The organism is Citrobacter sp. Cpo148 (genome assembly GCF_030332375.1).
Lineage (GTDB): Bacteria > Pseudomonadota > Gammaproteobacteria > Enterobacterales > Enterobacteriaceae > Citrobacter > Citrobacter portucalensis.
Genome location: NZ_JAOWHY010000040.1, coordinates 115,344 through 173,014, shown reverse-complemented (window position 1 = coordinate 173,014; position 57,671 = coordinate 115,344). Strand labels below are relative to the sequence as shown.

The window sequence follows — 57,671 nt, the reverse complement described above, 5'->3', positions numbered from 1 at the left end:
CTATAATTTGCATTATCATACCTGTCATTCAATGCCGTGCCTAACACCACAAACGCTATACCCGTTGGATTTCGAGTTGCAGCAAGGCGGCAACGTAGTGAGTCCCCTGGAGCTTACCCATGTAAGTGACTGGGTGAACGAGGAAGACAACGAAGATGCAGCTTGAAAGGTGGCGGGTATAAAATGGGCAGGATTAATACTAGCGAAGTGAAGATGAGATAAGTTAGGCTGTGACCGTTTGTCACGCGCGACGCTACTGATGATGGAACAATAAATACAACGTATGAAAAAACGTATTCCCACTCTTCTGGCCACCATGATTGCCAGCGCCCTCTATAGCCATCAGGGCCTGGCAGCCGATCTCGCCTCACAGTGTATGCTGGGCGTGCCGAGCTATGACCGTCCTCTGGTACAGGGCGAGACTAATGAGTTACCCGTCACCATCAATGCCGACAACGCAAAAGGGAATTACCCCGATGACGCGGTGTTTACCGGCAACGTGGATATCGCACAGGGTAACAGCCGCCTGCAGGCCGACGAAGTACAGCTTCATCAGAAGCAGGCTGAAGGCCAGCCGGAGCCAGTACGTACCGTCGATGCGTTGGGCAATGTCCATTATGACGACAATCAGGTTATTCTGAAGGGACCGAAGGGCTGGTCCAATCTGAATACCAAAGATACCAACATCTGGGAAGGTGATTACCAGATGGTTGGCCGTCAGGGGCGCGGGAAAGCCGACCTGATGAAACAGCGTGGGGAAAACCGTTATACCATTCTGGAAAACGGTAGCTTTACCTCCTGTCTGCCAGGTTCAGATACCTGGAGCGTCGTCGGTAGCGAAGTTATCCACGACCGTGAGGAACAGGTCGCGGAGATCTGGAACGCCCGTTTTAAACTGGGTCCGGTTCCGGTCTTTTATAGTCCTTATTTACAGTTACCCGTCGGCGATAAGCGCCGTTCCGGTTTCCTGATCCCGAACGCAAAATATTCCACCAATAACTATTTTGAGTTCTACCTCCCGTATTACTGGAACATTGCGCCCAATATGGACGCCACCATCACGCCACATTATATGCACCGTCGTGGCGGGATCATGTGGGAGAACGAATTCCGCTACCTCACCCAGGCGGGTGCGGGCTTGATGGAGTTCGATTATCTGAATTCCGATAAAGTGTACGAGGACGAACATCCGAAGGATGACAATTCACGTCGCTGGCTGTTCTACTGGCAGCACGCCGGTGTACTGGACCAGGTGTGGCGTTTCAACGTCGACTACACCAAGGTCAGCGACACCAGCTACTTTAACGATTTCGATAATAAATACGGTTCCAGTACCGACGGCTACGCCACGCAGAAATTCAGCGTCGGCTACGCGGTACAAAACTTTGACGCTACGGTATCGACCAAGCAGTTCCAGGTCTTCGACGCACAAAACAGTAATAGCTACTCTGCTCAGCCGCAGTTAGACGTCAACTACTACCAAAACGACGTTGGTCCGTTTGATACCCGTATTTATGGCCAGGCGGTCCATTTCGTCAATACCAATGACAACATGCCGGAAGCAACGCGTGTTCACCTGGAACCGACGATCAATCTGCCGTTGTCGAATAACTGGGGCAGTATCAATACCGAAGCGAAGCTGCTGGCGACACACTATCAGCAGACCAATCTGGATTGGTACAACAACAACCCGAGTAACGTTAACAAGCTCGACGAGTCAGCCAACCGCGTCATGCCGCAGTTTAAAGTTGACGGCAAAATGGTATTCGAGCGTGACATGCAAATGCTGGCACCGGGCTATACCCAGACGCTGGAGCCACGCGCGCAGTACCTGTACGTACCGTATCGCGACCAGAGTCATATCTATAACTATGACTCATCCTTGCTGCAATCTGACTACAGCGGCCTGTTCCGTGACCGTACTTATGGCGGTCTGGACCGTATTGCTTCTGCCAACCAGGTGACGACCGGGGTCACATCTCGCGTTTATGATGACGCTGCCGTTGAACGTTTTAATATTTCTGTGGGTCAAATCTACTATTTCACCGAGTCTCGCACCGGCGATGACAACATTAAATGGGAGAATGACGACAAAACGGGTTCGCTGGTATGGGCGGGCGACACCTACTGGCGTATCTCCGATCGCTGGGGTTTACGCAGTGGGATCCAGTACGACACGCGTCTGGATAGTATCGCCAACAGCAGCAGCAGTATCGAATACCGTCGCGATGAAAACCGGATGCTGCAGTTGAATTACCGTTACGCTAGCCCGGAATATATCCAGGCGACTCTACCGTCTTACTACTCTACGGCAGATCAGTATAAAAACGGGATTTCGCAGGTGGGCGCGGTGGCAAGCTTCCCAATTGCTGAGCGTTGGTCGATTGTTGGCGCTTACTACTTCGATACCAACGTGAACAAAGAAGCAGATTCAATGCTGGGCTTACAGTACAACTCCTGCTGTTACGCCATTCGCTTCGGCTACGAGCGTAAGCTGAACGGTTGGGATGACAAACAGCAACACGCGATTTATGACAACACGATCGGCTTTAATATCGAACTGCGCGGTCTGAGCTCCAACTACGGTCTCGGCACCAACCAAATGCTGCGTTCGAACATTTTGCCGTATCAAAGCTCTTTATGATCTGATTTATTGATACCCAATGGATTTCGAGCTGCATTGAGGCGGCAACTGAGAGAATCCCCAAGAGCTTACATAAGTAAGTGACTGGGGTGAGTGACAAATCTGTCAGGAACAGATTTGAACGTCGCACAGCGACGGCCCATAAGGGCGAGTCTCATGGATGAGACGAGTAACTCAGCAGCCAACAAAAATGCGGCTTGAAAGACGAAGGGTATACAACGTAATCCGCATTGCGGTTAATTAATAATGGAAAAAGTATGAAGAACTGGAAAACGCTGCTTCTCGGTATCGCCATGATCGCGAATACCAGTTTCGCTGCCCCACAGGTAGTCGATAAAGTTGCAGCCGTCGTCAATAACGGCGTCGTTCTGGAAAGCGACGTCGATGGCTTAATGCAGTCAGTAAAACTGAATGCAGGTCAGGCAGGTCAGCAATTACCGGATGACGCTACGCTGCGTCATCAGATCCTGGAACGTTTGATCATGGATCAAATCCTCCTGCAAATGGGTCAGAAGATGGGGGTGAAAATCTCTGACGAGCAGTTGGATCAGGCTATTGCCAACATCGCCAAGCAGAACAACATGACGCTGGATCAGATGCGCAGCCGCCTGGCACAGGATGGCTTAAGCTATTCAACCTATCGTAGCCAGATCCGCAAAGAGATGACCATCTCCGAAGTGCGTAACAACGAAGTTCGCCGTCGCATCACCATCCTGCCTCAGGAAGTAGATGCCCTGGCGCAACAGGTGGGCAACCAAAACGATGCCAGCACCGAGCTGAACCTGAGCCACATTCTGATCCCATTACCGGAAAACCCAACGTCTGACCAGGTTAACGCGGCTGAAAGCCAGGCGCGCTCTGTTGTTGATGAAGCGCGTAACGGTAGTGATTTCGGCAAACTGGCTATTACTTATTCCGCTGACCAGCAGGCGCTGAAAGGCGGTCAGATGGGTTGGGGACGTATTCAGGAGCTGCCGGGTATCTTTGCCCAGGCGTTAAGCACTGCGAAAAAAGGCGATATCATTGGCCCAATTCGTTCCGGTGTCGGCTTCCACATCCTGAAAGTCAACGATATGCGTGGCCAAAGCCAGAGCATCTCCGTGACTGAAGTTCATGCTCGCCACATTCTGCTTAAGCCGTCGCCGATCATGACCGATCAGCAGGCGCGTCTGAAGCTGGAACAAATCGCGGCAGATATTAAGAGCGGTAAAACGACCTTCGCGGCAGCCGCTAAAGAGTTTTCTCAGGATCCAGGCTCTGCCAACCAGGGCGGCGATCTGGGCTGGGCTGCAGCAGATATTTTCGACCCTGCTTTCCGCGATGCGCTGACCAAACTTAACAAAGGCCAGATGAGCGCCCCGGTGCACTCCTCTTTCGGTTGGCATCTGATCGAACTGCTGGATACGCGTAACGTTGATAAAACTGACGCAGCGCAGAAAGACAGAGCTTACCGTATGCTGATGAACCGTAAATTCTCGGAAGAAGCAGCAACCTGGATGCAGGAACAGCGCGCCAGCGCTTACGTTAAAGTTCTGAGCAACTAATGACTCGTGCTCAACGCGTTGTTATCACTCCCGGCGAACCCGCCGGGATTGGCCCGGACCTGGTGGTTCAGCTCGCCCAGCGCGATTGGCCTGTAGAACTTGTTGTCTGTGCGGATACAGCACTCCTCAATGACCGGGCAGCGATGCTCGGTTTACCGCTTTCACTCCTCCCCTACTCTCCAGATACCCCAGCCAAACCGCAATCAGCAGGCACATTGACGCTGTTACCGATTGCGCTGCGGGCACCTGTTGTCGCGGGTCAGTTGGCGGTAGAAAACGGGCAATATGTGGTGGATACGCTGGCTCGCGCCTGCGATGGCTGTCTGCAAGGTGAGTTTGCGGCGCTGATCACCGGCCCGGTTCACAAGGGCGTTATCAATGACGCTGGCGTCCCGTTTACCGGACATACCGAGTTTTTTGAAGAGCGCTCACAGGCAAAGAAAGTTGTTATGATGCTGGCGACCGAAGAGCTGCGCGTTGCCCTGGCAACCACGCATTTGCCGCTCAGAGCCGTTGCCGACGCCATTACGCCCGCCCTGCTTCAGGAAGTGATCGGCATTTTGCATCATGATTTACGCACCAAGTTCGGCATTGCCGATCCGCATATTCTGGTGTGCGGTCTTAACCCGCATGCTGGTGAAGGCGGTCATATGGGAACGGAAGAGATAGATACCATCATTCCGGTACTCGATGAACTGCGTGCGCAGGGAATGAAATTAAACGGTCCGCTGCCCGCAGATACGCTGTTTCAGCCCAAATATCTCGACCACGCGGATGCCGTGCTGGCAATGTACCACGATCAGGGTCTCCCCGTGCTAAAATACCAGGGATTTGGTCGCGGTGTGAATATCACGCTGGGCCTGCCCTTTATTCGCACATCCGTCGATCACGGCACCGCACTTGAACTCGCGGGCCGTGGACAAGCAGATGTCGGCAGTTTTATTACGGCGCTTAATCTCGCCATCAAAATGATTGTTAATACCAATGAATAATCGAGTCCATCAGGGCCATTTAGCCCGTAAACGTTTCGGGCAGAACTTCCTCAACGATCAGTTTGTGATCGAAAGTATTGTCTCTGCTATCAACCCGCAGAAAGGTCAGGCTATGGTCGAAATCGGCCCGGGCCTGGCGGCATTGACCGAACCAGTAGGCGAACGTCTGGACAAGCTCACGGTCATTGAACTCGACCGCGAACTGGCAGCACGCCTACAGACACACCCGTTTTTAGGGCCTAAGCTGACGATTTATCAGCAAGATGCCATGACCATGAACTTCGGCGAACTGGCACAAACGATGGGACAGCCGCTGCGCGTATTCGGCAACCTGCCGTACAACATCTCCACGCCGCTCATGTTCCATCTTTTTTCCTATACTGATGCCATTGCCGACATGCATTTCATGTTGCAAAAAGAGGTGGTGAATCGTCTGGTTGCAGGGCCAAACAGTAAAGCGTATGGTCGATTAAGCGTCATGGCGCAGTATTACTGCAATGTGATCCCGGTACTTGAAGTACCGCCTTCCGCATTTACGCCAGCGCCTAAAGTTGATTCAGCCGTTGTGCGTCTGGTGCCTCATACGACGATGCCGTACCCGGTTAAAGATGTTCGTGTGCTGAGCCGTATTACCACCGAAGCGTTTAATCAGCGCCGTAAAACGGTACGTAACAGTCTCGGCAACCTGTTTAGCGTTGAAGTACTGACAGAGCTGGGCATTGATCCGGCGATGCGAGCGGAAAATATCTCTGTCGCGCAATACTGCCGGATGGCTAACTATCTGTCAGAAAACGCGCCATCGAAGGAGAGTTAAACATGATCAATTCGCCCCGAGTGTGCATTCAGGTACAAAGCGTCTACATTGAGGCGCAATCCTCACCTGATGATGAACGTTACGTTTTTGCTTACACCGTAACTATCCGCAATTTGGGGCGAGCGCCTGTGCAGCTGTTGGGGCGTTATTGGTTGATCACTAATGGTCATGGCCGCGAAACCGAAGTTCAGGGTGAAGGCGTGGTTGGCGTCCAGCCCCACATCGAACCCGGCGAAGAGTACCAGTACACCAGCGGTGCGGTGATTGAAACACCGCTGGGCACCATGCAGGGTCATTACGAAATGATCGATGAACAAGGCATCGCCTTTACCATCGATATTCCCGTATTCCGACTCGCCGTTCCAACACTCATTCATTAAAACAATAACTATGGCGACATACCTTATTGGCGACGTTCACGGTTGTTACGATGAACTGGTAGCCTTGCTGCATCAGGTAGACTTTAATTCCGAAAAAGACACCCTATGGCTCACCGGCGATCTGGTCGCTCGTGGACCGGGCTCGCTGGACGTTTTGCGCTACGTGAAATCACTGGGCGACAGCGTGCGGTTAGTATTGGGTAATCACGATTTACACCTGCTGGCCGTATTTGCTGGTATCAGTCGTAATAAACCTAAAGACAGGGTCACATCGCTGCTCGAAGCACCGGATGCCGACGAATTACTTAACTGGCTCCGCCGTCAACCGCTGTTGCAGGTAGACGAAGAGAAGAAGCTGGTGATGGCGCATGCCGGTATCACCCCACAGTGGGACCTGCAGACAGCAAAAGACTGTGCTCGCGATGTTGAAGCCGTGCTGTCGAGCGACTCGTATCCCTTCTTCCTTGATGCGATGTACGGCGACATGCCCAATAACTGGACCCCGGAACTGACCGGGCTGGCGCGCCTGCGTTTTATTACCAACGCCTTTACCCGCATGCGTTACTGCTTCCCTAACGGTCAGTTGGATATGTACAGCAAAGAGTCACCAGAAGACGCACCTGCCCCGCTGAAGCCGTGGTTTGCCATTCCTGGACCTGTCAGTGAAGCGTACAGCATTGCATTCGGGCACTGGGCATCGCTGGAGGGTAAAGGCACGCCAGAAGGCATTTACGCGCTGGATACGGGGTGTTGCTGGGGAGGCGATCTCACCTGTCTGCGCTGGGAAGACAAACAGTACTTCGTGCAGCCGTCAAATCGCCATCTGAATCTGGATCCTGGCGAAGCGGTCAACGCCTGATAGTCGTTTGCCGGATGCGGTGCTCGCACCTTATCCGGCCTACATTAGCTGGATGATAAGGCGTTTCGCCGCCATCCGGCACTTACAGTATTAACGACGTTCCAGAATCTCGAAGCAGTAGCTGTGAGAGTTTTGCGCGTCGGCATCGTGGAATTCACTGAACACCGATTCCCAGTCATCCGGTTCGTAGTCCGGGAAATGCGTATCCCCTTCCACTTCCGCATCAATGTGCGTCAGATACAGTTTCTGCGCTTTTGGCAGGAACTGCTCATACACACGCCCACCGCCAATTACCATAATTTCAGGTTCATCGCCGCAGGCCGCAATTGCTTCATCCACAGACTTCACCCACTGCACGCGATCGTCGGTGCCAGGCTTACTGCTGATGACGATATTTTTACGCCCAGGTAACGGTCGCCCGATGGATTCCCAGGTATGGCGTCCCATGACAACCGGCTTGTTTAAGGTATTACGTTTAAACCAGGCGAGATCGGCAGGGAGGTTCCACGGCATGGCGTTCTCCATACCGATGACGCGATCTACCGCTAACGCCGCAATCAGACTGATCATTGAATATTTCCCGGATACAAAAAAATTGTCGCCACTATACGGAAAGCGCAATCTTTCGTCGACTGGCGGAAAGAGGATGAACAGGAAAATTTTCCGTTCTGCTGGCGAACCGACCTATTTAAGGTGGTACGCCAGCATTACAGTAGTTCAAAAACAGCCAATTAGCAGTAAAGTTTGCAGAACATCACATTTTTTACCCTATGCTGACGGTTTCACTTCCGGCTCATCGGCGACGTCGCCCGTATGCTTACCTTCATCCGTGCCTTGCCAGCCATGGCGTTGAATTAACGATAAGTGCTGACGATCTTCCGCAATAATTTCACTCAGCATTGCGCTGGTGCGTTTATAAACGGCCGCGCGGGAAGTCGCGTCATTTTCCCCTTTCACCATCTCCTCTACCATCATGGTATTGAATCGGCGGAATACGTCAGCCCGCTCACGTGCCTCATAGCGCCCTAGCCCGAGACCTTCCAGCGCCAGACGTCCGGTCTTCAGTGCACCTTCAAAGGTTTCACGTTCCGGCATATCCACGCCCGCCTGGCGCAGGCGGATGTAATGATCCACGTCGCGCGCGCGGGCAATAATTTGCAGATGCGGGAAATGCTCTTTCACCATTTCGGTTAACTGCAGGCTGGTTTGCGGATCGTCAATGGCATTAATAATAACTTCAGCTTTCGCCGCCCCGGCAGACTCCAGCAGATCCATCCGGGTCGCGTCGCCATAGAAAACCTTCATCCCGAATTTACGCAGCGTTTCGATATGATCCGGGTCATGATCAAGAACCACCATTTTGACCCCGCTCGACAACAGCAAACGACCGGTTATCTGGCCAAATCGCCCAAACCCGGCGATGATCACCCGCGGTTGCTCCTCATCGATTTCATCGGCTTCGCGCTCTTCCTCAGTCGCCGATTTTTCCAGACGCGTCAAAATCACCAGCAAAATCGGTGTAGCCGCCATCGACAACGCCACCGCCAGCGTCAGCGATTTCGCCCAGTCAGGATCGAGCACATTTGCCATTTGCGCCGCGCCAAACACCACAAAGGCAAACTCACTGCCCTGCCCTAATAATACGGCAAACCATCGACGCTGCTTGTTCGGCACCTGCAACGGTTTCGCTATCAACCACAGCATGACGGTTTTGATAACCAGGAAACCGACCAGTAGAATGATAATACGCAAGGGATTATCAATCAGCGTACCAAAGTCGATAGACATCCCTACACCGATGAAGAACAGCCCCAGCAGCAGTCCTTTAAATGGCTCAATGTCGCTTTCCAACGCGTGGCGATACTCAGAGCTTGCCAGCAGCACCCCGGCCAGGAATGCCCCCATCGCCATCGACAATCCAACCTCTTCCAACAGCAGACCGAAGCCAAACACGAGGAACAGCGCAACGGCACTGAACACTTCCCGTAGGCCCGAACGGGCGACAAAACGCAAGGCAGGACGTGTGACATAACGACCTAACAGCACCACCAGCACCAGTGCGCCCGCTACCTTAAGGGCAGACAATGCAAACGCCCCAAGCGTTGTTGATGCGCCACTCGCTGCCAGTAATGGGATCATCGCCACCAGTGGAATAGCAGCGATATCCTGGAACAGCAGCACGGCAAACGCGCTGCGGCCCATTTGCGAAACCATCAGGTTGCGTTCATTCATTGCCTGCATAGCGATAGCCGTAGAGGAAAGCGCCAGCGTCATGCCGATCAGCTCCGCTACCTGCCAGCGCAGGCCGAGGAACATACAGAACACACCAATCAGGCCTCCGCAGACCACCATTTGCAATGCGCCGCCGCCGAACACCGAGGCTCGCAGTTTCCACAAACGTTGCGGATCCAGCTCCAGACCAATGACAAACAGCATCAGCACCACACCGATCTCCGCAAAATGCAGGATGGATTCGGCGTCCGTCACCAGCCTCAGGCCCCATGGGCCGATAATGCACCCGGCGATGAGATACCCCAGTACCGACCCGAGTCCCAGCCGTACGGCGATGGGGACAATCAGTGCCGCCGATCCGAGATAAATCAGCGCCTGTATCAGCGTATGGCTATCCATGGTGTGCCTCCTGCCATTCCATCAGACGCTGTTTGTAGTGACGAGCCTGCGCTTGCAGGGTTTCATCATCACAGATAAACGTACAGTGCATCGCAAACGGCGGTAGCCATTTGAGGCCACAATAAAGTGCCGTCGCCTGTAAGGGTTGAGAAAGCACATCAAATCCGGGATGGGAGCCAATATCGAAGTGGTTTTCACCGCCGCCGGTCGTCACCGCCCACAGCAGATGTTTACCGTGCAGCGCAGTACCGCCATGGCCATACGCCCAGCCGTGCGAAAGGACTTTATCCATCCACAGTTTGAGTAATGGAGGTGTGCTGTACCACTGCATCGGATGCTGCCAGATGATCAAATCAGCGCGTGCCAGCGCATCCTGTTCAGCGGCAATATCGATATTGAAGTCGGGGTAGAGCTGGTAGAGCGAGCGGATCTCCACGCCCTCCAGCGTCCTTGCCTGTTCAAGCATCCGCTTATTCGCATGCGAATGCTGCGGATAGGGATGCGCATAAATGATGAGGATCATGATTAGCCTGTTTCACTGCATTATTGTAATAACAGTGAGTTTAGTCACTTAATCCACAGGCTAACAGTCAATATTATTGAGTGGCTGAATGGAGAAAACTGAACTAGTTATCCAGTTCACTCATATCTTTAACCTGATCGCGGTTAATCTGTTCCGTCTTACCCGTTTGCGCATTTTTATACGACACCAGGCCAGTATCATCATCGACTTGCGGTTTGCCGTCAGTGACGATTGTTTTGCCATCGGTGGTTTTAACCGCCTGGTTTGAGGAACAACCGGCCACGGTAAACAGTGCTGCTGCGGTAAAAATTGAGGTGATCAGGATATGTTTTTGCATGGTGTTCTCCCTGCTTTTCAGTTGTTTTCAGTGATATACCCAGTTAACTGTAGGCTAACTGACTGAGTTACAGGGAAAATACAGAACACTCCTAATAACTCGCCCTGGTCACGGGCTTACTGCGAATCGTCATTTGACTGGTTTGCGCCAGCGTCAGACCTCGCGTTTCCGGGGCGAAAGCGATGGACACAAGCAGGCCAATCAGCGAAATTCCTGCGCCCATCAGCATGACATTGCTGATCCCGTATTTGGTAATGAACACCGGCAGCGCCCAGGTTGAAACAATAGTGCCGATGCGGCTTAAGGACATGATCACCCCGACGGCAGACGCGCGAATGTCGGTAGGGAACAGTTCATTTGGGTACAGCCACTGAAGATTTCCCGGTCCCCCCGAGAAAAAGGCGTACACGGCAAACGCCAGCACCACCAGCCACGCTCCCATATCAGGAATTAACCCCAGCACGGCCAGCGCCAGCGTCATCATAATAAAGCTGCCAATTAACAATGGCCGACGGCCCGCGCTATTGAGCCAGAACATGGGCGGAATGCACCCCAGCATAAAGCACAGGCTTATCACCACATTGCCCAACGCCGCGCTTTTCCCGGCACCAAGCCCCAACAGTCCAACAATCTGCGGACCAAAGGTATAAATGGCGAACATCGGGATCACCTGACAGGTCCAGATAGCGGCGACAAACAGGACAAACGGGAAATGACGGCGGTTAAACAGCTGTAGGAAGCGCGTCTCCTGCGGCGCCTCTTCGTCGAACACCACCGGTTCGCCGAACAGCTTGATCATCATCGCTTCACACTCTTTCACCCGACCTTTACGCAGCAGCCAGCGCGGCGATTCAGGAAGATCGAAGCGCCCAATCAGGATCAAAATACAGGGGATCACCGCGCTGCCCAGCATCCAGCGCCATCCTCCCTCAACATCATACAGCCAGTAACCGACCAGATCGGCACAGGTGGCGCCGACATACCACATCGCGGCGATAAAACCGATGGAGAAAGCGCGCTGGCGGGTATTGGAGAACTCGGTAATCATCGAGGTAGCAATCGGATAATCGGCACCAATCACAATGCCGATCAGCACACGCATTACCAACAGCTCAATGGGTGAGGAAACAAACATGGTTGCCGCCGATATCACGCCAATGGCAATAATATCGATGATAAACATTTTGCGCCGCCCGACCTTATCGGAAATGTAGCCAAACAGCGACGTCCCCACAAACAGACCGGCGAGCGTGCCGGCCCCCAGCAGACCAATCCACTGAGCGTCCAGTTTCAACGCTGGCGTGAGTTGTTCCAGCGCCACGCCAATCATCACCAGCACATAACCATCCAGAAATGGCCCACCGCTTCCCCACAGCATTATCCGGCGGTGAATAGAGGTAAATTTGATGTCATCAAAGTTCCTGGGCTGCTGCATAGCGACTTCCTGTTTCAACACGGGCAAAGCGTCATCTGTAGGCCGGATAAGGTGTTTAGGCCGCCATCCGGCATTGGCGCCACATGATTGCCGGATGGCGACGCTACCACGTCTTATCCGACCTACGGGTGCACAACCTCGTACTTATTAGCCGTAGCGAAACTCCACGCCAAATGTCCCGCGCGGGTATTCCCATTTTTCCAACGCTGTATCAAGTCCGAGAATGCGGCACGTTCCGCACTCCAGGCATCCGGCGTAATCAAAACGGACGCTGCCGTCGTCCTGTTTTTTATACAGTCCGGCCGGACAGGCCTTAATCAGTACTTCCAGCGCCTGTTTATCAGGATCGGTTTTGAGAATGATGTGCGGGCTGTCTTCATCCACATTGAACTTATTGACGCCCAGTTTGACGTCCACATTGACGGGAGATGTCATAATACGGTCACTCCTTTCAGGCCATCTTTCATCAGGTTGATGAAGCCCACTTTCTTCGCATGACGCAGGATTTTTTTGCGCATTGGCACCGGAGCAGAGCCATCTACGGTGAACAGGTCGCGCGCGATGCTGACCGCCATTTCGGGATAGGCGGTAAACATGCGTGGGTTATCTAGGAAAGCGGGAAGCTTCTGATACATGCGCATATCGCGCATTGGACCATCATCGAGATGCTGACGGTATTCGCCCAGCGACTGTTTGCTGAAGTCGTCGCGCTTCATTGCGGAAAGCACCGTTTTCGCGGCCGCTTCGCCTGCGGATATGGCGAGATCCATACCGCGGATGGTAAAGCCGAGGTTCATACACATTCCGGCAGCATCACCGGCAATCAGCACACCGTCACCCACCAGTTCAGGCTGCATATTCATACCGGCCTCCGGTACGACGTGCGCGGCATATTCCACCAGCTTGCCACCGGCGATCAGTGGGGCAACCGCCGGATGCTGTTTGAAATCTTCCAGCATTTGTGGGACCGATTTTTTAGCATCTTTCAGATGATGAAGACCGCAGACCAGCCCCAGAGAAAGGGTCGTTTCATTAGTATAGAGGAAGCCCCCGCCCATCAACCCATCAGTTGGAGAACCGGCAAACAGGCAAGCTGCACCTTCGTTCCCCTGTAACTGGAAACGATCTTCAATCACCGATTTTGGCAATTCGATCAGCTCTTTTACGCCAACGGCAACATGCGATGCCTCAACGCGCTTTGCCATGCCCAGTTTTTCTGCCAACAAAGAATTCACCCCGTCAGCAAGGATCACCACTTTGGCTTCCAGAATATCGCCGTCGGCTTCCACGCCCACGACTTTGCCTTCGCGCTGCACAACGTTATCCACCCGAATACCGGTGATAAGCTGGGCTCCCGCCTCCTCGGCCTGCTCCATCAGCCAGGCGTCAAATTTGCTGCGTAAGACGGAATAAGAAACCTGCGACGATGCAGCCTCTTCACCATTGCAATAGTCGATGGTCATCGCCCCTTTGTCGGTCATAAAGGCGAGTTTTTCGTGGGTGATTATGCGTTCAATGGGGGCCTGCTCAGCAAAGCCGGGAATGATGCGTTCCAGGCTATGGGCATACATGCGCCCACCGGTGACATTCTTCGCGCCAGCAGAATTGCCGCGCTCGATGACCAGCACCTGTGCACCTTCCCGAGCCAGCACCAGCGCCGCAACCGAACCGGCCAGACCTGCACCCACGATGATGGCATCAAAGATATCTTCGGACATACGTACTCCTGTCAGTGGCAGGATACTTTCGCACCCTGCCCGAATGGTTTAACGCGCCAGAGCAGCCGTCAGCGCAGGCAGGATCTTCAGCGCATCGCCAACGATGCCAAAATCTGCGTACTGGAAGATCGGCGCATTTTTATCTTTGTTGATGGCGAAAATCGTCTGCGCGCCGTTGGCGCCGACCATATGTTGGATCTGCCCGGAGATCCCCACGGCCAGGTACAGTTCTGGCTTGAGCATCAGGTTGGAAATGCCGACGTAGCGTTCGTGCTCCATCCACTTCTCGTTTTCCGCCACCGGACGTGAACAGGCCAGCTCAGCGCCAATCGCCTGGCACAGCGCTTCGGCCAGCGAGATATTTTCTTTGCTACCAATACCGCGTCCCACGCTGACCACCAGACGGGCTTTGTCGAGATCGACGCTGTTGCTCTGACGCGCCTGCGTTGCCGTACGGGTCACGGCGATAGTCGGAGCCTGCCACTGAACGGTGTGCACCTCGCCGCTGCGGGCGGTATCCGGTTGCTGCGCGTCAAACGTTCCGCTACTGAGAGTGATCACGGCAAACGGTGAAGCGATTGTTTCTGCTCCCATCGCCAGGCCGCCGTAGACCATATGTTTGACCGCCGCTCTTCCGTCCTGCACCGCGACTGCGCTGGCGTCGTTTGAGACTGCAGCCGACAAGCGAAAGCCCAGCTTTGCCGCTAACAGCTTGCCCCGACGCGTATTCGGCAGCAGCACCGCGCCGCCCTCGCTGTGCTGACGAATGGTTTCGGCCATCGCATCGGCGTAGTCTTCAACCATACGGTCTTCTGGTTTGCCGCTGAGCAGCCAGACATGATCTGCGCCTAAATGGCATGCCGCCGCGCTGTCCTCATCGCTGAGCACAAACGTGTTAACGTTTTCACCTAAAGCCTGCGCACCATTCATCAGTTCCGGCAGACGAGAAGGGGTATCGCTGAATACCCAGACACTGGAAAATTTGTTCATAACATCCCCTGATAATTAAATGATTTTGCGAAGATTCTCGACAAACGCGGCAATCTGTTCTTCACCGTCACCTTCAATCACAACGCGCTGACGCTCGCGCTGCTTCGGTGCGGCAACCTGTTGTTCGGAATACGCTTGCGCACCGTTCAGCCCAATGTCCGCAGACGACCAGACCTGGACCGGTTTTTTCGCTGCACCAAGAATGGCTTTCATGGAAGGGATTTGAGGGGTGTTGATGTCGGTAGAGACCGCGATCACCGCCGGAAGCGGGATACTCAGAGTTTCAACTTCATCTTCCAGTTCACGCTCTACCGTCAGCGTGCTGTCGGTAAGAGAGAGGATTTTACTCACGCCGTTAATCGCCGACACGTTCAGCATTTCGCCCACCAGCAGACCAACCTGCTGTGCATAAAGATCGGAAGAACCGTCGCCGCAAATAAGCAGATCAAAACCTGATTTTTGTGCGGCGGCAGCCAGCGCAGTGGCGGTTTGTTGCGGCAGCGCCTGTTCAAATTGATCGTCAATGACAACAATCAGTTCATCAGGGCCACGGGAGAGCACATCTTTGCGCCCTTTTGCATTGGTCAGCGCTTTGCCGCCGACGCTCATGGCCACAACCTGAGCCTCTCCCACCTGCTGTTTTAACTGGCAAGCCGCTTCGATCGCATTCAGATCATATTGGCTGATTTTGCCATCTGCTTTGCTGAAATCGAGTGTTCCATCAGCATTATTAATCGCAATATCCTGCTCATCAGGTACGCATTTGTAGCAAGTAATTATCTTCATTGCATCTCCAGAAATCATGAAGGAAACGTATTTATATCGGCGGTGTTAAATACAGATATCACGCTCTTTAATTCGGAAATAAAACATTAATCACCAATATTGAAAATGTCACACATTGATATTCGTAACTTTCAATAGTGTTATGCACCTCACCAATATTGAAAGAAACATGTCAAATACGAAAATTTTCAATATTGTTTGCTGGTTCAACAATATTGAACGTCAGTCACTTAAAAAAGTTAAAAAAGCAACACCAACATCATGATTAATAAGAGAATTATTTGTATTTTCAGACAAAATAACCAGCATAAGAAAGTGTGACGCAGATAACAGAATAGCCGGAAATGAATACCCATTATGAGTTACTCACTGAGGCGCCCAGAGGTTAAAAGGTTATCAACAAATCATTAATAATAAATAAACAAACGATCACATACGGGCACGCTAAATAAATTTCGTTTTCACACTGGAATTCACTTATGAAAAATGAAAAGAGAAAGTCGGGAATTGAACCGAAGGTTTTTTTTCCGCCATTAATAATTGTTGGGATACTTTGTTGGTTAACAGTAAGAGATCTTGATGCCGCTAACGTCGTTATTAATGCGGTATTCAGTTATGTCACCAACGTCTGGGGTTGGGCATTCGAATGGTATATGGTCGTCATGCTCTTCGGCTGGTTCTGGTTGGTCTTTGGCCCGTATTCGAAAAAGAAATTAGGCGACGAAAAACCTGAGTTTAGTACCGCCAGCTGGATTTTTATGATGTTCGCTTCCTGTACATCCGCCGCGGTGCTGTTCTGGGGTTCCATCGAGATCTACTACTATATCTCTACCCCGCCGTTTGCTCTCGCCCCCAACTCCGTTGGCGCAAAAGAGATAGCTCTGGCGTACAGCTTGTTCCACTGGGGACCGCTGCCGTGGGCGACCTACAGCTTCCTTTCAGTCGCGTTCGCCTACTTCTTCTTTGTACGCAAAATGGACGTTATCCGCCCCAGTTCCACGCTGGTACCGTTAGTTGGCGAGAAGCATGCTAAGGGCTTGTTCGGCACCATCGTCGATAACTTCTATCTGGTGGCGCTGATCTTCGCGATGGGCACCAGCCTCGGTCTCGCTACCCCGCTGGTAACCGAGTGTATGCAATGGCTGTTCGGTATTCCACATACGCTGCAACTCGACGCCATCATCATTACCTGCTGGATCATATTGAACGCCATTTGCGTGGCCTGCGGCTTGCAAAAAGGGGTCAAGATCGCCAGCGACGTACGTAGTTATCTGAGCTTCCTGATGCTCGGCTGGGTGTTTATCGTCAGCGGCGCCAGCTTCATCATGAACTACTTCACCGACTCGGTCGGCATGCTGCTGATGCATCTGCCGCGCATGCTGTTCTATACCGATGCCATCGGCAAAGGCGGCTTCCCGCAGGGCTGGACTGTTTTCTACTGGGCGTGGTGGGTTATTTACGCTATCCAGATGAGTATCTTCCTGGCACGTATTTCTCGGGGTCGTACCGTACGTGAACTGTGTTTCGGGATGGTACTGGGCCTGACCGCTTCCACCTGGATCCTGTGGACCGTCCTTGGCAGCAACACGCTGCTGCTGATGGATAAAAACATTCTCAACATCCCGCAACTGATTGAACAACACGGCGTGGCGCGCGCCATTATCGAAACCTGGGCTGCTTTACCGCTCAGCACCGCCACCATGTGGGGATTCTTTATCCTCTGCTTTATTGCCACCGTCACGCTGATTAACGCCTGCTCCTACACCCTGGCGATGTCCACCTGTCGCGAAGTTCGTGATGGTGAAGAACCGCCGCTGTTGGTGCGTATCGGTTGGTCCGTTCTGGTCGGCGTCATCGGCATCGTTCTGCTGGCGCTGGGTGGGCTGAAGCCTATTCAGACCGCAATTATCGCCGGGGGATGTCCGCTGTTCTTCGTCAACATCATGGTGACGCTGTCCTTTATTAAAGACGCCAAAGTGCACTGGAAAGACAAGTAATTCTTATTAACCCAATTGATCAAGAGGCTGAAAGATGGATTTCAACTTAAATGACGAGCAGGAACTGTTTGTCGCCGGTATTCGTGAACTGATGGCCAGTGAGAACTGGGAAGCTTATTTTGCCGAGTGCGATCGCGACAGCGTCTACCCTGAGCGTTTTGTAAAAGCGCTGGCGGATATGGGCATCGATAGCCTGTTGATCCCGGAAGAACACGGCGGGCTGGAAGCCGGTTTTGTCACCGTTGCCGCCGTCTGGATGGAACTCGGACGTCTTGGCGCACCGACTTACGTGTTGTACCAATTACCAGGCGGTTTTAACACTTTTCTGCGTGAAGGTACCCAAGAGCAAATTGATAAAATCATGGCGTTCCAGGGCACCGGTAAGCAGATGTGGAACTCTGCTATCACCGAACCGGGAGCGGGATCGGATGTTGGCAGTCTGAAAACCACTTATACACGCAAAAATGGTAAGGTTTATCTTAATGGCAGTAAGTGCTTTATCACCAGTAGCGCCTATACCCCGTACATCGTAGTGATGGCGAGAGATGGTGCATCACCGGATAAACCTGTTTATACCGAGTGGTTCGTTGACATGAGCAAAGCGGGTATCAAGGTCAACAAGCTGGAGAAACTCGGTCTGCGCATGGACAGCTGCTGTGAAATCACCTTTGACGACGTTGAACTGGACGAGAAAGACATGTTCGGTCGGGAAGGTAATGGCTTCAACCGCGTGAAAGAAGAGTTTGACCATGAACGCTTCCTCGTCGCGCTGACCAACTACGGTACGGCAATGTGCGCTTTTGAAGATGCGGCGCGCTACGCCAATCAGCGCGTACAGTTTGGCGAAACTATCGGCCGTTTCCAGCTGATTCAGGAGAAGTTCGCGCACATGGCGATCAAACTGAACTCCATGAAAAACATGCTGTTGGAAGCCGCATGGAAAGCGGATAACGGCACCATTACCTCCGGCGACGCGGCAATGTGCAAATACTTCTGCGCCAACGCCGCGTTCGAGGTGGTAGACACCGCCATGCAGGTACTGGGAGGTGTTGGTATCGCGGGCAACCACCGCATCACGCGTTTCTGGCGTGACCTGCGCGTTGACCGTGTTTCTGGTGGTTCTGACGAAATGCAGATCCTGACGTTGGGTCGTGCGGTACTCAAGCAATACCGATAGAACGACGCAACCTGTAGGCCTGATAAGACGCCTTAACGTCGCCATCAGGCAATCAATGCCGGATGGCGGCGCGAGCGCCTTATCCGGCCTACATGGACACCCATAAATGCCAGGAGAAAAATGATGAATCATTTACCAATGCCAGCCTTCGGCCCGCTTTCCGGGGTACGCGTTGTCTTTTCAGGGATCGAAATTGCCGGTCCGTTCGCCGGACAGATGTTCGCCGAATGGGGCGCCGAGGTTATCTGGATTGAAAACGTCGCATGGGCTGATACCATCCGCGTACAGCCTAACTATCCGCAGCTCTCACGCCGTAACCTGCACGCCCTGTCGCTGAATATTTTCAAAGATGAAGGCCGGGAAGCGTTTCTGAAGCTGATGGAAACCACCGATATTTTCATTGAAGCCAGTAAAGGCCCGGCCTTTGCCCGCCGCGGTATTACCGATGAAGTGCTGTGGGAACATAACCCGAAGCTGGTTATCGCCCACCTTTCCGGCTTCGGCCAGTTTGGTACCGAGGAGTACACCAATCTTCCGGCGTATAACACCATCGCACAGGCGTTCAGCGGCTATCTGATCCAAAACGGCGACGTGGATCAGCCAATGCCCGCCTTCCCGTACACCGCCGATTACTTCTCCGGGATGACCGCAACGACAGCAGCGCTGGCGGCCCTGCACAAAGTGCGCGAAACGGGTAAAGGTGAAAGCATCGATATCGCTATGTACGAAGTGATGCTGCGCATGGGTCAGTATTTCATGATGGATTACTTCAACGGCGGCGAAATTTGCCCACGCATGACCAAAGGCAAAGACCCGTATTACGCTGGCTGCGGCCTGTATAAATGCGCCGATGGCTATATCGTCATGGAGCTGGTCGGCATCACGCAAATCAACGAATGCTTCAAGGATATTGGCCTCGCCCACATTCTTGGCACACCGGAAGTCCCGGAAGGCACCCAGCTTATCCATCGTGTGGAATGCCCTTACGGCCCGCTTGTGGAAGAGAAACTGGACGCCTGGCTGGCAACGCACACCATCGCCGAAGTCCAGGCGCGCTTTGCTGAGCTGAACATCGCCTGCGCGAAGGTGCTGACTATTCCTGAACTGGAAGGCAACCCGCAGTACGTTGCCCGTGAATCTATTACGCAGTGGCAAACAATGGATGGCCGCACCTGCAAAGGGCCAAACATCATGCCGAAATTTAAAAACAACCCGGGGAAAATCTGGCGTGGCATGCCGTCACATGGCATGGATACTGCCGCCATTCTGAAAAATATTGGTTATAGCGAAGCAGACATAAATGAGCTGGTCGGCAAAGGCCTGGCCAGAGTTGAGGAATAAACGCGACGCGCTGACCCCTCGATGGTTAGCGCTCACGCCTGATTTCAGTGGATAAAGCAATATGGATATCGTTGGCGGACAAAACTTACGTCAGATGTGGGACGACCTGGCCGGGGTGTACGGAGATAAAACGGCGTTAATTTTCGAATCCTGCGAAGGAATCGTTCGGCAGTTTAGCTATGCCTCGCTCAATGAAGAGATTAACCGCACGGCAAACCTGTTCCATTCCTTAGGGATCCGCAAGGGCGATAAGGTCGCATTGCATCTGGATAACTGTCCGGAATTCATTTTTTGCTGGTTTGGGCTGGCAAAAATTGGCGCCATCATGGTACCGATTAATGCCCGCTTGCTGGGTGAAGAAAGTGCCTGGATCCTGCAAAATAGCCAGGTAAGTCTGCTGGTCACCAGCGCCCAGTTTTATCCTATGTACCGCCAGATACGGCTGGAAAATAGCACCCCGCTTAATCATATCTGTCTGATTGGCGAACAGCTTCCGGCTGACGACGGCGTGAGTCACTTTACCCAACTGCAATCCCGCCAGTCCGCCACGCTGTGCTATACGCCCGCGTTATCCACTGACGATACGGCGGAAATTCTGTTTACCTCAGGCACCACCTCACGGCCTAAAGGGGTGGTAATTACCCACTACAACCTGCGTTTTGCAGGCTACTACTCTGCCTGGCAAATCGCCCTGCGCGATGATGACGTCTACATGACGGTGATGCCCGCGTTTCATATCGACTGTCAGTGTACCGCCGCAATGCCCGCATTCTCCGCTGGCAGCACCTTTGTGCTGCTAGAGAAGTACAGTGCCAGGGCGTTCTGGAATCAGGTGCATAGATATAAGGCGACGGTTACCGAATGCATTCCGATGATGATCAGAACGCTAATGGTGCAGCCCGCTGCACCAACCGACAGACAGCATCACCTGCGCGAAGTGATGTTCTACCTCAATTTATCCGAGCAGGAAAAAGACGATTTTACCGAACGCTTTGGCGTCAGGCTGCTGACCTCCTACGGTATGACTGAAACCATCGTCGGTATTATCGGCGACCGTCCCGGCGACAAACGACGCTGGCCCTCCATTGGCCGCGTGGGATTTAGCTATGAAGCCGAAATCCGCGACGATCATAACCGTCCCCTGCCCGCCGGAGAAATTGGCGAAATCTGTATTAAAGGCGTGCCGGGCAAAACAATCTTCAAAGAGTACTACGCGCAGCCGGAGGCTACCGCCAAAGCGCTGGAACCTGAGGGCTGGTTACATACCGGTGATTCGGGCTATCAGGATGAGGATGGCTATTTTTATTTCGTCGACAGGCGCTGCAACATGATTAAACGCGGCGGGGAAAATGTCTCCTGCGTCGAGCTGGAAAATATTATTTCTGCGCATCCCAAAATTCAGGACATTGTGGTTGTCGGTATTAAAGATTCGATCCGTGATGAAGCCATTAAAGCGTTTATCGTCCTTAATGAAGGTGAAACATTAAGCGAAGCCGAGTTCTTCAGCTTCTGCGAAAACAATATGGCGAAATTCAAGGTTCCCTCTTTTATGGAGATAAGAACCGACCTGCCGCGCAATTGTTCAGGAAAAATAATCAAAAAAAATCTGAAATAACCCTTCCGACAGGAACTCCTCCTGCCGGGAAATCTATTTATCTGGAGATGAACTATGAGTGATTCATTACATCTGACCCGTAATGGCCCGATCCTGGAAATTACCCTCGACCGGCCTAAAGCCAATGCCATTGACGCCAAAACCAGCTTTGCCATGGGTGAAGCGTTTCTTAATTTTCGTGACGACCCGGAATTACGCGTAGCGATTATCACCGGCGATGGTGAGAAATTCTTTTCTGCGGGCTGGGACTTAAAAGCAGCAGCTGAAGGTGAAGCGCCAGATGCCGATTTTGGCCCAGGCGGCTTCGCCGGTTTAACCGAAATTTTCGATCTCGATAAGCCGGTCATCGCTGCGGTAAACGGCTATGCGTTTGGCGGTGGTTTTGAGCTGGCGCTGGCGGCGGATTTTATCGTCTGCGCGGAAAACGCCAGCTTCGCACTGCCGGAAGCCAAGCTCGGGATCGTACCTGACAGCGGCGGCGTACTGCGTCTGCCTAAGCTGCTGCCACCGGCAATCGTCAACGAAATGGTGATGACCGGCAGACGAATGAGCGCCGAAGAAGCGCTGCGTTGGGGTATCGTCAACCGCGTTGTCAGCCAGGGCGAACTGATGGATAGCGCGCGTGAACTGGCGCAGCAGTTGGTCAATAGCGCCCCGCTGGCTATCGCCGCACTGAAAGAGATCTATCGCACCACCAGCGAAATGCCGGTGGAAGAAGGCTACCGCTACATCCGCAGCGGCGTGCTGAAGCACTATCCATCTGTACTGCATTCGGAAGATGCGCTTGAAGGACCGCAGGCGTTTGCCGAAAAACGCGACCCGGTGTGGAAAGGTCGTTAATGTGCCGATGCCGGATAGCGATTCGCTTATCCGGCAATAAAACCGAGATAAAACGATGAGCTACTACGCCTTTGAGGGCCTGATTCCGGTGGTACATCCGGATGCCTTTGTCCATCCCAGCGCCGTGCTGATTGGCGATGTCATAGTGGGTGCCGGAGTTTATATTGGCCCGCACGCGTCATTGCGCGGTGACTATGGTCGCTTGATCCTGGAGGCTGGTTCTAATTTGCAGGATGGCTGCATCATGCACGGCTACTGCGACACCGACACCATCGTGCATGAGAACGGACACATCGGCCATGGCGCAATCCTGCACGGTTGCGTGGTGGGCAGAGATGCGCTGATCGGCATGAACAGCGTCATTATGGACGGCGCAGCGATTGGCGAAGAGAGCATTGTCGCCGCCATGAGCTTTGTCAAAGCCGGATTTCAGGGAGAGGCAAGGCAGATGCTGGTTGGCTCACCCGCTCGCGTATTGCGTGAAGTCACGGACCGGGAACTGCACTGGAAACGGCTAAACACCAAAGAGTATCAGGATCTTGCAACTCGCTGCCACACAGGTCTACACGAAACACTGCCCTTAACGCGGGTCGAAGAAAACCGGCCACGCCTGAAAGGCACAACGGACGTAAAACCCAAATCGGCACAGTAATTGATGCCGGATGCGCTCACGCTTATCCGGCCTACGCGTCAATCACCGTTTATGCCGCCATCAGGCAAACTGATTATTAGCGACGCATACTCTTGGAGAGCATCATCTGCCATTTCTGCTCACGGTTGAGCTCTGTTGGAGGAACGGCAGACAGGCGTGGCGTTTTCGCCATGCTCACCTTTTTCTCCTGCAAATTGTGATTCAGTCGGCTGTAGAGATGAGAGTCAATACTCACGACTTTCACCAGACGCTGGCACTGACAACCCCGACCGGCAATCTGATTAGGGATCATCTTAACTTCACAAACAATTTCTCCCACTTCCGACAGAATATAAGAGAGCGTATTAATTGCTTTGCAGTGCTCGATATCAAAATGGCGGGAAATTTCCTTTGCGGTGATCCAACGATCCTCGGCCATCATCCAGTCAGCAATTAACAAATAAAGCGGTCTTTCAACATATTTTTCACACATAAGCACACCATTTTCACAAATTAAAAATCTGGCTACGGCCTGTCCAAATTAATAAAAACTAAGCCATATTAAAATTATGGATATAAAGGATAGTATGCGACTTGAATGTTGATTAGTGTGAGCAATATCGTGCTTATTACATTGAAAATGTGGTTACGGAAACGGACTTGTCCAGGAATGACCTTACGCAAGACAAAAAAAGGGTTTCTTTACAGAAACCCTTTCAAAATTATATTACAGATCCGGTTAGAGCAATATTCACCGGACCTTTTGTTTATTACTTTTTGATCTGCGCGTGCATTTCCTGCACCGAGGTTACCTTCTCGGTGGCATCGGCATTCAACGCCATCGCTGTGGCGAAACCGCCGTTCAGCGTAGTGTCATAATGCACTTTGTACTGCAGCGCGCTGCGGCGAATAAGCTTGGAGTCTTCAATCGCCTGACGACCTTCGGTGGTGTTGATGATATAGGTGTACTCGCCATTCTTGATACGGTCCTGAATGTGCGGACGACCTTCATGCACCTTGTTCACCAGACGTGGATTGATACCCGCTTCACCCAGAACAATCGCGGTCCCGTGCGTCGCATCCAGCTCGAAGCCAAACTTCAGCAGTTTCGCTGCCAGGTCAACCACGCGCTCTTTATCGCCTTCGCGAACGGAGAGCAGTGCACGACCCTGTTTTTTCATGGTGGAGCTACTGCCCAGCTGTGCCTTGGCGAACGCTTCAGCGAAGGTACGGCCCACGCCCATCACTTCCCCGGTAGAGCGCATTTCTGGCCCTAACAGCGGGTCAACGCCCGGGAACTTGTTGAACGGCAGCACCACTTCTTTTACCGAGTAGTACGGCGGGATAACTTCTTTGGTTACGCCCTGCTGTGCCAGCGTTTTCCCGGCCATCACGCGCGCCGCGACTTTCGCCAGCGGTACACCAGTTGCCTTGGAGACGAACGGAACGGTACGTGCCGCACGCGGGTTCACTTCAATCAGGTAAACTTCGTTATTCTTCACCGCAAACTGGACGTTCATCAGACCGCGAACCTGCAGTTCGAAGGCCAGTTTCTGCACCTGTTGGCGCATCACATCCTGAATTTCCTGGCTCAGGGTGTAAGCAGGCAGAGAACATGCGGAGTCACCGGAGTGCACGCCCGCCTGTTCGATGTGCTCCATGATGCCACCAATCAGCACCATTTCACCGTCGCAGATAGCGTCCACGTCCACTTCAACCGCATCGTCAAGGAAACGGTCCAGCAGTACCGGCGCATCGTTAGAAACGCTGACTGCGGTCTGGAAGTAGCGACGCAGGTCGGCTTCGTCGTAGACGATTTCCATCGCGCGACCACCGAGAACATACGACGGACGCACTACCAGCGGGTAGCCAATCTCTTTCGCCTTCTCAACAGCCTGTTCGATAGCCGTTACGGTAGCATTCGCCGGTTGTTTCAGCTTCAGACGGTCAACCGCCTGCTGGAAACGCTCGCGGTCTTCCGCGCGGTCGATGGCATCCGGGCTGGTACCGATAACCGGTACACCTGCCGCTTCCAGCGCACGCGCCAGCTTCAGCGGGGTCTGTCCACCGTACTGTACGATGACGCCTTTCGGCTTCTCGATACGAACGATTTCCAGTACGTCTTCCAGCGTGACCGGTTCGAAGTACAGGCGGTCAGAGGTGTCGTAATCAGTTGAAACGGTTTCCGGGTTACAGTTGACCATGATGGTCTCGTAACCGTCTTCGCGCAGCGCCAGCGAGGCGTGTACGCAGCAGTAGTCAAACTCAATACCCTGACCGATACGGTTTGGACCACCGCCCAGCACCATGATTTTATCGCGGTCGACGGACGGGTTCGCTTCACACTCATCTTCATAGGTGGAGTACATGTAAGCGGTGTCGGTGGCAAATTCTGCCGCACAGGTATCCACGCGTTTGTAGACCGGGTGCAGATTGTACTGGTCGCGCAGTTTGCGGATTTCCGCTTCGCGAACGCCGGCCAGTTTCGCCAGACGCGCATCGGCGAAGCCTTTGCGCTTCAGTACGCGCAGGAAGTCAGCGTCGAGGCCGTTGATGCCAAGGTCGGTGACTTTTTCTTCCAGACGTACCAGCTCTTCAATCTGCACCAGGAACCAGCGGTCGATGTTGGTCAGGTTGAACACGCCATCGACGGACAGGCCAGCACGGAAGGCATCGGCGATGTACCAGATACGCTCAGCGCCAGCGTCTTTCAGCTCGCGACGGATTTTAGTCAGTGCTTCCGGGTCGTCCAGGCTTACTTTCGGGTCGAAGCCGGTCGCGCCCACTTCCAGACCGCGCAGCGCTTTCTGCAACGATTCCTGCTGGGTGCGGCCAATCGCCATCACTTCACCGACAGATTTCATCTGCGTGGTCAGGCGGTCGTTAGCACCAACGAATTTCTCGAAGTTGAAGCGTGGTATTTTCGTCACAACATAGTCGATGGACGGTTCAAACGAGGCCGGAGTACGGCCACCGGTGATGTCGTTCATCAGTTCGTCGAGGGTGTAACCTACGGCCAGCTTGGCGGCAACTTTCGCAATCGGGAAGCCAGTAGCTTTGGACGCCAGCGCCGAGGAGCGGGATACGCGAGGGTTCATTTCGATGACAATCAGGCGACCGTTTTTCGGGTTTACCGCAAACTGGACGTTAGAACCGCCAGTTTCTACGCCGATTTCACGCAGTACCGCCATCGAGGCGTTACGCATGATTTGGTATTCTTTGTCGGTCAGCGTCTGGGCAGGTGCTACGGTGATGGAGTCACCGGTATGGATGCCCATCGCGTCGAAGTTTTCGATGGAGCAGACGATGATGCAGTTGTCGTTTTTATCACGCACCACTTCCATCTCGTACTCTTTCCAGCCAATCAGTGATTCATCAATCAGCAGCTCGTTGGTTGGGGAAAGATCCAGACCGCGTTCGCAGATTTCTTCGAACTCTTCGCGGTTGTAGGCGATACCGCCACCGGTGCCGCCCATGGTGAAGCTAGGGCGGATAATGCACGGGAAGCCAACGTCAGCGGCAACCGCCAGCGCTTCTTCCATGGTGTGAGCGATGCCTGAACGCGCGGTGTCGAGACCAATCTTCTTCATCGCGATATCGAAGCGACGACGGTCTTCCGCTTTATCAATGGCATCCGCCGTTGCGCCAATCATAGTCACGCCGAACTCAGCCAGTACGCCCTGGCGTTCCAGTTCCAGCGCACAGTTCAGCGCTGTCTGACCGCCCATGGTTGGCAGCACCGCATCCGGGCGTTCTTTCTCAATAATTTTGCGCACCACTTCCCAGTGAATCGGCTCGATGTAAGTGGCATCGGCCATTTCCGGGTCGGTCATGATGGTTGCCGGGTTGGAGTTCACCAGAATAACGCGGTAACCCTCTTCACGCAGGGCTTTACACGCCTGCGCGCCGGAATAGTCAAACTCACACGCCTGACCGATAACAATCGGACCCGCGCCCAGAATCAGGATACTTTTTATGTCTGTACGTTTTGGCATGGCTCTTTTACTCCTGATTATTTCGCGGACTGACGGTATTGCTCAATTAACTCGATAAAGTGGTCGAACAACGGTGCAGCGTCGTGCGGACCCGGACTCGCTTCAGGGTGTCCCTGGAAGCTGAACGCCGGTTTGTCGGTACGATGAATCCCCTGCAAGGTGCCGTCGAACAGTGACTTGTGGGTCACGCGCAGGTTGGCAGGCATTGAGGCTTCATCTACAGCAAAACCGTGGTTCTGCGCGGTGATCATCACGGTGTTGTTATCAATATCTTTTACCGGATGGTTGCCGCCGTGGTGGCCAAACTTCATCTTAATGGTCTTCGCACCGCTCGCCAGCGCCAGCAGCTGATGGCCGAGGCAGATGCCAAATACCGGAATATCGGTTTCGAGGAATTTCTGAATCGCGGTAATTGCGTAGTCGCACGGCGCCGGGTCGCCAGGGCCGTTGGACAGGAAAATACCGTCCGGATTCATCTTCAGAACGTCTTCTGCTGAGGTTTTCGCCGGTACAACCGTCAGGCGGCAGCCGCGGTCCGCTAACATACGCAGAATGTTACGTTTGGCGCCGAAATCGTAAGCCACAACGTGGAACGGCATTTCATCGGCAGATTTCGCTTCCGGCAGGTCACCGGCTAGCGTCCAGCTCCCCTGCGTCCAACTATAAGGCTCCGCGGTGGTTACCTCTTTCGCCAGATCCATACCGTTCAGGCCAGGGAAAGCTTTTGCTTTTTCCAGTGCCAGCGCCGCATCCGGGTTATCGCCCGCGATGATGCAGCCGTTCTGTGCACCCTTTTCACGCAGCAAACGCGTCAGCTTACGGGTATCGATATCAGCAATCGCCACAATGTTATGGCGCTTGAGGTAAGAAGAGAGGTCTTCAGTATCGCGGAAGTTGCTGGCAATCAGCGGCAGGTCGCGGATGACCAGGCCTTGCGCATGTACCTGAGAAGATTCTGCATCGGCTTCATTGGTGCCGACATTACCGATATGAGGATAAGTAAGAGTGACGATTTGGCGGGAATAGGAAGGATCAGTGAGGATTTCTTGATAACCGGTCATTGAAGTATTGAAAACGACTTCCCCAACCGCCGAACCTGTTGCCCCTATGGCCCGACCGTGAAACTGGGTTCCGTCTTCCAGAACCAATAGCGCTGACTTAATCAAAACACCCTCCAGAGAATATTCACTCACTTTATTTGCATATTAATTCATTAACACCTCATGAATCAATGCAAATTTGCTTACCTATGGATTTCTGGCAAACGGCGGCATTCTAGAGATAGCTCACACAAAAGTCTACCCAAAAGGGCTTTTTTTATTATTATTTTGCGCCACTGGGATAAAACACACGATTTAACATGCAAAAAGATCAGCTAACTCAGGGTGGAAAACGCTTGCGGCAGGCAAAGAGTGTAAAAACAGAATGCGGGAGAGAAAAAAGTGGACCATTTGGTCAAAATTTACATTGAGATAACAGAACAACCCAACAAAACATAGAAAAATAACCAATTAAAAGAAAATACACATTCAGAATCTAAAAATAAAAGGGCAATAAAATATTGCCCTATGTAATCAAATAATTATGATTACAATAACCACATCACGAAGGGTAATGAAAGCTATAAACTGCGTAAATCAAGCACATCTTTCATATCAAAAAGACCATTTGACTTTGATTTTAGCCAAATTGCCGAACGCACTGCGCCATTGGCAAAAGTCATGCGGCTGGACGCTTTATGCGTGATCTCAATACGCTCGCCAATATCAGCAAACATCGCGGTATGCTCACCGACGATATCCCCCGCACGCACCGTGGCAAAACCAATCGTGCCCGGTACGCGCTCGCCGGTGTAACCTTCACGCGAATAGACGGCACACTCTTTTAAATCTTTATCCAGCGCCCCGGCAATCGCCTCGCCCATCGCCAGCGCAGTGCCTGACGGCGCATCAACTTTATGGCGGTGGTGAGCTTCAATAATCTCAATATCGGTGTAATCGCCCATCACTTTCGCCGCCTTCTCCAGCAGCTTAAGCATAACGTTCACGCCGACGCTAAAGTTCGCGGCGAAAACGATCGCAATCTCCTGCGCGGCATCACGAATAGCCTGTTTACCGGCATCGTCAAAGCCGGTGGTGCCAATCACCATCCCTTTACCGTGCTGGCGGCAAAACGCCAGATGCGCCAGCGTGCCTTCCGGGCGGGTAAAATCGATGAAAACATCGAAATCATCTTTCACCGCTTCAAGGCTGCTTTGCACGGTAACGCCCGTTTTTCCAGCCCCCGCTAATTCTCCGGCATCGCTTCCCAGTAAGGACGAGCCTTCGCGCTCTAACGCGGCACCCAATTGAACACCTTCCATCGCCATGGCGGCCTGGATTAACTGCCGTCCCATGCGGCCACCGGCGCCGGCAATGGCGACACGGATTTGTGCTTCATGCATAGCTATTCTCTTTTATAAAAATTGCGTAAACCGTTTTCAGAGTAACCAGCGCGCCCGGAGGCCGCTAGCTGAAAACACCCATAATTAGAATTTAATGATAAACAGAGGGGAATATCAGTAAAAGACATGATTCATCCCGCAGGATGAATCATTGCTGGAGCACAGGAAAGAAGTCAAACTTACTCAGTATGGCGCAAAATGATGGGAAAACGACGGAAATACGAGCACAAACCAGCCAGTCTGCGTAGATATTTTCGCGAATGTGGTTTTATGGCACGAGCGTGTAGTTGACGATCATTTGCCCTTTTTTCATCTTCACCTGAGTAATCGTCACCGGCCCAATCTCAGAGAGATGGGCAACATGCGTCCCTCCGCAGGGATAAGCAAGGAGATGACCAAATCCAACCTGCCGCAACCCGTCGGTGAATGTCACTTGTCTGGAGAGATTGTCTGCCTGCCAGGCGTTGATTTTCTCCTGCAGCGATAGCGTATCCGGTAACGTGCCGTTTTCACCGGCGGCGAAAGTAATGCGCCCCTCATTGGGCCAATGGTGTGCTTTCACCGGGAGCCAGCCAAACGCTGTACCCGCCAGGCCGATAAGATGTCCTGCCGAGTGCAGGCGGGCGTGCAGTTGACGCAGTGCGGCATCCACACACAGGTTCACGATGCCGGGGAGGAGCGGTTTTGCCACGATGTGCACCACATCGTCACCGCTCGCGAGGACTGTTTCAACCCGCTCATCATCAATCCAGCCCGCATCCGCAGGCTGCCCGCCTCCCTGCGGGTGAAAAAGGGTTCTATCCAGTACCACCGCGTACCGTCCATCCGGCTCAGCCGAGCAACTCAGTAAGTTAGCCTGGCCTTCAGTGTTATCGCTGGTGTAATAAAGACGTTCAGTCATGATTGCTCTCCTATTGATGGGAAGAGTATATTCACTTTACTGACGGCGATAATCCTGCGCTGGTTCAATGCATCTTTGCCTGGTACGCACAAATGAACCCTAACCTTCTTCCCGACCTTGCCACCTTTGTGTTGATTATCGACCAGGGGAGCTTCTCCGCTGCCGCCAAAGCCTCGGGTGCTACGCCTTCCGCTATTAGCCGCAGCGCTTCACGCCTCGAGAAGGCGTTGGGCAGTAAGCTGCTGCACCGTACGACGCGCAAGCTGGCGCTCAGCGAAACGGGCAAAATTGTGTATGCACACGCGCAGGAAATGCTGCATGCGGCGCAAATGGCCGTCGACTCAGGCAGCAGTCGACAAACCATCGCGCAAGGGCAACTGACCCTCAGCGTGCCGAAAGCGGTGGGGCGATTTGTCATTCATCCACTGATGGCCGAATTCTTTACGCGCTACCCGCAAGTGGACGTCTGCCTTCGGCTGGAAGACCGGTATATGGATTTAATCGACGACGGCGTCGACCTTGCACTGCGCATCAGTCAGTCGCCCTCCCCGGGCCTGTACGGGAAACCGCTGATGCCGGTCAGCCATGTGATATGCGCAACCCCCGAATACTTACGCAAGCACGGTACGCCCGAGCACCCGCAGGCACTGAGAGAGCATAGCTGTATCAGTCTTGGCGAGACACCTGCGGATTCACGCTGGAAGTTTCGACGCGGTGAGCGCATGGAGACCATTCAGACTCATGGCCGCTACGCCGCCAACCACACCGGTGTACGTCTGGACGCGATAAAAAAGGATCTGGGAATCGGCAGCCTGCCACTGTTCACCGCCAGCGAGGCACTCGCCAATGGCGAGATTGTCCAGGTACTGCCAGAATGGGAATTTATCAGCGACTACAGCGGGGAACTGTGGCTGCTATGGACGCGCAATCAACATATGCCCGCCAGAATGCGGGCGATGATTGATTATCTCAGCGAGAAGGTGCCGTTGCACAACACCTGATTACAGCGCGCGGGCAAATACCTCTGCCACCCACTGCTGGAACCCCTCAACGCTCAGGCCCAGCGCAACCTGCGCATTTGCCGGATGCCCCAAGCGTCCTTCAATGTCCACTACCGTCGTACCCGAGGTATATTCGCCCTGGGTTTCAACCGCCACGAAACACGGCTGCAGGGTAAACAGTTCCGGGCGCACCAGCCAGGCAATGGCGCACAGATCGTGCATTCGCAGCCCCGTATTCATACTGCCGCTACGGTAATGGCTAAACAGCGCATGCAGCATTTTTCCCGTCTGGTTAAGCTGGGGGAGCGTTGCCAGATAGTCCGGGGCGAGCATGGCCTGATTAGTGACATCCAGCCCACACATCACAATCTCCAGCCCGCTCTGGAAGACTTTCGCGGCGGCCTCGGGATCGATAGCAATATTAAACTCGGCGTTGGGTGTGAAGTTCCCGCGCCCGGCAGAGCCGCCCATAATCACCAGACGGTGAATGTTGAATACGCATTCAGGATAATGGGTCAGCAGCAGCGCAATGTTGGTCAGCGGGCCAATTGCCACCAGCGTCACGGGCTGCGGGGCATGCATCAGCGCATCACGAATCGCCTGGAAGGCGGGTTTTGCCATCGCCTGGCGGTCGTGTTCGACAAATTCATACCCTTCCATACCGGACTCGCCGTGCACGGAAGCGGCATCACGCAGCGGCCGCACCAGCGGCATTGATGCTCCCTGCGCTAGCGGAACATCCGCATTCCAGAAGTGCAGCAGTTGCAACGCATTACGGGTGGTTTTTTCCACCGACACATTGCCTGCTACCGTGGTCATCAGTTGCAGATCCAGCTCAGGGGCAAACAGCGCAGCAGCAATGGCGGCGGCATCATCAATGCCGGGATCGGTATCAAGAATGATCGGTAAGCGCATGGTTTCTCCATAAAAAAATGCCAGACGTTAAGTCTGGCATCTTCTCATAATCGTAACCGGAAAGACTTACTCTACTTCACGAACATCCACACGCAGCTCTTTCGGCACTTCGAAAACGATGTTCTCTTCGCGGCCTTCCAGTGGGATCGCTTCCCCACCACCAAGCTCTTGCAGGCGAGCAATCACGTTTTGCACCAGGATATCCGGCGCCGAGGCTCCGGCCGTCACGCCCACACACTTCGCTTCTTTCACCCACGCTTCCTGAATGTCGGTCGCATCGTCAATCAAATACGCCGCTTTCCCCATTCGCTGGGCCAGTTCAGCCAGACGGTTGGAGTTAGAGGAGTTCTTAGAGCCGACCACCAGCACAACATCAGCCTGTTCCGCCAGCGCGCGAACCGCTTCCTGACGGTTGGTGGTGGCATAACAGATATCGTCTTTGCGCGGCCCGACAATTTTCGGGAAGCGTTGACGCAGCGCATCAATAACGTCAGAAGTGTCGTCAACGGAAAGCGTTGTCTGCGTCATGAAGGATAATTTTCCTTCATTTTTCACATTCAGTTTCAGCACATCATCCGGTGATTCAACCAGATACATTCCCCCTTGCGGGTTGCTGTACTGGCCCATTGTGCCTTCGACTTCCGGGTGCCCGGCGTGACCAATCAGAATGGATTCTTCGCCACGACGACTGGCACGGGCAACTTCCATATGCACCTTCGTTACCAGCGGGCAGGTCGCATCAAAAACCGTGAGGTCACGGCCTTTGGCTTCGTTACGCACCGCCTGAGATACGCCATGAGCGGAGAAAATCAGGATCGCGCCATCCGGCACTTCGCTGATTTGCTCGATAAAAATAGCGCCGCGCTCGCGCAGGCTATCCACCACATAGCGGTTATGCACCACCTCGTGACGGACATAAATCGGCGCGCCATAAATAGCCAGCGCGTTTTCCACAATGCTGATAGCGCGGTCTACGCCAGCGCAAAAACCGCGCGGGTTGGCCAACAGGATCTGCATTTTACGCCTCCAGTGCCGGTTCGACTTCCAGCACTTCAATATCAAAATGAACGGTATGCCCGGCCAGCGGATGGTTGAAATCAACCGTGATCGAGTCACCGTTGATTTCGCGGATCACGCCAGGCATCTCACTGCCGTCCATTGCGGTAAAGAGCATGATAGCGCCAATTTCTGGCTCGCCCGCGTCCATAAACTCCCGACGCGAGAAATACTGAATTAAGTCCGGACTTGACACACCAAAGGCGGCATCCGGTTCCAGAGCAAAAGTGGTTTTATCACCTTCTTTTAGCCCCAGCAGGTGTTGTTCCAGTCCTTCAGACAGAGAACCGTCGCCCAGGCGAAACAGCGCAGGCTTGCCGTTATTGCGGGTTGACTCTGCGGTTGAGCCATCGTCGAGCTTAAGGGTGAAGTGCACCAGCACCGCACTGTTACTCTGTACTGATTTAGACATGCAGGTTGCTCTTTAAAATTGCTGCCGCCTGTTTGCCCGGTGGCGCTACGCTTACCAGGCAAACAAGGATCGCAGTATATTGTAGGCTGGATTAGCATAGCGCCATCCGGCATTTTTTTATGCGGCTTTTTTCTCTTTCGACGGCAGGAAGCCTTCGAGAACAATCAATGCCGCGCCGATACAGATAGCAGTATCGGCCAGATTGAAGGTCGCGAAATGCCAGTCGCCGACGTAAAAGTCAATCATATCAACCACGAATCCGTGCCACAGGCGGTCGAACAAGTTGCCCAGTGCACCGCCAATGATTAACGCATACGCGATGTTGTTCAGCTTCTGGGTCGCCTTCGAGCGATACATCATCACCATCAGGATGACGCAAATACCGATGGCGATGCCGGCAAAGAACCAACGTTGCCAGCCGCCGCTGTCGGCTAAGAAGCTAAACGCCGCACCATAGTTACGCGCGTAGTGCAGATTAAGCGACGGAAACAGCGACACCGTATCCCCCAGAGCAAAGTTCTGGAGGATCAGGTATTTGCTGCCTAAATCGATAATCAGCACGACTACCACCAGCCACAGCCAGCGTAGTCCTGTTGAACAAAGAGGCTTACTCATCAGGCAAACTTACGTTGTTCGCCATCACCGGCGATGTTGCTGACACAGCGTCCGCAGATATCTGCATGTTCCGCCACCTGGCCGACGTCGGTAGTGTAATGCCAGCAGCGCGGGCATTTCTCACCTTCGGCTTTGCTCAGTACGATTTTCAGACCTTTGAGCAGTTCGCTCTGCTGAGCATCAGCAGGAGCAGCCGCATAATCCGCAACCGTCGCACCAGAGGTCAGCAGTACAAAACGCAACTCTTCGCCCAGCGCGGTCAGTTTCGCCGCCAGCTCAGGTTCAGCGTACAGGGTCACTGCAGCCTCCAGAGAACCACCGACTTTCTTATCCGCACGCGCCTGTTCGATGACTTTGTTCACTTCACCACGCACTTTCAGCAGCTCGTCCCAGAAGGCATCGTTCATCGCTTCGGTTTCGCCTAAGCCAAACAGACCTTCGTACCATTCACCGGTAAAGACATACTTCTCACGATCGCCCGGCAGGTAGCCCCAGATTTCATCGGCGGTGAAGGACATGATCGGCGCCATCCAACGAACCAGCGCTTCAGCGATATGGAACAGCGCTGTCTGGCAGCTACGACGCGCCACGCTATCCGCTTTCGCGGTGTACTGACGGTCTTTGATGATGTCGAGGTAGAACGAACCCATTTCGACGGAGCAGAAGCGCATCAGGCGCTGTACCACTTCGTGGAAGTCATAGGCTTCATAGGCTTTCAGGATTTCGTCCTGCGCCGCTTGCGCACAACCTACCGCCCACCTGTCCAGCACCACCATCTCTTCCGGTTTCACCATGTCTTTAACCGGATCGAACCCATTCAGGTTCGCCAGCAGGAAGCGCGCGGTGTTACGGATACGACGATAGCTGTCGGCAGCACGTTTCAGAATTTCGTCAGAAACGGCCATTTCACCGGTATAGTCGGTTGAAGCCACCCACAGACGCAGAATATCCGCGCCCAGTTTGTTCATCACATCCTGCGGAGAAACGGTGTTACCGATAGACTTGGACATCTTACGGCCCTGACCATCAACGGTGAAACCGTGAGTCAGTACCTGGCGATAAGGTGCTTTGCCTTTCATGGCGGTGGAGATCATCAGAGATGACATGAACCAGCCACGGTGCTGGTCAGAGCCTTCCAGATACATATCGGCCGCATGGCCTGCAAACTCAGGACGCACGTCCACGACGGAGGAGTGGGTTGAACCAGAGTCGAACCACACGTCCAGCGTATCCGGGACTTTGACATACTGGTCAGCTTCGTCGCCGAGGATATCTTTCGGATCGAGATCCCACCACGCCTGGATGCCGTCAACTTCAACGCGTTTAGCCACTTCTTCCATCAGTTCGATAGCGCGCGGATGCAGCTCTTCGGTGTCTTTGTGAACAAACAGAGACATCGGCACACCCCACGTACGCTGACGGGAGATACACCAGTCAGGACGGTTAGCAACCATCGATTCAATACGCGCCTGGCCCCAGTCCGGGATCCACTGCACGCCTTTGATCTCTTTCAGCGACTGTGCGCGCAGGCCTTTTTGATCCATGCTGACGAACCACTGTGGGGTCGCGCGGAAGATGATCGGTGACTTGTGACGCCAGCAGCATGGGTAGCTGTGCTGCATCTTCTCAACGTGCAGCAGCGCACCTTTTTCGCTCAGCAGCGCAACGATTTTGTCGTTGGCTTTAAAGACGTTCACGCCGTCCAGATCCGGATAGGTACCCGCCAGGTATGCGCCGTCCGGGCCAACCGGGTTAGCGATTTCCAGACCGTATTTCTGGCTGATGACGTAGTCATCCGGACCGTGACCGCCAGCGGTATGAACCGCACCGGTACCCGCATCCAGCGTAACGTGATCGCCAAGGATAGCCGGTACATCGAAGCCCATAAACGGATGGGTAAAGCGCAGCAGTTCCAGCTCAGCGCCTTTAACGGTGCCGAGAATGGTGTATTCAGCCGCGCCAATACGCTGCATGACACTTTCAACCAGATCTTTCGCCAGAATCACAGCCTGGCCGTCAATCTGCACCAGCGCATAGTCAAAATCAGGTGCCAGAGAGATTGCGCGGTTCGCCGGTAACGTCCACGGGGTAGTGGTCCAGATAACCAGAGAGATCGGGCCGTTGACGTCAGAAACGCCAAATTTCGCTTTCACCGCATCCTGATCGGCGGCGTGGAACGCCACGTCGATGGACGGGGAGGTTTTGTCATAATACTCAACTTCCGCTTCCGCCAGCGCGGAACGGCAGTCAACGCACCAGTGCACCGGCTTCGCACCTTTGTGCAGGTGACCGTTACCGATGATTTTACCCAGCGCACGAATGATGTTGGCTTCGGTTTTGAAGTCCATGGTCAGGTACGGATGCGACCAGTCGCCCAGTACGCCAAGACGGATAAAGTCTTTACGCTGACCGTCAACCTGGGTCGCTGCGTATTCGCGGCACTTGGCACGGAACTCAGCGGCGGTAAACTTCTCGCCCGGTTTGCCGTATTCCTGCTCTACTTTCAGCTCGATCGGCAGACCGTGGCAGTCCCAGCCCGGAACGTAAGGCGAGTCATAACCCGTGAGTCCTTTGGACTTCACGATAATGTCTTTCAGAATCTTGTTAACCGAGTGACCAATATGAATGCTGCCATTCGCATAAGGAGGGCCATCATGCAGAATGAAGGTTTTTTTGCCTTTTTTGGCCGCACGAATGATGCCGTACAGGTCATCATCAGTCCAACGCGCCAGCATTCCCGGTTCGCGCTTGGCGAGATCGCCGCGCATCGGGAACCCTGTTTCCGGCAAATTCAGGGTTGATTTATAGTCACTCATCAGATTCTCGGTTCCGTATTTAAAACTCGTATAGGCATTAAGCCGGTTTTGTTAGCCCAAAAAATTCACGGGCAGTCAACTCATCACGCGCAATCTGCGCTTTTAGTTCATCCAGCGAGGCAAATCGCTGTTCGCTGCGTATTTTTTTACGCAGTACTACATCTATATGGCGACCATACAGGTCCATTACAACGTCCAATAGATGCACTTCCAACTGTTGGCGTACGCCTGCTACCGTCGGGCGGGTGCCGATGTTGGCGACGCCGGGCAACGGTTTATCGCCCAGTCCCATCACTTCAACTGCATAAACCCCTTTCACCGGAGAAACCTGGCGACGCAGCGGTAAGTTTGCCGTCGGAAAACCGATGGTGCGCCCTAATTCATCACCGTGAACGACACGTCCTGAGATAGTAAAAGGATGCCCAAGCAGGCTTTCGGCCAGTTGCAGGTTATCTTCTGCCAGCGCCTGACGTACCGCGGTGCTGCTAATGCGCACACCGCCTTCGCAGAAGGTTTGGGTGCTGGTGATATCAAAACCATACTCAGCGCCCGCTTCCTGTAATAACAAGAAATCGCCCGCACGGCTAGCGCCAAAGCGGAAATCATCACCAACGGCAAGAAATTGTACACCAAGGCGCTTAACCAGCAGATCGCTGATGAAGGTCTGCGCCGTTAATGCCGCAAAGCGCCTGTCAAAACGCACGCACAGCACGTAGTCCACGCCGCATTCCGCCAGATAACGCAGTTTTTCGCGCAGGCGAGTGAGGCGCGCAGGTGACTTGTCGGTCGCAAACAGCTCCAGCGGCTGCGGCTCAAAAATCATCACCATCACCGGTAAATTGCGTTTGCGCCCTTCTTCCCGTAAACCCTGCAGCAACGCACGGTGGCCACGGTGCACGCCGTCGAAATTACCAATAGTCAGCACACACCCATGCGGGGCCTGACTGAGATTATGTATGCCTCGTATCAGCTTCATGTCTGGCTCAAAACAGTGAAAATCGTGAAAGTATACCCTGTACCGCGGTCAACGTTAACCGGCGATTGTTTCTACGAAACAGAAAGAGGATTGTTTTCATTGTTATGAAACAAATTGCAGACCTTCATGGGCACGCCAATGCAATTTTTCTCGTGGAAAAGCTGTATTCACGCCACGCAAGCTGGTAGAATCCTGCGCCATCACTACGCAACGAGTGCTGCAATTTAAACGGCGCTTATTTGCACAAATCCATTGACAAAAGAAGGCTAAAAGGGCATATTCCTCGGCCTTTGAATTGTCCATATAGAACACATTTGGGAGTTGGACCTTGGCTAATATCAAATCAGCTAAGAAGCGCGCCGTTCAGTCTGAAAAGGCCCGCAAGCACAACGCTAGCCGTCGCTCTATGATGCGTACTTTCATCAAGAAAGTATACGCAGCTATCGAAGCTGGCGACAAAGCTACTGCACTGAAAGCATTTAACGAAATGCAACCAATCGTGGACCGTCAGGCTGCTAAAGGTCTGATCCACAAAAACAAAGCTGCACGTCATAAAGCAAACCTGACTGCACAGATCAACAAACTGGCTTAATCGCCTGCTTGTTGTCGCTTTGTGAAAAAACCCGCGCAAGCGGGTTTTTTTATGCCTGCTATCTGACGTTTTTCTCTTTAGCCACTGATGTTGTTCTCGCTCGTTCACACTCTTCCTGACCAGCCTGTTTTTTCAGCTATCCCTTCCTCAGTCGCGTCGCGTAATACGTGAAAGTTATTTTCTTTCACTGTTTTCCTTTTTTTATTTCATTATTAAAAAAACTGTGACCACCTTAGCAAATAGAAACATCGTTCATTCAAAAACGAATAAACGCAATCCTGATGTAAGATTTGATAATTGATTGCTGCGGTAGGGTTAACTACTTTTCATGTACACCTTACTCACTCATTTTAATCTGAGGTTAAATTCAGTAACGACATAAAAAATAATATTTAAAACTTGCTTGGAAAGTAGAAGCTGTTTTTCTGGGCGTATCGTTCCAGTATCGGAGTTATTATTATGAGTTCTGTTATTGAGGATACCCAGTCATGCGGGTCAACATCATTATCTTTACTACAGCGTATTAGCTACGGCTCTTTGGATGTGGCGGGTAATCTGCTGTATTGTTTCGGTTCAACTTACATTTTATATTTCTACACAGACGTTGCAGGTATTAGCCTCGCCGTAGCAGGCGTCATCCTGCTGCTGGCGCGTATTGTCGATGGCATAGACGCCCCCATATGGGGGATCATCATCGATAAAACGCGTTCGCGTTACGGTAAATGCCGCCCCTGGTTTTTATGGTTGCCATTACCTTTTGCCGTATTCAGCGCCCTGTCATTTTGGTCTCCTGATATCAGTATGACCGGAAAAGCTATCTATGCAGCAATATCTTATATGATTGCCAGCATTCTATTTACCGGACTTAACACACCGCTCAGTGCAATATTACCCCTGATGACCTTATCTCCTAAGGAAAGACTGGTTTTAAATTCCTGGCGAATGACCGGTGGGCAAATTGGGGTTTTATTAATGAATGCGACCGCACTGCCGTTAGTTGCTTTTTTAGGTAACGGAAATGATCATGCGGGTTTTATTTATACGGCGATTATATTTGCCGTAATATCCTGTTCGTTAACGCTTTTCGCCTTTAAAAATATCCGAGAAATGAATACGGATAAAATTCAACAAGAACCTAAATTGCCGATGAAAAAGAGTTTTGCGGCAATGAAAGGCAACTGGCCATGGATCCTGATGGTGCTGGCAAACCTGATCTTCTGGATTGCCCTACAACAACGCTCCACAACGATTGTCTACTATCTTACCTACAACCTCGACCGCAAAGATCTGGTTCCGCTGATTAACAGCCTGGCGACAATTCAGATCCTGTTTATCATCGCTATCCCCTTCTTTAGCAAATACCTGGCTAAAACGTGGATATGGGTAGGCGGTCTGCTGGTCGCCACGCTTGGCGGCATCATGATGTGGCTGGCAGCGGACAACATTCCTTTTCTCATCGCCGCCTGGGTACTCGGCAATATCGGCAGCGGTATCGCCTGCTCAATGCCGTTTGCCATGCTGGGCTTCGCAGTCGACTTCGGCGCATGGAAGACGGGTATTAAGGCTACCGGCATTCTTATCGCCTTCGGCAGCACCTTCTGCATCAAGATGGGTAGTGGCCTCGGTACCGCTTTCGCTGCCTGGATCATGAACAGTTTTGGCTATGTCCCCAACCATGCCCAGAGTGCTGCGGGTCTGGAGGGAATTACCTGGGCCTTTATCTGGGCACCCGCCCTACTCTTCGCGCTCGCAGCGATCCCACTACTTTTCTTTCGTAAATACGAAGCGATGGAAGAGAAGATTCGCCACGATCTGGAAACCATCAACTAAAAACGATCTTTACCTTCACCCTCGAAATATGGGAGGCACCACCATGCCATTTATGCAACATGACCCGCGTCGCCTGGTCTGGCAGCAAAACGATCGCTATTTATGGATTGAACCCTGGGGCGAGAACAGCCTGCGCGTACGCAGTGGCCGTCATCTGCCGATAATGAGAAATGAAGACTGGGCATTGACTGAGCCAGTCGCAGAAAGCCACTGCCACATTGATTATGAGCACCACCAGGCGACGCTGACCAACGGCAAAATTATCGCTATCGTCAATCAAAAAGGACAAGTTACCTTTTACCGCCATCCACACAAACCTCTGTTGCAGGAGTTCTGGCGCCTGCGGGGCGAAATTGGCGAGGATGAATCTTCTCACGGCCAGTACGTCAGCGCACTCAACCTTGAAGGGCGCGAATTCCGACCTATTCAGGGTGGGAAATATTCACTTAAAGCCCGCTTCGAAGCCACCGAAGGGGAAAAAATTTATGGTATGGGGCAGTATCAACAGGCTAACCTGGATCTCAAAGGATGCGTTCTTGAGCTGGCGCAACGTAACTCCCAGGCCTCAGTACCGTTTATGCTCTCCAGTCTGGGCTACGGATTTTTATGGAACAACCCGGCAGTCGGGCGCGTAACCTTTGCCCACAACGTTACCGAATGGGAAGCACAGGTCAGCGAACAGCTGGACTACTGGATCACGGCTGGCGATACCCCAGCAGAAATTAGCCGGGCATATGCGCTGGCTACCGGCACACCGCCGATGATGCCGGACTACGCCATGGGCTTCTGGCAGTGCAAACTCCGCTATCGTACGCAGGCAGAGCTGCTGGAGGTTGCCCGCGAATATAAGCGCCGCAATCTGCCTATCTCGGTGATCGTTATCGACTTCTTTCACTGGCCGAATCAGGGTGACTGGATGTTCGATGCGCGCGACTGGCCCGACCCTGATGCCATGATTGCCGAGCTGAAATCGCTGGGAATTGAGCTGATGGTCTCCGTCTGGCCGACGGTGGATAACCGCACCGAAAGCTATCGGGAGATGCGCGAAAACGGCTGGCTGGTACAAACGGAACGTGGCTTGCCGATCAATATGGATTTCCTCGGCAACACCACTTTCTTTGATGCTACCCATCCGGGTGCGCGGGACTACGTCTGGGGCAAAGCCAAACGCAACTATTATGATAAGGGCGTGAAGCTATTCTGGTTAGACGAAGCCGAACCTGAGTTCAGCGTTTATGACTATGACAACTATCGCTACCATGCCGGGCCGGTACTGGAAGTGGGCAATATCTACCCGCGAATGTACGCCAAAACCTTTTTTGATGGTATGAAAGCCGATGGTGAAGACAAGGTTATCAACCTGCTACGCTGCGCCTGGGCCGGCAGTCAAAAGTATGGCGCACTGGTCTGGTCAGGTGATATTCACTCCTCGTTTAGATCGCTACGCAACCAGTTTGCCGCCGGACTCAATATGGGAATCGCGGGGATACCGTGGTGGACGACGGATATCGGTGGTTTTCATGGCGGTAATATTCACGACCCACATTTCCATGAACTGCTGATCCGCTGGTTCCAGTGGGGCGTATTTAGCCCGGTGATGCGTCTGCACGGCAACCGCGATCCGCAGATTTTACCGGAACAACCGTACCGGGATGGTATCGCCCAGTGTCCTACCGGTGCACCGAACGAAGTCTGGAGCTACGGTGAGGACGTGTGCGACGTACTGACGGGTTGCCTGGCGTTGCGAGAGAAACTGAAGCCCTATATCAAAGCGCTGATGGAGGAAACCCATAAGCACAATACGCCAGTGATGCGCCCCCTGTTTTTTGATTTCCCCGAACAGGAAACAAGTTGGGCAATCACCGACCAGTACTGTTTTGGTCCTGACCTGCTGATTGCCCCCGTAATGCATGAAGGTATGCGCGAACGTGATGTCTGGCTACCGGAAGGGGAAACATGGACGGATCTTACGACCGGCGAGAGTTATTCGGGAGGGCAAACGTTGCACTATACCGCGCCATTGAACAGAATTCCGGTATTTATCCGCGAAGGTGGGCAGTATCGTAGCTTATTGAGGCTATAGCATGAAACCGGCTGCGGGTGAGTACCGCAGCCGGAAGTATTACGGTAAGTATGTCTACTGTGGCTTGAACAATGCCGAGTAGTCCGCATTGCAAATACGCTGCACCGCCGGATGCTGGATCATTCTTTCCGCAAATATGGCGTGATACTCTTCCATCACATTTTCTACGCGTCCAATTTCAACAATAGAATCATCGGCATAGAAATTGTGCGAATACAGAGTAGGTGCAACAAAAATAGCATTATGCGTTGCCCCAAACGCTTTCATCAGCGCAGCGTCATCAAACTCACCGAGGATTTCGACATTCAATCCCTGTGAGTTGATCCAGTTCAGCAGCTTACGTCCGAGCATCGAACGACGTCCAGGGATCAGCAACCGACGCTCCTCAAGGCAGGCCGGGAATGGTTTTTCAGGCAGCGGTTTGGTGCACCAAAAACTCACGCTGCACTCGCCTATCCGCACTGAGAACAACCCTTCCTGCTGCGTAGAATCGATCGGGCAGTCGGAGATAATCATATCCAGCTTATGCTGGCTGAGTTGATCCAACAGCATCTCGTGCGTTGACTCAAAACAACGCAGATGGATTTGTTCATCTTCAACCACAGCGGCATCCAGTACGCTGCTGACCAACTGCTTCGATAGCGCATCCGCCACGCCGACATCGAACAGTAAATTAGACTCTTTGCGGTAGTTCACGATATCCAGCATTTCCTGGCTTAAGGTGAACATCTTATCCGCGTAACGAAAAACCAATTCGCCTAACTCACTGGGCTCCAGCCCACGCCCCTTCCGCTTAAACAATTTTCCCTGTAAGCGTTCCTCAAGCGCTTTAATCTGCCCAGTAATGGTCTGAGGTGTCAGATAAAGCGCTTCTGCTGCACCAACCACTGACCCTTCTTTATAGACATGCCAAAAGTAGTACAGATGGTTGTAATTTATATGAGACATACTCTCTCCCTGAAAATTGTCACGAAAGGGTTATCCCGTCAGGCCGATGCGTTCAACCGGGCACGTAACCAGCAGTAACCTATCACTGCCGACAACAAGGAGCCGATCAGGATCCCCAATTTTGCCCAGTTAATCAGCTCAGGATCGACGTTGCCAAACGCCAGGCTGGCAATAAAAATCGACATCGTAAAGCCAATGCCGCAAAGAATACCGACCGCCATAATCTGCTGGAAATTCGTTCCTTCCGGCAATTGCGCCACCTTGAGGCGTAACGCCAGCCAGCAAAACAGACTGATACCCAACGGTTTGCCGATCAACAGGCCGGCAATGATCCCCAGCGGTAATATCGAGGTCAGTCCATCAATAGTGACGCCCTGCAGTGAAACGCCTGCGTTGGCGAAGGCAAACAGTGGCAGGATCAGGTATGCCACCCATGGATGCAGAACATGCTCCAGTCGCTTCGCCGGTGAACGCCCGTGTTTTTCCTTCAATGGAATGAAGAAGCCCACGATCACGCCCGCCAGCGTTGCATGCACGCCAGACTTCAGTACGGCAGTCCACAGCACTACGCCGACCAGAATATAAATACCGGTGCGTCTCACTCCGCACAGATTCAATCCTGCCAAAACAAGGATTGCGCACGCGGCAACGCCCAGCGACAGCAGCGAGAGGTCGCTGGTATAGAACAGTGCGATGATTACGATAGCGCCGAGGTCATCAATAATCGCCAGCGCCATCAGGAAGATTTTCAACGCCAGTGGTACACGACTGCCCAACAACGCCAGCACACCTAACGCAAAAGCGATATCCGTTGCCGCCGGGATCGCCCACCCTTCACGGGTGATGGGATCGGCATAGTTGAATGCCAGGTACAGCAGCGCCGGGACAATCATGCCCCCGATAGCAGCAATGATCGGGAACGCCGCCTGACGCAGACTGGCCAGCGAACCTTGCATTAACTCGCGCTTTACTTCCAGACCAATCAACAGGAAGAACACCGCCATCAACGCGTCGTTGATCCACAACAGCATATTTTTGTTGATCTCAAGCGCGCCAACCCGCAGTTGAACGGGCGTTTCCAAAAAGGCGTGGTACCATCCACTGGTAACCCCGATATTTGCCATCAGCATAGCGACCACGGCTGCGATGATCAGAATGATGCCCCCCGAGGCGTCACTACTAAAAAAACGATGCAGATGTTTCACTTTTATTCTCTCTATTGGGTGAATACTTCGTAAATACTATCTTACACCCTCAAAAAGCTCGTTAAAATTAGATTATTCATGATGGATAAATCGGTTTTTACGATCTATACAGAGTAAGTCGATAAAGATTTTCCGAGCGGAAAACAGAAATAAAAAAGCCTGAGACTTTTCAGTCCCAGGCTTTTTATTCGAGATAAAACTGCGAATTAGCGAGTCAGATCGTCAAAGAACTTCTTCACACCGTCGAAGAAACTTTTGGAGCGCGGACTGTTTTGTTCGCCGGTCGGGCCGCCAAAGCTGTCCTGCAGATCTTTGAGCAGTTGCTTCTGCTTGTCGTTCAGGCCCACAGGGGTTTCAACCACCACTCGGCACAGCAGATCGCCCTGAGCGCCACCGCGTACAGACTTGACGCCCTTTCCACGCATGCGGAAAAGTTTGCCAGTTTGCGTTTCGCCCGGAATTTTTAGCTTCACGCGACCGTCCAGCGTTGGGACTTCAATCTCGCCGCCCAGCGCAGCCATCGCAAAGTTAATCGGTACTTCGCAGTACAGGTTATTGCCTTCACGTTCGAAAATTGGGTGCTGTTTTACCTGCACCTGAACGTACAAATCACCTGCTGGCGCACCATGTTCACCGGCTTCACCTTCGCCCGCTAAACGAATACGGTCGCCGGTATCAACCCCTGCCGGGATCTTAACGGACAGCGTTTTGCTTTTCTCAACACGACCATGACCGTGGCATTTGTTGCACGGATCTTTGATCAGCGTACCGCGGCCCTGACAGTGTGGACAGGTCTGCTGTACGGCAAAAAAGCCCTGACGCATCTGTACCTGACCAGAACCGTGACAGGTTGGACAGGTCTGTGGCTGAGTACCTGCCTTCGCACCGCTACCGTGGCAGACGTCACACTCTTCCAGAGTCGGAATACGGATCTCTTTGGTGACGCCACGCACGGCTTCTTCCAGAGTGAGATCCATGTTGTAACGTAAATCAGCACCACGTGAGGCGCGCTGACGACCACGACCGCCGCCAAAGATATCGCCAAACACGTCACCAAAGATATCGCTGAAGTCAGCCCCGCCGCCAAAACCGCCGCCGCCGCCCATGCCGCCTTGCTCAAACGCAGCATGACCGTACTGATCGTAAGCCGCACGTTTTTGCGCATCGGTCAGGATCTCGTACGCTTCTTTGATCTCTTTAAACTTGGCTTCGGCCTCTTTATCACCCTGGTTGCGGTCCGGGTGAAATTTCATGGCCAGGCGCTTGTAGGCCTTTTTGATTTCACGCTCTTCCGCTGACTTGGAAACGCCTAAAATCTCGTAATAGTCTTGCTTAGCCATCTCTTTTTATCTGCCCCTAACATGCGTGCACGGGCGGAGAGGAAACCTCTTCGCCCGTGCCAGTAATTACCCGTTCAAAGGGCGATTATTTTTTGTCTTTCACTTCTTCAAACTCGGCATCGACAACGTCGTCATCTTTCGCGTTGTTTGCAGAAGCATCAGCGCCTGCTGCACCAGCCTGCTGCTGTGCGTGCTGCTGCTGAGCGATTTCCATCAGTTTCTGGGAAACCTGTGCCAGCGCCTGCATTTTCGCTTCGATATCCGCTTTGTCTTCGCCTTTCAGAGAAGTTTCCAGCGCGGTCAGTGCAGACTCGATGGCAGTTTTGTCGTCAGCTGGCAGTTTGTCGCCTGCTTCTTCAACCTGCTTACGAGTGCTGTGCAGCAGATGGTCACCCTGGTTACGAGTCTGAACCAGCTCTTCAAACTTACGGTCAGATTCTGCGTTCGCTTCTGCTTCGCGAACCATTTTCTGAATTTCTTCTTCGTTCAGACCAGAAGAAGCCTTGATGGTGATCTTCTGCTCTTTACCGCTGTTTTTGTCTTTCGCGGAAACGTGCAGGATACCGTCGGCATCGATGTCAAAAGTAACTTCGATCTGCGGCATACCGCGCGGAGCCGGGCTGATACCATCCAGGTTAAACTGACCCAGATCTTTGTTATCAGCGGCGCGTTTACGTTCACCCTGCAGCACGTGGATGGTTACCGCAGACTGGTTGTCTTCAGCGGTAGAGAACACCTGGCTGTGCTTGGTCGGGATAGTGGTGTTTTTCGCGATCAGTGGAGTCATCACGCCACCCATGGTTTCGATACCCAGAGACAGCGGGGTAACGTCCAGCAGCAGCACGTCTTTCACATCACCGGTCAATACACCACCCTGAACGGCAGCACCGATTGCCACTGCTTCGTCCGGGTTAACGTCTTTACGCGGCTCTTTACCGAAGAACTCAGCAACTTTCTTCTGTACCATCGGCATACGAGTCTGACCACCGACCAGGATAACGTCCTGAACGTCGGAAACAGACAGACCAGCATCCTGCAGAGCAACTTTCAGCGGCTCGATAGAACGGTTAACCAGGTCTTCAACCAGGCTTTCCAGTTTCGCACGGGTCACTTTGATGTTCATGTGTTTCGGACCAGTCGCGTCTGCAGTAATGTACGGCAGGTTCACGTCGGTCTGCTGAGCGGAAGACAGTTCGATCTTCGCTTTCTCAGCGGCTTCTTTCAGACGCTGCATCGCCAGCGGGTCATTACGCAGATCGATACCCTGATCTTTCTTAAATTCGTCAACCAGGTAGTTGATCATACGGCTGTCGAAGTCTTCACCACCCAGGTGGGTATCACCGTTGGTTGCCAGAACTTCGAAAGTTTTTTCGCCGTCAACTTCGTCGATTTCGATAATAGAGATATCGAAAGTACCACCACCGAGGTCATAAACCGCGATAGTACGGTTGCCGACTTCTTTATCCAGACCGTAAGCCAGTGCCGCTGCGGTCGGTTCGTTGATGATACGTTTTACTTCCAGACCTGCGATACGGCCAGCATCTTTGGTTGCCTGACGCTGAGCATCGTTGAAGTATGCAGGTACGGTGATAACCGCTTCAGTTACCGGTTCGCCCAGGTAATCTTCAGCCGTTTTCTTCATTTTTTTCAGCACTTCAGCAGAAATCTGCGGCGGTGCCATTTTCTGACCTTTTACGTCAATCCATGCATCACCGTTGTCAGCACCGATGATTTTGTACGGCATGATGGCTTCATCACGCTGTACTTCTTCGTCCTGGAAGCGGCGGCCAATCAGGCGTTTAATCGCAAACAGGGTGTTTTGCGGGTTTGTCACTGCCTGACGTTTAGCCGGCTGACCAACCAGAGTTTCACCATCCTGGGTATAAGCAATGATAGAAGGCGTGGTGCGATCGCCCTCGGCGTTCTCCAGCACACGTGCAGTAGTGCCATCCATAATCGCTACACAAGAGTTGGTAGTACCCAGGTCGATACCAATAATTTTACCCATCTAAACGTCTCCACTAAAAATTCGGTCATCATGTGGTTGTGAATCTGTAATAAGGGCGAAACGTGCGGTTTCAACTACCCTGAATCGTTTTTTTTCAGACTCACCACTGCGGTTGTCTACAAGATGGGGTCGTAACCCACGTCATCAAGGGGGGCATGAAAATTTTTTTTAGCACAGTGGCGATAAAATTAAGGTAAAAAGGCAGAAAGGCAAAAAAACGAATAGTTTCCAATCAAAATCAATTCACAAAACAAATCAAAACCAGCACGGCCATTCATGTGAAAATTGTAATAAAAAGAAAAGATTACGACCATGAAACGGTTTCCCGTCGGCGGTAAGATGGTCTGATGTCACACCCTTTTACAGCCGTCAAAGAGAAATTCCATGAAATCCGTGTTAACCCTTTCCACCAGCCTGCTTATGGGCCTGCTGCTGAGCAGCGCCGCGCACGCTAACGATCATAAAGTTCTGGGTATGATTGCGATGCCCCGCAATGCAACCAACGACCTCACGCTGAGAATTCCCGTTTGCCGGGTGGTGAAGCGCATTCAGCTCACCGCCGATCGCGGTGATATTAAACTTAACGGCGCATCCGTCTACTTCAAAGCAGTACGCACTTCCAGCCAAAGCCTGAACGTCCCGTCATCCATTAAAGAGGGACAAACGACCAACTGGATCTCTATTAATAGCGACAACGACAATAAACGCTGCGTGTCTAAAATCACCTTCTCAGGCCAGTCAGTAAACTCCTCTGACATGGCAACGCTGAAAGTTATTGGCGACGATTAATTCTGCACATTTTGATTCAGAAGCCATAGAAAACATGCGGGGCAGACACGCGGTTGATGTGAAAGCCATTGAACTGGAATAACAACTGCCGCGCCCATGAAGCAGCGCCATCTGGCGATGGGTATTTCTCACCAGATCGTCCACCAAATCCCTCAGTTCCCGGTGGTACTTCAAATCGTCTGTCTTAGCAAAATGTTCAACCATGCATAAGCGTGATGCCCATCACAGGGAAAATAATTCATTTTCCCTTCGTTAGATCATAGACAGTGCCCTCTCCCCTGATTATCATGCCGCGCCCCGAAGACAGTGATCGTTATTTGGGGAAACTATTTCACCATTCAATCAATGATGATTTTGAGGAATTATGGGCAACACTAAGTTGGCTAATCCGGCACCGCTGGGCCTGATGGGCTTTGGCATGACCACCATTCTGCTTAACCTGCACAACGCGGGTTTCTTCGCCTTTGACGTTATTATTCTGGCGATGGGCATTTTCTACGGCGGTATCGCGCAAATATTTGCCGGTCTGCTGGAATATAAAAAGGGCAATACCTTCGGTTTAACCGCCTTTACCTCCTACGGTTCGTTCTGGCTGACGCTGGTTGCAATCCTAATCATGCCGAAAATGGGCCTGGCGGATGCAACCAATGGTCAGTTCCTGGGCGTATACCTGGGTCTGTGGGGCGTGTTCACACTGTTCATGTTCTTCGGCACGCTGAAAGCTAACCGCGCGTTGCAGTTTGTCTTCCTGAGCCTGACAGTGCTGTTCGCACTGCTGGCGGTCGGCAACATTGCAGGTAACGAAGCGATCATTCACGTTGCTGGCTGGATTGGCTTAGTGTGTGGCGCAAGCGCCATTTACCTGGCGATGGGTGAAGTGCTGAACGAACAGTTTGGCCGTACCATCCTGCCGATCGGTGAAGCGCACTAATCTGACGCTATCCCCCCGGACGGGGGGATATTCCTTACAAGCGCTGTAACTCGCCCTGCACGCTCGTATCGCGATGATAAATATCCTGTCGCAGCCAAATCCCCAGACCTAACCCCACCAGCGATAACGCCAGGACATACCAGGCCGGAGCCATTGGCGACACGCTCATTAACATCGTCACGGCGATTGGTGTCAGACCACCAAAAATGGCGTACGACACGTTGTAAGAAAAGGAGATTCCGGTAAAGCGGACCTCCGCCGGAAACGCCCGCACCATCACATAAGGCACAGCCCCCACCACGCCAACGCACAACCCTACCAGCCCGTATAACAAGAACAAGTGCTGAGGATGGCTACCGGTCAGATGATAGAAAAACCAGCTTGAACAGGCCAGCAGCAGGCTGCCGACAATAAAGGTTTTGCTGGCGCCGACCCGATCGACAATAAACCCTGCCAGCAGACAGCCGACGCACAGCATAATGGTCGCGACACTGTTGGCTTGTAACGTCAACGCCGGTGCAAAACCATACTGCTTCTGCAACCAGACTGGCGACATCAGGATCACCACCACAATCCCGGCCGATAACAGCCAGGTCAGCAGCATGGAAATGACCACCGCTTTTTTATGTTTGCTCACCACCGACTTCACCGGTAGCTCTTGCGCCAGCGCTTTACGCTGCTGCATTTCGAGGAAGATGGGCGTTTCCTGCAACCAGCGACGCAGGTACATCGCCACCAGCCCAAACACGCCACCCAGCAGGAACGGGATACGCCAGCCGTAGTCATGCACCGCCTGCTGCGTCAGGCTGGTATTCACCAGCGTCGCAACCACCGATCCCAGCAGAATCCCCACCGTCAGCCCGGCGGTCAGCGTGCCACAGGCAATGCCGATGCGGCGCTCCGGTACGTGCTCCGCAACGAACACCCACGCGCCGGGCACTTCTCCGCCGATGGCAGCGCCTTGCAAAATACGCATCAGCAGTAACAGCAGCGGCGCGAGGATCCCCATTGAGGCGTAGATAGGCAAAAGACCAATCGCCAGCGTCGGTATCGCCATCAGCAAAATGCTCAGGGTGAACATTTTCTTACGCCCGACCAGATCGCCAAAGTGCGCCATGATGATGCCACCCAGCGGACGCGCCAGATATCCGGCGGCAAAAATGCCGAAGGTTTGCACCTGGCGTAGCCATTCAGGAATGTCTGCCGGGAAGAAGAGTTCGCCAACAACAGCGGCAAAGAAGACGAAGATAATGAAATCATAAAACTCAAGCGCACCGCCGAGGGCAGCAAGCGTAAGAGTTTTATAATCCTGGCGATTCAGCGGTCGAGTGTGTTGTGACATAGCAAACCATGAGTCAGTGGAGTTATTGAATCTGTCTGTCGATATATGTAAAGCAAAAATTACTATATCGTAAACAATTCAATACTCCACTGTCATTGGCACTTATGTCACGATCGGGCTACTTTCAGGTGTTTGTATCGCGAATTGCGCTTTTAGGACGAAATGATGCTACAACTGCCGGTGCAGTTTCCACATACGGCCCATCCAGCAGCTGTATACAATACGGTACACTTGCAAATATACCCGGCACGATAACCTTACCGTCGGCATCTTTCACGCCTTCCAGCGTTTCTTTGATCGATTTCGGCTGCCCTGGCAGATTCAGAATCAACGCCTGTTTACGAATCACACCAACCTGGCGGGAGAGAATAGCCGTTGGCACAAAGTGCAGGCTTATCTGGCGCATCTGCTCGCCAAAGCCCGGCATCTGGCGGTCGGCTACGGCCAGCGTGGCATCAGGCGTTACATCGCGGCGGGCCGGACCCGTTCCGCCGGTAGTCAGCACCAGATGACAGCTCATTTCATCCACCAGCTCACATAAGGTCTGTTCGATGATCGCCTGTTCATCCGGGATCAGTCGCGTTTGCAGCTCAAAAGGGGTGGTAAGGGCAGATGCCAGCCACTCTTCAAGGGCCGGGATACCTTTATCCTGGTAAACGCCGCTGGAAGCACGGTCAGAAATGGAAACCAGGCCAATGCGTAAAGTATTCATGATTATTCCGTTTAAACAGTCTCGTTAAACAGAATGATACACTGCGAAGGGAAGGACAGACAGGTTTCAGAAGAGGTAGCGTGACCCATATCAGGGCCACGCATTAATGATTACAGCAGATCGCCGATCATTTTTTCCAGTTTACCCTGGTCTACAGCAAACTTACGGATACCGTCCGCCAGTTTGTCTACAGCCATCGGATCCTGGTTGTGCTGCCACAGGAACTCAGCTTCGGTGATGCGTGCAGGACGCGCTTTCACTTCGCCAGAGAAGGACAGTTTACGTTCGATAGTGCCTTCGCTTTCCGCCAGTTCTTTCAGCAGTGCCGGTGCAATCGTCAGACGATCGCAGCCTGCCAGCTCAATGATTTCGCCGACGTTACGGAAGCTCGCACCCATCACCACGGTTTCGTAACCGTGTTGTTTGTAGTACTCATAGATTTCCGTTACGGAAACCACACCCGGATCTTCTGCCGGTGCATACTCTTTCTTGTCAGTGTTGGCTTTGTACCAATCCAGAATACGACCAACAAACGGAGAAATCAGGTATACGCCAGCTTCTGCACATGCGCGCGCCTGCGCGAAGGAGAACAGCAGAGTCAGGTTACAGTTGATACCTTCTTTTTCCAGCTGCTCAGCGGCACGGATGCCCTGCCAGGTTGAAGCCAGTTTGATCAGAATGCGATCGTTGCTGATGCCAGCATCGTTGTACATTTTGATCAGACGTTTTGCTTTCGCGATGGACGCGTCGGTGTCGTAGGACAGACGAGCGTCAACTTCAGTAGAGATACGACCCGGGACCAGTTTCAGGATCTCCAGACCGATATTTACTGCCAGTTTATCGGTCGCGTCGACGATCTGCTGTGCGCGGTCGTTGCTCTGCTGCTTAGCCCAGGCTACAGCGTCATCAATCAGCTTGCGGTATTCTGGGATCTGCGCTGCGTTAAGAATGAGAGAAGGGTTAGTTGTGGCATCCTGAGGCTGATACAGCTTCATTGCCGCGATGTCTCCGGTGTCGGCCACTACTGTGGTGAACTGACGAAGGGAGGTCAATTTGTCCGTCATGATAGCGATTCTCTTTAAACAGCTTGTTAGGGGGATGTAACCGATCTTCCCTGATGATAGCACGACGCACTCTCAGCGCAACCGCCTGGATTGTCCGACCCGCCGCTCAGCCCTGATTACGCATCTCACAGCTCGTGATGCGCAATTAAGGATATACCCATTGTTATGGTAAACTCCCGCAATCAATCACCTTATAAGGTATATACTGGTCGATAATTGGTAGCGCTTACACGGGATTATTCGCGCTTACCGGCATCAACAAGAGGGATGTTAATGCCTGATTTTTTCTCATTTATTAATGAAATACTCTGGGGATCGGTGATGATCTACCTCCTGCTTGGCGCAGGATGTTGGTTCACCTGGCGTACAGGGTTCGTGCAGTTCCGCTATATTCGCCAGTTTGGCAAAAGTCTTAAAAACAGCATCAGCCCGCAGCCGGGCGGTTTAACTTCTTTTCAGGCTCTGTGCACCAGTCTTGCCGCGCGCGTCGGTAGCGGAAATCTGGCGGGTGTGGCGTTGGCGATCGCCGCCGGCGGCGCGGGAGCCATTTTCTGGATGTGGGTCTCGGCGGTCATTGGTATGGCAACCTCATTCGCCGAATGTTCCCTTGCCCAGCTGTATAAAGAGCGCGACAGCAAGGGACAGTTTCGCGGCGGTCCTGCATGGTATATGGCCCGTGGATTGGGCATGCGCTGGATGGGCGTGCTGTTTGCCATCTTTTTACTCATTGCCTATGGCCTGATTTTTAACAGCGTGCAGGCAAACTCAGTCTCTCGTGCGTTGACCTTTGCTTTTGACATCCCTCCCCTCTTCTCCGGTATCGCACTGGCAATAGTGTCATTACTGGTCATTGTCGGCGGCATTAAAGGCGTTGCCCGCCTGATGCAATGGTTTGTTCCGATGATGGCGCTGCTATGGATCGGTTGTAGCCTCGTCATCTGCCTTTGGCATTTCGGACAGCTCCCCGGCATTATCATGACCATCATAAAAAGCGCCTTTGGCTGGCAGGAAGCCGCGGCCGGTGCAGCCGGGTATACGCTAAGCCAGGCCATTGCCAGCGGTTTTCAGCGCGGTATGTTCTCTAATGAAGCCGGAATGGGCTCAACTCCGAACGCGGCTGCCTCGGCAGCATCCTGGCCGCCACACCCTGCAGCACAAGGCATTGTGCAAATGATTGGTGTATTGGGCGATACGCTAATTCTTTGTACGGCCAGCGCAATGATCATTTTACTGGCGGGTAATGGCACCACTTATGTGCCAATGGAAGGCATCCAGTTGCTGCAACGAGCCATGGTCTCGCTGACGGGTGAATGGGGGGCCGGATTCGTTGCCTTAATAGTGATTCTGTTTGCCTTTAGCTCTATCGTCGCCAACTACATTTATGCGGAAAACAACCTCATTTTCCTGAAACTGGACAACATCCGGGTTATCTGGTTATTACGTATTGCCACCGTTTGCACCGTCATTGGCGGTACGTTAATCAGTTTTCCGCTGGTCTGGCAACTTGCCGACATCATCATGGCCTGTATGGCCATTACTAACCTGACGGCGATTCTTCTGCTTTCTCCGGTTGTCCATACCATCGCCAGCGACTATCTGCGCCAGCGAAAACTCGGGGTGCGCCCGGAATTCGATCCGCGCCGTTATCCTGATATCAGACAACAGCTTGCGCCCGATAGCTGGGATGAAACGCCGCGCGAATAGCGCGGCAATCGCAACCATCGATCAATTCAGTCGTTTTTTTTGCTAAAGTCGCAGTAAATTTCCTGCAAGGACTGGATATGCTGATTCTGATTTCACCTGCAAAAACGCTCGACTACCAAAGCCCGCTGGCAACGACACGTCATACGCTGCCCGAGTTGCTGGATCACTCTCAGCAGCTTATTCACGTGGCACGCCAACTCTCTGCACCGCAGATTGGCAAGCTGATGGGGATTAGCGACAAGCTGGCGGATCTGAACGCCACCCGTTTCCATGACTGGCAGCCTGACTTCACGCCGGACAATGCACGTCAGGCCATTCTGGCGTTTAAAGGCGACGTCTATACAGGGTTGCAGGCTGAAACCTTCAGCGAGGCGGATTTCGACTTCGCTCAACAGCATTTACGGATGCTGTCCGGGTTGTACGGCGTTTTGCGTCCGCTGGATTTGATGCAGCCTTACCGCCTGGAGATGGGCATTCGTCTGGCCAATGCGAAGGGTAAAGATCTCTACCAGTTCTGGGGAGATACCATCACCGATAAACTTAACGAAGCGCTGGAAGCGCAAGGCGACAGCGTGGTGATCAACCTCGCCTCGGATGAGTATTTTAAATCCGTGAAGCCGAAAAAACTCAACGCTGAGCTTATCAAACCGGTCTTCCTCGACGAGAAGAACGGCAAGTTTAAAGTCATCAGCTTCTATGCCAAAAAAGCGCGCGGCCTGATGAGTCGCTACATTATTGAGAACCGCTTAACGCAACCGGAACAGCTGACCGCATTTAACAGCGAAGGCTACTTCTTTGATGAAGAAGCATCAGGAAACGGCGAACTGGTGTTTAAACGCCACGAGCAATAGTAAAAAGGCCGGATGACGGCTAACGCCTTATCCGGCCTACAGGTTTTGTCGGCCCGCTATGCAAAGCGCCAGCGGGCACAACCGTTAACCGCGGGTCATCATCAGCTTGCGCAGTTCAGCAAAATCAGCTGGCAGGTGATGAGAAAGCAGCGGCAGGTCCGCGCGTTCCGCCAGTTCTTTTGGCAACGCCAGCGTCAGGTCAAGAATCTCTTCAACGCTTTCTTTAAACTTCGCCGGATGCGCAGTACCAAGGAACAGGCCGTACTCGCCAGGATTCAGTTGGTCACGCAGCGCTCGGTAAGCCACCGCCGCATGCGGTTCTGAGGTGTAGCCTATCTCATGTAACTCACGCATCGTGTCCTGAGTCGTCGCATCGTCAACAGCGGCATAACCCAGCTCATTCAGACGCCAGATTTTACGGCGGAACAGTTCTTCCACGCGCGGCCAGTTGTTCGGCTGGCTGACATCCATCGCATTCGACAACGTTGCCTGGGTCGCTTTCGGCGCCCACTCACCTTCTGCAAGGAAACGCGGAACCGTATCGTTAACGTTCGTCGCCGCGATAAAACGCTTCACCGGCAAGCCCAGTGATTTCGCCAGCAGCCCGGCGGTCAGATCGCCAAAGTTACCGCTGGGAACGGAAATCACCAGTTGATTACGCGCCTCTTGCGGCAGTTGGGCCACAGCCTCAAAGTAGTAACAGATTTGCGCCAACAGACGGCTGATGTTAATTGAGTTAGCCGAGTTCAGTCCCAGAGCCACCTTCAGCTCTTCGTCATCAAACGCCTGTTTCACCAGCGCCTGGCAGGCATCAAAATCGCCATCAATCGCCACAGTTTCAATATTACCGCCCAGCGTACAGAACAGTTTTTCCTGTAATGGGCTGATCTTGCCGTTCGGGTAGAGGATCACCACGCGCACATTTTTCAGGCCATAAAAGGCATGCGCAACCGCCGCCCCGGTGTCTCCGGAAGTCGCCGTCAGAATCGTTACCGGTTTGTCGCCACTGATGTGCGTCAGCATCTGCGCCATAAAGCGCCCGCCAAAGTCTTTAAATGCAAGCGTAGGGCCGTGGAACAGTTCCAGACAGCCGACATCCGCGGCAACCTGGGCAACCGGAGCCGGAAAGGCAAATGCCGCACGCACGCGCTCTTCCAGAATTTCCTGAGGGATCTCATCACCAATAAATGCGGACAGGATCTTCGCGCTGCGGCTAACGAAGTCCTGGTTCAGCATCTCATCCACTTCTGTCAGATTGAATTCCGGTAGATCGTGCGGAAAAAACAATCCCTGATTCTTGCCCAGTCCTTGCGTAACAGCCTGTGCAAAGCTGACCTGTTCGTTGTGATCTTTCAGATTATACAGTTTCATTGATTATCCCAGTACCCGTGCGCCCGCCGTGTCCAGCCGGCAAATATGAACAAAGCCTTCCTGATTTTGTAGGTAATTTTTACCCAGCCAATCTGCTACGCGCTGTGCCGTATCCGGCTTATCGCACAAGGCGAACAGCGTCGGCCCTGACCCGGATATACCGCTGGCCAGAGCGCCAATTTCTGCGACCGCCTGACGCGCCTGGCTAAAGCCTGGCAGCAAGCGGGTACGATACGGCTCAGCAATGACATCTTTCATCAGCTTCGCGGCCAGAAGAGGCTGACGGGAATAGCAGGCATGGATGAATCCAGCCAAATGCCGCCCGTGAGCGATACAGTCCTGACGGCGATACTGGGCTGGGAGAATCGCCCGCGCTTCTGCCGTCGACACTTTTATCCCCGGATACGCCAGTACCCACAGCCACTCATCAAAGCCTGGCACCTGCTGGCTAATAATGCCGTTTTCTTCAATCATTAACTGCATGCCGCCCAAAAAGCACGGGGCGACGTTATCGTAA

General features: G+C 52.9%; 49 protein-coding genes and 1 pseudogene (1 of these 50 only partly in view). 20 read left to right on the top strand and 30 right to left on the bottom strand.

Translation table 11 applies throughout. The features are described from left to right. Positions 1 to 283: 283 nt before the first annotated feature. The 6 genes from lptD to apaH all read left to right on the top strand — a co-directional run bounded on the left by lptD (position 284) and on the right by apaH (position 7,233). Positions 284 to 2,644 (top strand): LPS assembly protein LptD, encoded by a 2,361-nt coding sequence (gene lptD / locus OGY10_RS05075; protein WP_137377563.1) that lies wholly within the window; start codon positions 284 to 286, stop codon positions 2,642 to 2,644. 257 nt (positions 2,645 to 2,901) lie between these two features. Next, complete coding sequence (gene surA, locus OGY10_RS05070) at positions 2,902 to 4,188, top strand: peptidylprolyl isomerase SurA (protein ID WP_032942346.1); 1,287 nt, start codon at positions 2,902 to 2,904, stop codon at positions 4,186 to 4,188. Then, positions 4,188 to 5,180, top strand: a complete 993-nt coding sequence (gene pdxA / locus OGY10_RS05065) for a 4-hydroxythreonine-4-phosphate dehydrogenase PdxA (RefSeq protein ID WP_191226424.1) — start codon at positions 4,188 to 4,190, stop codon at positions 5,178 to 5,180. The genes surA and pdxA overlap by 1 nt, the downstream gene beginning before the upstream one ends. Then, complete coding sequence (gene rsmA, locus OGY10_RS05060; protein WP_191226425.1) at positions 5,173 to 5,994, top strand: 16S rRNA (adenine(1518)-N(6)/adenine(1519)-N(6))-dimethyltransferase RsmA; 822 nt, start codon at positions 5,173 to 5,175, stop codon at positions 5,992 to 5,994. Before pdxA ends, rsmA begins: the two co-directional genes overlap by 8 nt. A gap of 2 nt (positions 5,995 to 5,996) precedes the next feature. Then, positions 5,997 to 6,374 (top strand): Co2+/Mg2+ efflux facilitator ApaG/CorD, encoded by a 378-nt coding sequence (gene apaG / locus OGY10_RS05055; RefSeq protein ID WP_003018867.1) that lies wholly within the window; start codon positions 5,997 to 5,999, stop codon positions 6,372 to 6,374. A 10-nt stretch (positions 6,375 to 6,384) separates the two neighbouring features. Beyond that, complete coding sequence (gene apaH / locus OGY10_RS05050; RefSeq protein WP_003829612.1) at positions 6,385 to 7,233, top strand: bis(5'-nucleosyl)-tetraphosphatase (symmetrical) ApaH; 849 nt, start codon at positions 6,385 to 6,387, stop codon at positions 7,231 to 7,233. 90 nt (positions 7,234 to 7,323) lie between these two features. Here apaH and folA read toward each other — a convergent pair whose 3' ends face one another. From folA to OGY10_RS05005, 9 genes are all read right to left on the bottom strand, one after another. Then, complete coding sequence (folA, locus tag OGY10_RS05045; protein WP_003018873.1) at positions 7,324 to 7,803, bottom strand: type 3 dihydrofolate reductase; 480 nt, start codon at positions 7,801 to 7,803, stop codon at positions 7,324 to 7,326. A gap of 198 nt (positions 7,804 to 8,001) precedes the next feature. After that, positions 8,002 to 9,864: a glutathione-regulated potassium-efflux system protein KefC gene (kefC, locus tag OGY10_RS05040; RefSeq protein ID WP_003829616.1), complete on the bottom strand. Its 1,863-nt coding sequence runs from the start codon at positions 9,862 to 9,864 to the stop codon at positions 8,002 to 8,004. Next, positions 9,857 to 10,387 carry a glutathione-regulated potassium-efflux system oxidoreductase KefF gene (kefF, locus tag OGY10_RS05035; RefSeq protein WP_003829618.1) on the bottom strand — a complete coding sequence of 177 codons (531 nt, stop codon included), beginning with the start codon at positions 10,385 to 10,387 and terminating at the stop codon, positions 9,857 to 9,859. Before kefF ends, kefC begins: the two co-directional genes overlap by 8 nt. A 103-nt stretch (positions 10,388 to 10,490) precedes the next feature. Continuing rightward, positions 10,491 to 10,724 (bottom strand): YgdI/YgdR family lipoprotein, encoded by a 234-nt coding sequence (locus OGY10_RS05030; RefSeq protein WP_003018880.1) that lies wholly within the window; start codon positions 10,722 to 10,724, stop codon positions 10,491 to 10,493. A gap of 91 nt (positions 10,725 to 10,815) precedes the next feature. Then, complete coding sequence (locus OGY10_RS05025) at positions 10,816 to 12,159, bottom strand: MFS transporter (protein ID WP_020996234.1); 1,344 nt, start codon at positions 12,157 to 12,159, stop codon at positions 10,816 to 10,818. Positions 12,160 to 12,306: 147 nt separating this feature from the next. Then, positions 12,307 to 12,594 (bottom strand): ferredoxin-like protein FixX, encoded by a 288-nt coding sequence (fixX, locus tag OGY10_RS05020; RefSeq protein WP_000203736.1) that lies wholly within the window; start codon positions 12,592 to 12,594, stop codon positions 12,307 to 12,309. Beyond that, positions 12,591 to 13,877 (bottom strand): FAD-dependent oxidoreductase, encoded by a 1,287-nt coding sequence (locus tag OGY10_RS05015; protein WP_003018887.1) that lies wholly within the window; start codon positions 13,875 to 13,877, stop codon positions 12,591 to 12,593. Before OGY10_RS05015 ends, fixX begins: the two co-directional genes overlap by 4 nt. A 48-nt stretch (positions 13,878 to 13,925) precedes the next feature. Continuing rightward, on the bottom strand, positions 13,926 to 14,867 hold the full coding sequence (locus tag OGY10_RS05010; protein ID WP_191226426.1) for an electron transfer flavoprotein subunit alpha/FixB family protein: 942 nt from the start codon (positions 14,865 to 14,867) through the stop codon (positions 13,926 to 13,928). A 15-nt stretch (positions 14,868 to 14,882) separates the two neighbouring features. Beyond that, positions 14,883 to 15,653: an electron transfer flavoprotein FixA gene (locus tag OGY10_RS05005; RefSeq protein WP_286576391.1), complete on the bottom strand. Its 771-nt coding sequence runs from the start codon at positions 15,651 to 15,653 to the stop codon at positions 14,883 to 14,885. 479 nt (positions 15,654 to 16,132) lie between these two features. Between OGY10_RS05005 and caiT the strand changes: the two genes are divergently transcribed. From caiT to caiE, 6 genes are all read left to right on the top strand, one after another. After that, on the top strand, positions 16,133 to 17,650 hold the full coding sequence (caiT, locus tag OGY10_RS05000; RefSeq protein WP_003829695.1) for an L-carnitine/gamma-butyrobetaine antiporter: 1,518 nt from the start codon (positions 16,133 to 16,135) through the stop codon (positions 17,648 to 17,650). A 34-nt stretch (positions 17,651 to 17,684) separates the two neighbouring features. Beyond that, a complete protein-coding gene (caiA, locus tag OGY10_RS04995; RefSeq protein ID WP_003018898.1) occupies positions 17,685 to 18,827 on the top strand; it encodes a crotonobetainyl-CoA dehydrogenase in 1,143 nt (380 codons plus the stop codon). 123 nt (positions 18,828 to 18,950) lie between these two features. Further along, the gene (gene caiB / locus OGY10_RS04990; protein WP_003018901.1) at positions 18,951 to 20,168 is read left to right on the top strand and encodes an L-carnitine CoA-transferase; all 1,218 of its coding nucleotides are present in this window, start codon (positions 18,951 to 18,953) and stop codon (positions 20,166 to 20,168) included. Between the two features lie 61 nt (positions 20,169 to 20,229). Continuing rightward, positions 20,230 to 21,783, top strand: coding sequence for a crotonobetaine/carnitine-CoA ligase (gene caiC / locus OGY10_RS04985; RefSeq protein ID WP_048227113.1), 1,554 nt, complete (start codon positions 20,230 to 20,232; stop codon positions 21,781 to 21,783). A gap of 54 nt (positions 21,784 to 21,837) precedes the next feature. After that, on the top strand, positions 21,838 to 22,623 hold the full coding sequence (gene caiD / locus OGY10_RS04980) for a crotonobetainyl-CoA hydratase (RefSeq protein WP_286576389.1): 786 nt from the start codon (positions 21,838 to 21,840) through the stop codon (positions 22,621 to 22,623). A 55-nt stretch (positions 22,624 to 22,678) separates the two neighbouring features. Beyond that, on the top strand, positions 22,679 to 23,275 hold the full coding sequence (gene caiE, locus OGY10_RS04975) for a carnitine operon protein CaiE (protein WP_100271524.1): 597 nt from the start codon (positions 22,679 to 22,681) through the stop codon (positions 23,273 to 23,275). Between the two features lie 76 nt (positions 23,276 to 23,351). On the opposite strand, the gene caiF is transcribed toward caiE, so the two are convergent. From caiF to OGY10_RS04950, 5 genes are all read right to left on the bottom strand, one after another. After that, entirely contained in the window at positions 23,352 to 23,747 is a 396-nt protein-coding gene (gene caiF, locus OGY10_RS04970; RefSeq protein ID WP_003829705.1) for a carnitine metabolism transcriptional regulator CaiF, read from the bottom strand. A 277-nt stretch (positions 23,748 to 24,024) separates the two neighbouring features. After that, positions 24,025 to 27,249: a carbamoyl-phosphate synthase large subunit gene (carB, locus tag OGY10_RS04965; RefSeq protein WP_003829707.1), complete on the bottom strand. Its 3,225-nt coding sequence runs from the start codon at positions 27,247 to 27,249 to the stop codon at positions 24,025 to 24,027. A gap of 17 nt (positions 27,250 to 27,266) precedes the next feature. Continuing rightward, complete coding sequence (gene carA, locus OGY10_RS04960; RefSeq protein ID WP_003829709.1) at positions 27,267 to 28,415, bottom strand: glutamine-hydrolyzing carbamoyl-phosphate synthase small subunit; 1,149 nt, start codon at positions 28,413 to 28,415, stop codon at positions 27,267 to 27,269. A gap of 455 nt (positions 28,416 to 28,870) precedes the next feature. Continuing rightward, positions 28,871 to 29,692: a 4-hydroxy-tetrahydrodipicolinate reductase gene (dapB, locus tag OGY10_RS04955; protein WP_060682771.1), complete on the bottom strand. Its 822-nt coding sequence runs from the start codon at positions 29,690 to 29,692 to the stop codon at positions 28,871 to 28,873. A 268-nt stretch (positions 29,693 to 29,960) separates the two neighbouring features. Continuing rightward, positions 29,961 to 30,593: an alanyl-tRNA editing protein gene (locus OGY10_RS04950; protein ID WP_267442467.1), complete on the bottom strand. Its 633-nt coding sequence runs from the start codon at positions 30,591 to 30,593 to the stop codon at positions 29,961 to 29,963. Between the two features lie 92 nt (positions 30,594 to 30,685). On the opposite strand from OGY10_RS04950, the gene OGY10_RS04945 reads away from it, so the two are divergent. Further along, the gene (locus OGY10_RS04945) at positions 30,686 to 31,594 is read left to right on the top strand and encodes a LysR family transcriptional regulator (protein WP_267454161.1); all 909 of its coding nucleotides are present in this window, start codon (positions 30,686 to 30,688) and stop codon (positions 31,592 to 31,594) included. Here OGY10_RS04945 and rihC read toward each other — a convergent pair whose 3' ends face one another. From rihC to OGY10_RS04910, 7 genes and pseudogenes are all read right to left on the bottom strand, one after another. Then, entirely contained in the window at positions 31,595 to 32,509 is a 915-nt protein-coding gene (gene rihC / locus OGY10_RS04940) for a ribonucleoside hydrolase RihC (RefSeq protein WP_286576384.1), read from the bottom strand. It abuts the gene before it with no gap. Positions 32,510 to 32,575: 66 nt separating this feature from the next. Continuing rightward, the gene (gene ispH, locus OGY10_RS04935) at positions 32,576 to 33,526 is read right to left on the bottom strand and encodes a 4-hydroxy-3-methylbut-2-enyl diphosphate reductase (protein WP_003018925.1); all 951 of its coding nucleotides are present in this window, start codon (positions 33,524 to 33,526) and stop codon (positions 32,576 to 32,578) included. Between the two features lies 1 nt (position 33,527). Next, the gene (gene fkpB / locus OGY10_RS04930; protein ID WP_003018929.1) at positions 33,528 to 33,977 is read right to left on the bottom strand and encodes an FKBP-type peptidyl-prolyl cis-trans isomerase; all 450 of its coding nucleotides are present in this window, start codon (positions 33,975 to 33,977) and stop codon (positions 33,528 to 33,530) included. A gap of 117 nt (positions 33,978 to 34,094) precedes the next feature. Then, positions 34,095 to 34,592, bottom strand: a complete 498-nt coding sequence (gene lspA, locus OGY10_RS04925) for a signal peptidase II (protein WP_003018932.1) — start codon at positions 34,590 to 34,592, stop codon at positions 34,095 to 34,097. Continuing rightward, on the bottom strand, positions 34,592 to 37,408 hold the full coding sequence (gene ileS, locus OGY10_RS04920; protein ID WP_003829724.1) for an isoleucine--tRNA ligase: 2,817 nt from the start codon (positions 37,406 to 37,408) through the stop codon (positions 34,592 to 34,594). Before ileS ends, lspA begins: the two co-directional genes overlap by 1 nt. Before the next feature lie 37 nt (positions 37,409 to 37,445). Beyond that, a complete protein-coding gene (gene ribF / locus OGY10_RS04915) occupies positions 37,446 to 38,384 on the bottom strand; it encodes a bifunctional riboflavin kinase/FAD synthetase (protein ID WP_003829725.1) in 939 nt (312 codons plus the stop codon). Between the two features lie 7 nt (positions 38,385 to 38,391). Beyond that, positions 38,392 to 38,607, bottom strand: a pseudogene (locus OGY10_RS04910) (DUF2575 domain-containing protein). A gap of 105 nt (positions 38,608 to 38,712) precedes the next feature. On the opposite strand from OGY10_RS04910, the gene rpsT reads away from it, so the two are divergent. From rpsT to OGY10_RS04895, 3 genes are all read left to right on the top strand, one after another. Further along, a complete protein-coding gene (gene rpsT, locus OGY10_RS04905) occupies positions 38,713 to 38,976 on the top strand; it encodes a 30S ribosomal protein S20 (protein WP_003018940.1) in 264 nt (87 codons plus the stop codon). Positions 38,977 to 39,435: 459 nt separating this feature from the next. Then, positions 39,436 to 40,806 (top strand): MFS transporter, encoded by a 1,371-nt coding sequence (locus OGY10_RS04900; RefSeq protein WP_048236162.1) that lies wholly within the window; start codon positions 39,436 to 39,438, stop codon positions 40,804 to 40,806. Positions 40,807 to 40,849: 43 nt separating this feature from the next. Further along, positions 40,850 to 42,889 carry a glycoside hydrolase family 31 protein gene (locus OGY10_RS04895; protein ID WP_267445132.1) on the top strand — a complete coding sequence of 680 codons (2,040 nt, stop codon included), beginning with the start codon at positions 40,850 to 40,852 and terminating at the stop codon, positions 42,887 to 42,889. Positions 42,890 to 42,943: 54 nt separating this feature from the next. Here OGY10_RS04895 and nhaR read toward each other — a convergent pair whose 3' ends face one another. The 4 genes from nhaR to dnaK all read right to left on the bottom strand — a co-directional run bounded on the left by nhaR (position 42,944) and on the right by dnaK (position 48,390). Next, positions 42,944 to 43,837 (bottom strand): transcriptional activator NhaR, encoded by an 894-nt coding sequence (gene nhaR, locus OGY10_RS04890; protein WP_032942332.1) that lies wholly within the window; start codon positions 43,835 to 43,837, stop codon positions 42,944 to 42,946. Between the two features lie 38 nt (positions 43,838 to 43,875). Beyond that, positions 43,876 to 45,042: a Na+/H+ antiporter NhaA gene (gene nhaA, locus OGY10_RS04885; protein ID WP_008786152.1), complete on the bottom strand. Its 1,167-nt coding sequence runs from the start codon at positions 45,040 to 45,042 to the stop codon at positions 43,876 to 43,878. A 206-nt stretch (positions 45,043 to 45,248) separates the two neighbouring features. Beyond that, on the bottom strand, positions 45,249 to 46,382 hold the full coding sequence (gene dnaJ, locus OGY10_RS04880) for a molecular chaperone DnaJ (protein ID WP_003829737.1): 1,134 nt from the start codon (positions 46,380 to 46,382) through the stop codon (positions 45,249 to 45,251). A gap of 85 nt (positions 46,383 to 46,467) precedes the next feature. Continuing rightward, entirely contained in the window at positions 46,468 to 48,390 is a 1,923-nt protein-coding gene (dnaK, locus tag OGY10_RS04875) for a molecular chaperone DnaK (RefSeq protein ID WP_003829739.1), read from the bottom strand. A gap of 384 nt (positions 48,391 to 48,774) precedes the next feature. Here dnaK and OGY10_RS04870 point away from each other — a divergent pair, with 384 nt between their 5' ends. Both OGY10_RS04870 and satP read left to right on the top strand, forming a co-directional pair. Further along, positions 48,775 to 49,179 (top strand): DUF2541 family protein, encoded by a 405-nt coding sequence (locus OGY10_RS04870; protein ID WP_008786150.1) that lies wholly within the window; start codon positions 48,775 to 48,777, stop codon positions 49,177 to 49,179. Between the two features lie 364 nt (positions 49,180 to 49,543). Further along, positions 49,544 to 50,110: an acetate uptake transporter gene (gene satP / locus OGY10_RS04865; protein WP_003829744.1), complete on the top strand. Its 567-nt coding sequence runs from the start codon at positions 49,544 to 49,546 to the stop codon at positions 50,108 to 50,110. 34 nt (positions 50,111 to 50,144) lie between these two features. Here satP and OGY10_RS04860 read toward each other — a convergent pair whose 3' ends face one another. The 3 genes from OGY10_RS04860 to tal all read right to left on the bottom strand — a co-directional run bounded on the left by OGY10_RS04860 (position 50,145) and on the right by tal (position 53,228). Further along, on the bottom strand, positions 50,145 to 51,452 hold the full coding sequence (locus OGY10_RS04860) for an MFS transporter (protein ID WP_079934409.1): 1,308 nt from the start codon (positions 51,450 to 51,452) through the stop codon (positions 50,145 to 50,147). Positions 51,453 to 51,576: 124 nt separating this feature from the next. Further along, positions 51,577 to 52,164, bottom strand: a complete 588-nt coding sequence (gene mog, locus OGY10_RS04855) for a molybdopterin adenylyltransferase (protein ID WP_008786149.1) — start codon at positions 52,162 to 52,164, stop codon at positions 51,577 to 51,579. Positions 52,165 to 52,274: 110 nt separating this feature from the next. Beyond that, positions 52,275 to 53,228, bottom strand: coding sequence for a transaldolase (gene tal / locus OGY10_RS04850; RefSeq protein WP_003829752.1), 954 nt, complete (start codon positions 53,226 to 53,228; stop codon positions 52,275 to 52,277). Between the two features lie 273 nt (positions 53,229 to 53,501). On the opposite strand from tal, the gene OGY10_RS04845 reads away from it, so the two are divergent. Continuing rightward, positions 53,502 to 54,932, top strand: a complete 1,431-nt coding sequence (locus OGY10_RS04845) for an alanine/glycine:cation symporter family protein (protein ID WP_020996236.1) — start codon at positions 53,502 to 53,504, stop codon at positions 54,930 to 54,932. 77 nt (positions 54,933 to 55,009) lie between these two features. Continuing rightward, positions 55,010 to 55,783 (top strand): peroxide stress protein YaaA, encoded by a 774-nt coding sequence (gene yaaA, locus OGY10_RS04840; protein WP_032942329.1) that lies wholly within the window; start codon positions 55,010 to 55,012, stop codon positions 55,781 to 55,783. Positions 55,784 to 55,867: 84 nt separating this feature from the next. Here yaaA and thrC read toward each other — a convergent pair whose 3' ends face one another. Together thrC and thrB are read right to left on the bottom strand one after the other, a co-directional pair. Beyond that, positions 55,868 to 57,154: a threonine synthase gene (gene thrC / locus OGY10_RS04835; RefSeq protein ID WP_008786145.1), complete on the bottom strand. Its 1,287-nt coding sequence runs from the start codon at positions 57,152 to 57,154 to the stop codon at positions 55,868 to 55,870. Positions 57,155 to 57,157: 3 nt separating this feature from the next. Then, on the bottom strand, positions 57,158 to 57,671 hold the 3' portion of the coding sequence (gene thrB, locus OGY10_RS04830) for a homoserine kinase (RefSeq protein ID WP_008786144.1). Its footprint extends 416 nt past the window's final position; 514 of the gene's 930 nt are visible here — the last part of the coding sequence; its start codon lies off the right edge, out of view; it ends in the stop codon at positions 57,158 to 57,160.

Coding starts and splice junctions, on each gene's coding strand:
- folA (WP_003018873.1), bottom strand. CDS start 7,803: ATGATCAGTCTGATTGCGGCGTTAGCGGTAGATCGCGTCATCGGTATG.
- OGY10_RS04945 (WP_267454161.1), top strand. CDS start 30,686: ATGAACCCTAACCTTCTTCCCGACCTTGCCACCTTTGTGTTGATTATC.
- nhaR (WP_032942332.1), bottom strand. CDS start 43,837: ATGTCTCATATAAATTACAACCATCTGTACTACTTTTGGCATGTCTAT.
- OGY10_RS05010 (WP_191226426.1), bottom strand. CDS start 14,867: ATGAACAAATTTTCCAGTGTCTGGGTATTCAGCGATACCCCTTCTCGT.
- pdxA (WP_191226424.1), top strand. CDS start 4,188: ATGACTCGTGCTCAACGCGTTGTTATCACTCCCGGCGAACCCGCCGGG.
- dapB (WP_060682771.1), bottom strand. CDS start 29,692: ATGCATGAAGCACAAATCCGTGTCGCCATTGCCGGCGCCGGTGGCCGC.
- OGY10_RS05030 (WP_003018880.1), bottom strand. CDS start 10,724: ATGCAAAAACATATCCTGATCACCTCAATTTTTACCGCAGCAGCACTG.
- ispH (WP_003018925.1), bottom strand. CDS start 33,526: ATGCAGATCCTGTTGGCCAACCCGCGCGGTTTTTGCGCTGGCGTAGAC.
- caiT (WP_003829695.1), top strand. CDS start 16,133: ATGAAAAATGAAAAGAGAAAGTCGGGAATTGAACCGAAGGTTTTTTTT.
- ileS (WP_003829724.1), bottom strand. CDS start 37,408: ATGAGTGACTATAAATCAACCCTGAATTTGCCGGAAACAGGGTTCCCG.
- fkpB (WP_003018929.1), bottom strand. CDS start 33,977: ATGTCTAAATCAGTACAGAGTAACAGTGCGGTGCTGGTGCACTTCACC.
- lptD (WP_137377563.1), top strand. CDS start 284: ATGAAAAAACGTATTCCCACTCTTCTGGCCACCATGATTGCCAGCGCC.
- lspA (WP_003018932.1), bottom strand. CDS start 34,592: ATGAGTAAGCCTCTTTGTTCAACAGGACTACGCTGGCTGTGGCTGGTG.
- OGY10_RS04870 (WP_008786150.1), top strand. CDS start 48,775: ATGAAATCCGTGTTAACCCTTTCCACCAGCCTGCTTATGGGCCTGCTG.
- OGY10_RS04860 (WP_079934409.1), bottom strand. CDS start 51,452: ATGTCACAACACACTCGACCGCTGAATCGCCAGGATTATAAAACTCTT.
- thrC (WP_008786145.1), bottom strand. CDS start 57,154: ATGAAACTGTATAATCTGAAAGATCACAACGAACAGGTCAGCTTTGCA.
- fixX (WP_000203736.1), bottom strand. CDS start 12,594: ATGACATCTCCCGTCAATGTGGACGTCAAACTGGGCGTCAATAAGTTC.
- OGY10_RS05015 (WP_003018887.1), bottom strand. CDS start 13,877: ATGTCCGAAGATATCTTTGATGCCATCATCGTGGGTGCAGGTCTGGCC.
- tal (WP_003829752.1), bottom strand. CDS start 53,228: ATGACGGACAAATTGACCTCCCTTCGTCAGTTCACCACAGTAGTGGCC.
- apaG (WP_003018867.1), top strand. CDS start 5,997: ATGATCAATTCGCCCCGAGTGTGCATTCAGGTACAAAGCGTCTACATT.
- OGY10_RS04900 (WP_048236162.1), top strand. CDS start 39,436: ATGAGTTCTGTTATTGAGGATACCCAGTCATGCGGGTCAACATCATTA.
- kefC (WP_003829616.1), bottom strand. CDS start 9,864: ATGGATAGCCATACGCTGATACAGGCGCTGATTTATCTCGGATCGGCG.
- caiF (WP_003829705.1), bottom strand. CDS start 23,747: ATGTGTGAAAAATATGTTGAAAGACCGCTTTATTTGTTAATTGCTGAC.
- caiA (WP_003018898.1), top strand. CDS start 17,685: ATGGATTTCAACTTAAATGACGAGCAGGAACTGTTTGTCGCCGGTATT.
- rsmA (WP_191226425.1), top strand. CDS start 5,173: ATGAATAATCGAGTCCATCAGGGCCATTTAGCCCGTAAACGTTTCGGG.
- rihC (WP_286576384.1), bottom strand. CDS start 32,509: ATGCGCTTACCGATCATTCTTGATACCGATCCCGGCATTGATGATGCC.
- ribF (WP_003829725.1), bottom strand. CDS start 38,384: ATGAAGCTGATACGAGGCATACATAATCTCAGTCAGGCCCCGCATGGG.
- carB (WP_003829707.1), bottom strand. CDS start 27,249: ATGCCAAAACGTACAGACATAAAAAGTATCCTGATTCTGGGCGCGGGT.
- dnaK (WP_003829739.1), bottom strand. CDS start 48,390: ATGGGTAAAATTATTGGTATCGACCTGGGTACTACCAACTCTTGTGTA.
- mog (WP_008786149.1), bottom strand. CDS start 52,164: ATGAATACTTTACGCATTGGCCTGGTTTCCATTTCTGACCGTGCTTCC.
- yaaA (WP_032942329.1), top strand. CDS start 55,010: ATGCTGATTCTGATTTCACCTGCAAAAACGCTCGACTACCAAAGCCCG.
- OGY10_RS05005 (WP_286576391.1), bottom strand. CDS start 15,653: ATGAAGATAATTACTTGCTACAAATGCGTACCTGATGAGCAGGATATT.
- OGY10_RS04845 (WP_020996236.1), top strand. CDS start 53,502: ATGCCTGATTTTTTCTCATTTATTAATGAAATACTCTGGGGATCGGTG.
- dnaJ (WP_003829737.1), bottom strand. CDS start 46,382: ATGGCTAAGCAAGACTATTACGAGATTTTAGGCGTTTCCAAGTCAGCG.
- surA (WP_032942346.1), top strand. CDS start 2,902: ATGAAGAACTGGAAAACGCTGCTTCTCGGTATCGCCATGATCGCGAAT.
- caiD (WP_286576389.1), top strand. CDS start 21,838: ATGAGTGATTCATTACATCTGACCCGTAATGGCCCGATCCTGGAAATT.
- apaH (WP_003829612.1), top strand. CDS start 6,385: ATGGCGACATACCTTATTGGCGACGTTCACGGTTGTTACGATGAACTG.
- OGY10_RS04950 (WP_267442467.1), bottom strand. CDS start 30,593: ATGACTGAACGTCTTTATTACACCAGCGATAACACTGAAGGCCAGGCT.
- caiE (WP_100271524.1), top strand. CDS start 22,679: ATGAGCTACTACGCCTTTGAGGGCCTGATTCCGGTGGTACATCCGGAT.
- OGY10_RS04895 (WP_267445132.1), top strand. CDS start 40,850: ATGCCATTTATGCAACATGACCCGCGTCGCCTGGTCTGGCAGCAAAAC.
- satP (WP_003829744.1), top strand. CDS start 49,544: ATGGGCAACACTAAGTTGGCTAATCCGGCACCGCTGGGCCTGATGGGC.
- caiB (WP_003018901.1), top strand. CDS start 18,951: ATGAATCATTTACCAATGCCAGCCTTCGGCCCGCTTTCCGGGGTACGC.
- caiC (WP_048227113.1), top strand. CDS start 20,230: ATGGATATCGTTGGCGGACAAAACTTACGTCAGATGTGGGACGACCTG.
- kefF (WP_003829618.1), bottom strand. CDS start 10,387: ATGATCCTCATCATTTATGCGCATCCCTATCCGCAGCATTCGCATGCG.
- OGY10_RS05025 (WP_020996234.1), bottom strand. CDS start 12,159: ATGCAGCAGCCCAGGAACTTTGATGACATCAAATTTACCTCTATTCAC.